The 57671-nt window shown below is 65.7% G+C and carries 49 protein-coding genes (1 of these 49 running past the window's edge); 19 read left to right on the top strand and 30 right to left on the bottom strand.

Annotated features, from left to right (window positions below):
- The 6 genes from ATE71_RS16920 to ATE71_RS16945 all read left to right on the top strand — a co-directional run.
- The coding region (locus tag ATE71_RS16920; RefSeq protein ID WP_152998818.1) for a molybdopterin cofactor-binding domain-containing protein at positions 1 to 872 on the top strand (872 nt) is incomplete at its 5' end.
- On the top strand, positions 869 to 1864 hold the full coding sequence (hemH, locus tag ATE71_RS16925; protein ID WP_058804479.1) for a ferrochelatase: 996 nt from the start codon (positions 869 to 871) through the stop codon (positions 1862 to 1864). The genes ATE71_RS16920 and hemH, both read left to right, overlap by 4 nt.
- 94 nt (positions 1865 to 1958) lie before the next feature.
- Positions 1959 to 3584 carry a DUF1963 domain-containing protein gene (locus ATE71_RS16930; protein WP_058804480.1) on the top strand — a complete coding sequence of 542 codons (1626 nt, stop codon included), beginning with the start codon at positions 1959 to 1961 and terminating at the stop codon, positions 3582 to 3584.
- A gap of 116 nt (positions 3585 to 3700) precedes the next feature.
- Entirely contained in the window at positions 3701 to 4423 is a 723-nt protein-coding gene (phbB, locus tag ATE71_RS16935) for an acetoacetyl-CoA reductase (RefSeq protein WP_058804481.1), read from the top strand.
- 155 nt (positions 4424 to 4578) lie between these two features.
- Positions 4579 to 5121: a DUF7010 family protein gene (locus ATE71_RS16940; RefSeq protein WP_058804482.1), complete on the top strand. Its 543-nt coding sequence runs from the start codon at positions 4579 to 4581 to the stop codon at positions 5119 to 5121.
- The gene (locus tag ATE71_RS16945) at positions 5118 to 5363 is read left to right on the top strand and encodes a ribbon-helix-helix domain-containing protein (protein WP_058804483.1); all 246 of its coding nucleotides are present in this window, start codon (positions 5118 to 5120) and stop codon (positions 5361 to 5363) included. The genes ATE71_RS16940 and ATE71_RS16945 overlap by 4 nt, the downstream gene beginning before the upstream one ends.
- Here the strand turns inward: ATE71_RS16945 and ATE71_RS16950 are convergent.
- The 3 genes from ATE71_RS16950 to ATE71_RS16960 form a co-directional block, all read right to left on the bottom strand.
- Complete coding sequence (locus ATE71_RS16950; protein WP_058804484.1) at positions 5348 to 6205, bottom strand: ATP-grasp domain-containing protein; 858 nt, start codon at positions 6203 to 6205, stop codon at positions 5348 to 5350. The genes ATE71_RS16945 and ATE71_RS16950 overlap by 16 nt on opposite strands.
- Positions 6205 to 10908, bottom strand: a complete 4704-nt coding sequence (locus tag ATE71_RS16955) for an NAD-glutamate dehydrogenase (RefSeq protein ID WP_082665273.1) — start codon at positions 10906 to 10908, stop codon at positions 6205 to 6207. The genes ATE71_RS16950 and ATE71_RS16955 overlap by 1 nt, the downstream gene beginning before the upstream one ends.
- A 176-nt stretch (positions 10909 to 11084) precedes the next feature.
- Positions 11085 to 12407, bottom strand: coding sequence for a hypothetical protein (locus ATE71_RS16960; RefSeq protein ID WP_058804485.1), 1323 nt, complete (start codon positions 12405 to 12407; stop codon positions 11085 to 11087).
- Positions 12408 to 12729: 322 nt separating this feature from the next.
- Here ATE71_RS16960 and ATE71_RS16965 point away from each other — a divergent pair, with 322 nt between their 5' ends.
- Both ATE71_RS16965 and ATE71_RS16970 read left to right on the top strand, forming a co-directional pair.
- On the top strand, positions 12730 to 13170 hold the full coding sequence (locus tag ATE71_RS16965) for a DUF983 domain-containing protein (RefSeq protein WP_058804486.1): 441 nt from the start codon (positions 12730 to 12732) through the stop codon (positions 13168 to 13170).
- On the top strand, positions 13160 to 14527 hold the full coding sequence (locus tag ATE71_RS16970) for a PLP-dependent aminotransferase family protein (RefSeq protein ID WP_058804487.1): 1368 nt from the start codon (positions 13160 to 13162) through the stop codon (positions 14525 to 14527). Before ATE71_RS16965 ends, ATE71_RS16970 begins: the two co-directional genes overlap by 11 nt.
- Positions 14528 to 14534: 7 nt before the next feature.
- On the opposite strand, the gene ATE71_RS16975 is transcribed toward ATE71_RS16970, so the two are convergent.
- The 5 genes from ATE71_RS16975 to ATE71_RS16995 form a co-directional block, all read right to left on the bottom strand.
- Positions 14535 to 16583 (bottom strand): glycoside hydrolase family 97 protein, encoded by a 2049-nt coding sequence (locus ATE71_RS16975; protein WP_058804488.1) that lies wholly within the window; start codon positions 16581 to 16583, stop codon positions 14535 to 14537.
- Positions 16583 to 18226 (bottom strand): alpha-amylase family glycosyl hydrolase, encoded by a 1644-nt coding sequence (locus tag ATE71_RS16980; protein WP_058804489.1) that lies wholly within the window; start codon positions 18224 to 18226, stop codon positions 16583 to 16585. Before ATE71_RS16980 ends, ATE71_RS16975 begins: the two co-directional genes overlap by 1 nt.
- Before the next feature lie 12 nt (positions 18227 to 18238).
- Positions 18239 to 20032, bottom strand: coding sequence for an alpha-amylase family glycosyl hydrolase (locus ATE71_RS16985; protein ID WP_201022972.1), 1794 nt, complete (start codon positions 20030 to 20032; stop codon positions 18239 to 18241).
- Positions 20029 to 21537 carry a tryptophan halogenase family protein gene (locus ATE71_RS16990; RefSeq protein ID WP_321164287.1) on the bottom strand — a complete coding sequence of 503 codons (1509 nt, stop codon included), beginning with the start codon at positions 21535 to 21537 and terminating at the stop codon, positions 20029 to 20031. The genes ATE71_RS16985 and ATE71_RS16990 overlap by 4 nt, the downstream gene beginning before the upstream one ends.
- Before the next feature lie 61 nt (positions 21538 to 21598).
- Positions 21599 to 24361 carry a TonB-dependent receptor gene (locus ATE71_RS16995; protein WP_201022973.1) on the bottom strand — a complete coding sequence of 921 codons (2763 nt, stop codon included), beginning with the start codon at positions 24359 to 24361 and terminating at the stop codon, positions 21599 to 21601.
- A 318-nt stretch (positions 24362 to 24679) separates the two neighbouring features.
- Between ATE71_RS16995 and ATE71_RS17000 the strand changes: the two genes are divergently transcribed.
- Positions 24680 to 25714, top strand: a complete 1035-nt coding sequence (locus ATE71_RS17000; protein ID WP_058804491.1) for a LacI family DNA-binding transcriptional regulator — start codon at positions 24680 to 24682, stop codon at positions 25712 to 25714.
- Positions 25715 to 26068: 354 nt separating this feature from the next.
- Here the strand turns inward: ATE71_RS17000 and recQ are convergent, their stop codons facing one another.
- The 7 genes from recQ to ATE71_RS17030 all read right to left on the bottom strand — a co-directional run bounded on the left by recQ (position 26069) and on the right by ATE71_RS17030 (position 34104).
- Complete coding sequence (recQ, locus tag ATE71_RS17005; protein WP_058804492.1) at positions 26069 to 27844, bottom strand: DNA helicase RecQ; 1776 nt, start codon at positions 27842 to 27844, stop codon at positions 26069 to 26071.
- Between the two features lie 120 nt (positions 27845 to 27964).
- The gene (locus tag ATE71_RS17010) at positions 27965 to 30004 is read right to left on the bottom strand and encodes a putative bifunctional diguanylate cyclase/phosphodiesterase (RefSeq protein WP_235588059.1); all 2040 of its coding nucleotides are present in this window, start codon (positions 30002 to 30004) and stop codon (positions 27965 to 27967) included.
- A 108-nt stretch (positions 30005 to 30112) separates the two neighbouring features.
- Complete coding sequence (locus tag ATE71_RS17015; RefSeq protein ID WP_058804493.1) at positions 30113 to 31933, bottom strand: ABCB family ABC transporter ATP-binding protein/permease; 1821 nt, start codon at positions 31931 to 31933, stop codon at positions 30113 to 30115.
- Between the two features lie 68 nt (positions 31934 to 32001).
- Complete coding sequence (locus tag ATE71_RS22585; RefSeq protein WP_160328061.1) at positions 32002 to 32151, bottom strand: hypothetical protein; 150 nt, start codon at positions 32149 to 32151, stop codon at positions 32002 to 32004.
- A gap of 105 nt (positions 32152 to 32256) precedes the next feature.
- Positions 32257 to 32832 carry an LptA/OstA family protein gene (locus ATE71_RS17020; protein ID WP_058804495.1) on the bottom strand — a complete coding sequence of 192 codons (576 nt, stop codon included), beginning with the start codon at positions 32830 to 32832 and terminating at the stop codon, positions 32257 to 32259.
- Positions 32829 to 33467: a hypothetical protein gene (locus tag ATE71_RS17025; protein ID WP_058804497.1), complete on the bottom strand. Its 639-nt coding sequence runs from the start codon at positions 33465 to 33467 to the stop codon at positions 32829 to 32831. The genes ATE71_RS17020 and ATE71_RS17025 overlap by 4 nt, the downstream gene beginning before the upstream one ends.
- Positions 33468 to 33486: 19 nt before the next feature.
- Entirely contained in the window at positions 33487 to 34104 is a 618-nt protein-coding gene (locus ATE71_RS17030; protein WP_058804499.1) for a ribonuclease D, read from the bottom strand.
- A gap of 263 nt (positions 34105 to 34367) precedes the next feature.
- Between ATE71_RS17030 and ATE71_RS23105 the strand changes: the two genes are divergently transcribed.
- The 3 genes from ATE71_RS23105 (at position 34368) to ATE71_RS17045 (ending at position 36886) form a co-directional block, all read left to right on the top strand.
- A complete protein-coding gene (locus tag ATE71_RS23105; RefSeq protein ID WP_058804500.1) occupies positions 34368 to 35147 on the top strand; it encodes a cold-shock protein in 780 nt (259 codons plus the stop codon).
- 145 nt (positions 35148 to 35292) lie between these two features.
- A complete protein-coding gene (locus ATE71_RS17040) occupies positions 35293 to 35868 on the top strand; it encodes a phosphoribosyltransferase (protein WP_058804502.1) in 576 nt (191 codons plus the stop codon).
- Positions 35861 to 36886, top strand: coding sequence for an adenosine deaminase (locus ATE71_RS17045; RefSeq protein ID WP_058804504.1), 1026 nt, complete (start codon positions 35861 to 35863; stop codon positions 36884 to 36886). The genes ATE71_RS17040 and ATE71_RS17045 overlap by 8 nt, the downstream gene beginning before the upstream one ends.
- 9 nt (positions 36887 to 36895) lie before the next feature.
- Here the strand turns inward: ATE71_RS17045 and ATE71_RS17050 are convergent, their stop codons facing one another.
- The 7 genes from ATE71_RS17050 to ATE71_RS17080 form a co-directional block, all read right to left on the bottom strand.
- Positions 36896 to 37936 carry a rod shape-determining protein gene (locus tag ATE71_RS17050; protein ID WP_058804506.1) on the bottom strand — a complete coding sequence of 347 codons (1041 nt, stop codon included), beginning with the start codon at positions 37934 to 37936 and terminating at the stop codon, positions 36896 to 36898.
- Between the two features lie 202 nt (positions 37937 to 38138).
- Complete coding sequence (locus ATE71_RS17055) at positions 38139 to 38624, bottom strand: hypothetical protein (RefSeq protein ID WP_235588060.1); 486 nt, start codon at positions 38622 to 38624, stop codon at positions 38139 to 38141.
- Between the two features lie 59 nt (positions 38625 to 38683).
- On the bottom strand, positions 38684 to 39073 hold the full coding sequence (locus ATE71_RS17060; protein WP_058804510.1) for a reverse transcriptase-like protein: 390 nt from the start codon (positions 39071 to 39073) through the stop codon (positions 38684 to 38686).
- Between the two features lie 17 nt (positions 39074 to 39090).
- On the bottom strand, positions 39091 to 41190 hold the full coding sequence (locus tag ATE71_RS17065; RefSeq protein WP_058804512.1) for a TonB-dependent receptor plug domain-containing protein: 2100 nt from the start codon (positions 41188 to 41190) through the stop codon (positions 39091 to 39093).
- A complete protein-coding gene (locus ATE71_RS17070; protein ID WP_152998819.1) occupies positions 41190 to 41960 on the bottom strand; it encodes a hypothetical protein in 771 nt (256 codons plus the stop codon). The genes ATE71_RS17065 and ATE71_RS17070 overlap by 1 nt, the downstream gene beginning before the upstream one ends.
- Positions 41961 to 42072: 112 nt before the next feature.
- A complete protein-coding gene (locus tag ATE71_RS17075) occupies positions 42073 to 43782 on the bottom strand; it encodes a M56 family metallopeptidase (protein WP_058804515.1) in 1710 nt (569 codons plus the stop codon).
- Positions 43782 to 44159 carry a BlaI/MecI/CopY family transcriptional regulator gene (locus tag ATE71_RS17080; protein WP_058804517.1) on the bottom strand — a complete coding sequence of 126 codons (378 nt, stop codon included), beginning with the start codon at positions 44157 to 44159 and terminating at the stop codon, positions 43782 to 43784. The genes ATE71_RS17075 and ATE71_RS17080 overlap by 1 nt, the downstream gene beginning before the upstream one ends.
- 354 nt (positions 44160 to 44513) lie before the next feature.
- Between ATE71_RS17080 and ATE71_RS17085 the strand changes: the two genes are divergently transcribed.
- From ATE71_RS17085 to ATE71_RS17095, 3 genes are all read left to right on the top strand, one after another.
- A complete protein-coding gene (locus tag ATE71_RS17085) occupies positions 44514 to 45023 on the top strand; it encodes a hypothetical protein (RefSeq protein WP_058804519.1) in 510 nt (169 codons plus the stop codon).
- A 77-nt stretch (positions 45024 to 45100) separates the two neighbouring features.
- Positions 45101 to 46072, top strand: a complete 972-nt coding sequence (locus tag ATE71_RS17090) for a magnesium and cobalt transport protein CorA (protein ID WP_058804521.1) — start codon at positions 45101 to 45103, stop codon at positions 46070 to 46072.
- Positions 46073 to 46193: 121 nt separating this feature from the next.
- A complete protein-coding gene (locus ATE71_RS17095) occupies positions 46194 to 47780 on the top strand; it encodes an ABC-F family ATP-binding cassette domain-containing protein (protein WP_058804523.1) in 1587 nt (528 codons plus the stop codon).
- On the opposite strand, the gene ATE71_RS17100 is transcribed toward ATE71_RS17095, so the two are convergent.
- From ATE71_RS17100 to ATE71_RS17115, 4 genes are all read right to left on the bottom strand, one after another.
- A complete protein-coding gene (locus tag ATE71_RS17100) occupies positions 47774 to 49621 on the bottom strand; it encodes a gamma-glutamyltransferase family protein (RefSeq protein ID WP_058804524.1) in 1848 nt (615 codons plus the stop codon). The two genes, ATE71_RS17095 and ATE71_RS17100, sit on opposite strands and share 7 nt — an antisense overlap.
- A gap of 107 nt (positions 49622 to 49728) precedes the next feature.
- Complete coding sequence (locus ATE71_RS17105; RefSeq protein WP_058804526.1) at positions 49729 to 50289, bottom strand: peroxiredoxin; 561 nt, start codon at positions 50287 to 50289, stop codon at positions 49729 to 49731.
- Between the two features lie 129 nt (positions 50290 to 50418).
- On the bottom strand, positions 50419 to 50796 hold the full coding sequence (locus ATE71_RS17110; RefSeq protein ID WP_058804528.1) for a glycine zipper 2TM domain-containing protein: 378 nt from the start codon (positions 50794 to 50796) through the stop codon (positions 50419 to 50421).
- Positions 50797 to 50828: 32 nt separating this feature from the next.
- On the bottom strand, positions 50829 to 51386 hold the full coding sequence (locus tag ATE71_RS17115; RefSeq protein ID WP_082665275.1) for a carboxymuconolactone decarboxylase family protein: 558 nt from the start codon (positions 51384 to 51386) through the stop codon (positions 50829 to 50831).
- Between the two features lie 132 nt (positions 51387 to 51518).
- Between ATE71_RS17115 and ATE71_RS17120 the strand changes: the two genes are divergently transcribed.
- Positions 51519 to 52376: a TauD/TfdA dioxygenase family protein gene (locus tag ATE71_RS17120; RefSeq protein ID WP_058804529.1), complete on the top strand. Its 858-nt coding sequence runs from the start codon at positions 51519 to 51521 to the stop codon at positions 52374 to 52376.
- Positions 52377 to 52393: 17 nt separating this feature from the next.
- Here the strand turns inward: ATE71_RS17120 and ATE71_RS17125 are convergent, their stop codons facing one another.
- Both ATE71_RS17125 and ATE71_RS17130 read right to left on the bottom strand, forming a co-directional pair.
- Complete coding sequence (locus ATE71_RS17125; RefSeq protein WP_152998820.1) at positions 52394 to 52726, bottom strand: hypothetical protein; 333 nt, start codon at positions 52724 to 52726, stop codon at positions 52394 to 52396.
- A 90-nt stretch (positions 52727 to 52816) separates the two neighbouring features.
- Entirely contained in the window at positions 52817 to 53479 is a 663-nt protein-coding gene (locus tag ATE71_RS17130) for a lysoplasmalogenase family protein (protein WP_058804533.1), read from the bottom strand.
- A 108-nt stretch (positions 53480 to 53587) separates the two neighbouring features.
- On the opposite strand from ATE71_RS17130, the gene trmFO reads away from it, so the two are divergent.
- Complete coding sequence (trmFO, locus tag ATE71_RS17135) at positions 53588 to 54934, top strand: methylenetetrahydrofolate--tRNA-(uracil(54)-C(5))-methyltransferase (FADH(2)-oxidizing) TrmFO (RefSeq protein ID WP_058804535.1); 1347 nt, start codon at positions 53588 to 53590, stop codon at positions 54932 to 54934.
- A gap of 152 nt (positions 54935 to 55086) precedes the next feature.
- Here the strand turns inward: trmFO and ATE71_RS17140 are convergent, their stop codons facing one another.
- A complete protein-coding gene (locus tag ATE71_RS17140; RefSeq protein WP_058804537.1) occupies positions 55087 to 55554 on the bottom strand; it encodes a hypothetical protein in 468 nt (155 codons plus the stop codon).
- Positions 55555 to 55690: 136 nt separating this feature from the next.
- On the opposite strand from ATE71_RS17140, the gene ATE71_RS17145 reads away from it, so the two are divergent.
- Positions 55691 to 56596 carry a hydrogen peroxide-inducible genes activator gene (locus ATE71_RS17145; RefSeq protein WP_058804539.1) on the top strand — a complete coding sequence of 302 codons (906 nt, stop codon included), beginning with the start codon at positions 55691 to 55693 and terminating at the stop codon, positions 56594 to 56596.
- Positions 56597 to 56677: 81 nt separating this feature from the next.
- Here the strand turns inward: ATE71_RS17145 and ATE71_RS22950 are convergent, their stop codons facing one another.
- Complete coding sequence (locus ATE71_RS22950) at positions 56678 to 57403, bottom strand: response regulator transcription factor (RefSeq protein ID WP_235588061.1); 726 nt, start codon at positions 57401 to 57403, stop codon at positions 56678 to 56680.
- 87 nt (positions 57404 to 57490) lie between these two features.
- On the opposite strand from ATE71_RS22950, the gene ATE71_RS17155 reads away from it, so the two are divergent.
- The coding region annotated (locus tag ATE71_RS17155; RefSeq protein WP_152998821.1) for a class I adenylate-forming enzyme family protein crosses the window boundary (this coding region is incomplete at its 3' end): on the top strand, positions 57491 to 57671 show 181 of its 679 nt. Its footprint extends 498 nt past the window's final position.

Genomic DNA, 57671 nt, shown 5'->3' on the forward strand with positions numbered 1-57671 from the left:
GCCCGCCCGCCCGTGCAAAGTTGACCGCGACGCTCAATGCCGCCGGCGGGATCGACGCGCTGGTGACGCGAATTGCGGTCCCCGCGACCAGTCACGAGGTGCGCGACCGCCTGTTTGACAATACACCCGCCGACGTCGCCCAGCGCGCCGCCGCGGGACGCCCCGACGCCGTTGCGGTCGAGGGCGCGGCGAGCAGCTATGCGATTCGCCATGCGGCGGTCGATCATTGCCCGGCCGACATTGGCCTGCCCACCGGACGCTGGCGCGGCAATGCCGACAGCTACACCGCCTTTTTCACCGAATGTTTCGTCGACGAAATGGCGGCGCGCGCAGGCACCGACGCGCTATCCTATCGCATGGCGATGCTTGGCGATGCCCCCCTGCTCGCGCGTTGCCTGCTCACCGCGACCAGCCTTGGCGGCTGGGAGGGCGGGCTGCCGGGCACCGCGCAGGGCTTGGCCTGCCATTCGATGCGGGGCAGCCATATCGCGTTGATGGCTACCGCGCGGCAGAGTGAGCGCGGGTTGCAGGTCGAACAGCTTGTCGCGGTCGTCGACGCGGGGCGGCTGGTCAATCCCGCGATCGCGCACCAGCAGGTCGAAGGCGGGCTGATCTTCGGCCTCGCCGCCGCGGTCGGCGCAACCACCGATTATGCGGGCGGCGTCGCGACCGCACGCAAGCTCGGTCAACTAGGACTACCCCGCCTGTCGCAGACCCCGCAGATATTGGTCGAGTTCGTCGACAGCGACCGCGAACCCGGCGGACTCGGCGAAATCGGGGTGCCGGTCGTCGCGCCCGCTATCGCCAATGCCATGTTCGCCGCCACCGGCCGGCGCATCCGCCGCATTCCGCTTTCGGGGCACCCGTCATGACCCTTCCTTCCGGCCACCCCCCCGTCGCGTCGCGGCGCATCGGCGTGCTGCTCGTCAACCTCGGCACCCCCGACGCGCCCGACGCCCCTTCGGTGCGGCGCTACCTCGCCGAATTCCTGTCCGACCGCCGGGTCGTCGAGATTCCGCAAATTGTCTGGCAGCCGATCCTGCGCGGGATCATCCTTACCACACGGCCGAAAAAATCCGCGCATGCCTATGCCCAGGTGTGGACCGACAAGGGATCGCCGCTCGCCGCCATCACGCAGGCGCAGGCCGATGCGCTGCAGGCGGCGCTAGGCGAAACGGTGCAACTGGCCCATGCGATGCGTTATGGAAAGCCCGCGATCGGCCCCGCGATCGATGCCCTGATCGCCGCGGGATGCCGGCGCATCCTCGTCGCGCCGCTCTATCCCCAATATTGCGCGGCGACGACCGCCACCGTCGTCGATGCGGTGGGCGCGCATCTCAAGACGCTTCGCTGGCAACCCGCGCTGCGCTTCCTGCCCCCCTATCACGACGATTCAGCCTATCTGGCGGCCTTGAAGACATCGGTCGAAACAGGTCTCGCGGCGCTCGACTTCGCGCCCGACGTACTGCTCGCAAGCTTCCACGGCATGCCCGAGCGCACTCTGCGCCTGGGCGACCCCTATCATTGCCAGTGCCAGAAGACCGCGCGGCTGCTGGCCGAAGCGATCGGCCGCCCGGTCGAGGTCGCCTTCCAGTCGCGCTTCGGCCGCGCCAAATGGCTCGAGCCCGCAACCGACAGGGTACTCGAACGGCTGGGCAAAGACGGCAAGAGCGTCGCGATCTTCGCGCCCGGCTTTTCGGCCGATTGCCTCGAAACGCTCGAAGAGCTGGCGATTCGCGGCAAGGAGCAGTTCGAGGCGGCGGGCGGGCGGCAATTCGCCTATATTCCGTGCCTCAACGCGGGCGGTCCGGGTATGGCGATGCTCGAAGCGCTCGTCCGGCGGGAGCTTGCGGGCTGGCTCTGACCGCCGCCGCTTACCAACTGTTTAGGTCCATGCGTTAAATTGCTCCGATGTGGTGCCGAAAAGGTGTGGCGCCGCCCGACTCCGGAGGTACGTCATGAACCAGCTTCAATCGGCAGCACTGACGCTTGCCGGCGCCGTGCTGGTCTTCGCGGCGATCCTGTTCGCGATCTGGTGGATGCGGCGTCCGCGAACCGCCCCCGCCGCGCCGCGAGCCCCGCGTGCGCCGCGCCCGCCCGGCGAAAGCCGGTTGCCCAAATTGTCGCGCACCGCGAAACCCGAATATGAGGACGTCGAAATCGCGCCCGAACGGCTCGCGCGGATTCGCCGCAAGACTGCGCCGTCGCTGCTGGATGCGGAAGCTCAGCGTCTCGACCCAGAGCCGCTCGCCGATATCGAATCCGAAACCATCGACGCGGCGCTCGATTTGGTGGCGGAGCAGGTCGAGCGGGACACGCAGCGCGCGTCCGCCCCGGTCGACGCAAGCCTGTCCGAAACGCTCGACACCAACACGCGCGACCCCGACGGGACCGACACCGGCGATGCGGCCCTTGGAGAGGTGACGCTCCGCCTCGTCCCCCAGATTCCTCCGCGCGACGCGATCCTGACGACGAGTTGGCTCGGCGGCCGTCCGCGCCTGCCCCGCGGCATGGAATGGCCGGCGATCGGCGGCGAACCCGCCATCTTCCTGGCGCAGGTCGACTGCACCGGGCTGCCGCTGGATCTGTGGCAGGGAATTGGCCCGCGCGACGGGTCACTCGCCTTTTTCGTCCACCCGCGCAGCGCCGACATGCGGGTGTTCCACCTCCGCGATACCGATGTCGCGTACGCGCCGCCGGTGCCACTCGACCAAGACGCGGGCTGGTTCGAGCCCTACGGCGATCGCAGCTCCGACGGGCTTGTCCGCTTTGCCGTGCGCGCCTTCCCGGAATGGCCGGTCGACCTTGTCGCGCTTCGTCCCGGCGACGCCGACCTCGACGACACCGACGCGACGGATGCATCCGACAATATGCTGTTCGAGCGCGGCTATGACATCGCCGATCCGGCGTTTCATCCGTTCGACTGGGGCAGCATGACCGCCATGGTCGCGCTACTCGAAATGCGGCTCGACCGGCTCGAAACCGATCCCGCGCCGGTCGCCGGCGACGAGGGAACGATAGCGGAATCGGAGCATCGCGCGGCGATTAACCGCGAGGCGCGGGCTCGCGCCGAAGAGATCATCGCGATCGTGCACGACAGCGCGGCACGCGATGCCTTCGCGCCCGGCGACGCGACCGCAGTGATGTCGGCGCTCCATGCGATCCGCTGGGCCAAGGCGGTGCAGTCGGTCGATCCCGAAACCGGCGACGCGCGTGTCGAGACGATCACCCTGCCGCTGACGACGCATCGGCCCGATGCCGACCTGTGGGTCCATGATTACCAGACAATCCTGTTCGACCGCGCCAAACATGCCTGGTGCGGCAACCCGAGCAGCCTGTCGGCGCCCGCCCGTGCTTTCTTCGAACCGCGCTGGCGCGACCTCGCCGCGCGCGCGACGGCGTCGATGGGCGGAGTCCCGTCGCACTCCACCGGCCGCCACAACGAGGCGGTGCTGATAGACCTGCCGACAAGCGCGCTGATGAGCCACCGTTTCGGAAGCGGCGGCCATCTGGTCGTGACGATCGACAAGGCCGCGCTGGCAGCGGGCGATTTTTCAGCACCGCGCGCCGCGTTGATCGATTGACGCCGTCGAGCCCCGTCGCCGCCTGAATAGCTTTGCGATTGACGTTCCGGTCAACTTGCAGCCGCCCGCAGCGCGGCCTAATCAAGATAAGATAACTCTGTGGGAGAGCTTGATTTATGGCACGCGTAGCAATCGTCACCGGCGGCAGCCGCGGTATCGGCGAAGCGATTTCGCTGAAACTAAAGGAACAGGGCGTCACCGTCGTCGCCAATTATGCCGGCAATGAGGAAAAGGCGCGCGAATTTACGGAGCGCACGGGCATTGCCGCGCGCAAATGGGACGTCGGCGACCATCAGGCGTGCCTCGACAATTGCGCTGCCATCGCCGACGAGTTCGGCGCCATCGACATCGTCGTCAACAACGCCGGCATCACCCGCGACGGCACGCTCGCACGCATGAGCTATGACGATTGGGATGATGTTATGCGCGTCAACCTCGGCGGCTGCTTCAACATGGCCAAGGCTACCTTTGGCGGGATGGTCGAACGCGGCTGGGGCCGCATCGTCAACATCGGCTCGATCAACGGTCAGGCGGGCCAGTACGGCCAGGTCAATTACGCCGCCGCCAAGTCGGGCATCCATGGCTTCACCAAGGCGCTCGCGCAGGAAGGCGCGAAGAAGGGCGTCACGGTGAACGCGATCGCCCCGGGCTATATCGACACCGACATGGTGGCTGCGGTGCCCGCCCCGGTGCTCGAAAAGATCGTCGCGAAAATCCCCGTGGGACGCCTTGGGCAGGCCGACGAGATCGCGCGCGGCGTCGCCTTCCTGTGCAGCGAGGACGCGGGCTTCGTCACCGGATCGACGATGTCGATCAACGGCGGCCAGCATATGTACTGACGATGGCGGACGCCGGTGCCGCGCTGCGGCAGCCGGCGGCACGGCCAGCGGGGCGGCGATTCGCTCGAAGAATCGCCGAACACGTCTGCCCCCGCGTTCGCGGGCGCAGGCCGCGGCGGCTTTGCTGCCGCCGGCCAACCCGCTACACCCCCTTCATGACCGACACGCCGCTCGCCGCCGCCCAGCACGACCTTGCCCGCGCCTATGCCGGCGGCGCGCCCGGCGTGCTCGTTTCGGGCCTCGTCTGGCTGGTCGCCGGCGCGATGTGGCAATTGCACGGCACGATGGCCGCCTTTGCCGCGCTCTTCTTCGGCGGCATGGCGATCCACCCGCTCGGCGTGTTGGTCGAGCGCGTGGCGTTCAATGCGCCCAAGGCGACGATCGGCAAACCGCTGGAGACACTGGCGATCGAGGCGACGGTCCCCCTCTTCGCCGGCGTGCTGATCGCGTGGGTACTGCTTGTCCGCGCCCCCGACCTTGCGATTCCCATCTTCGCCGCGATCGTCGGCACGCGCTATTTCCTGTTTCGGACGATGTATGGCGAGATCGCCTATTGGGCGCTTGGCGCTGTCTTTCTGCTGATCGCCGCGCCGTCGCTGTTCGGCTTTGCCTGGCCGGTCAATATCGGCTTCCTCATCGGAGTCGCCGAACTGATTTTCGCCGTCCTGATCCTGCGGCGCTGGCGCAGCCGGACGTGAGCGCGCCGCTCCACCCCCCGGTCAAGCGCTCGGTGACCATCGCGGGCCACCCGACCTCGATCAGTCTCGAGCCGATGTTCTGGGACGCGCTCGAAGCCGAAGCCGCGCGGCGGGCGCTCCCCGTCAACGCGCTCGTCGCGCGAATTGATGTCGAACGCATGGAAGCCGCCGCCCCGCCGAACCTGACCTCGGCGATCCGGCAGTGGCTTTGGGCCTGCCGATCCCGTCAGATGGCGCCGTAAACCGCCGATCCGAACGCCGCGCCCTTGTCGGGAGCGTGGTGCAGGAACAGCGACGGTTCGATCAATTCGAGCTCCATGATATGGAGCCGCCCCGAGGCGTCGCCGACCATATCGACGCGCGCATAGACGGGCGGAGCGGGCGCGGCCGCCAGCGCCGCCGCGGCGAGCGCTTGCGCGGCGCCACTGGCGTTCCACAGCGTCTCGCGCCCGCCAAACTGTTCCTGCACGCGAAAGTCGCCCAACGCGGGGCGTTTGACGATCGCATGGCTGAACCTGCCCGCGAAGAAGAAGAGCGAAAATTCGCCGTCGGTCAGGATGCCGGGCATCAGCGGCTGGACAAGCCGGCGCTGGCCGATTGCGTCTGCGGGGACCGGCGCGCCGCGGGCGATGCGGTGCGTGCCGTCGGCGCCGCCCGAGATCGCGGGCTTGATCACGACTTCGTCGACGCCGAGTTCAGCCATCGCTTCGGCGAGGCGCGCGTCGTCGAGCGCCGCGACCTCGACCGTCGGCACGACCGCGACGCCCTTGCCGCCGAGCTCGGCGAGATAGGCCTTGTCGCTGTTCCAGCGTAGCACCGGGACCGGATTGACGACCGGCAGGCCTTCGCTCTCGAGCCGGTCGAGCAGCGCGTACCAGGCCGCGACATCGCGCTGATAGCCCCAGGCGAAGAGTGGCAGCACCAGATCGTAGCCCACAAGGTCGCCCGGATCGGTCCATACGCGCTGCTCGACAATCAATCCGGCCGCTGCCAGTGCCGCCGCCTTGCGGGCGAAGGCGGGCTGCCACCTTTCTTCATAATCGGGCGCCGGGACAAGGATCGCGACGCGAGGCTGGAAGGGCATTACCGCGCCAAGAGCCCACGCGCCTGCCCGGCGATATGCGAGAGCATCGCGCCATTGGGGTTCGGGATCATCCGCGCGCGATCGACCGTGCTGCGGAACTGCTCGACGCGCGGCTCGTGGTCGGCGAGCCATTTGGTCACCGCCGCGTCGAGGTCGCCCTTGGGCAACCCGGCGAGGAAGGCGAGCCGCATCTGCTGGAAATCGCGCGCAAGGCTGTTGACGAGCAGGCGTTCCCACGGATCAGCGGGGCTCATATGCGCCGCGAGCGTCTGCGCCCAGTCGAGCCCCAGCGCTTCGCCCAGATGGGTGAAGGCGCGCGTTACCGCGACCTCATCGTCGCCGCGCCGTTCGGCCAGGTCGACGATGCCGATTGCGCCGTCGGTCTTGAACAGCCGGACGACCGCCGACGTCAGCGTCTCGGGAGCACCGGCGTCGAGCAATTGCTGCGCAAGCATGTCCCACTGGCGCTTGACCGAGGGGCTGAGCAGCGTGTCAACGCCTGCGGTCAGGCGATCGACGCCGGGCTCGAGGCGGGCCACGACCGGTCCCGCCTGCGACAGCGTCTGGGTGACGCGCAGCAGGTCGGCCATCTGCGAGGTCATCGCCGACGATGCCTGGGCAAAGAGCGACAGGCGAACGCTCTCGTCGATCTTCGCGGTGTCGAGCGCGCCCCAGATCGCCGGCATGTCGAGCAGGCGTTCGACGGCGACGAAGGCCGCCGCGATGTCGCCGAGCGCGCAGCCTTCCTCTTCGACCAGCTCGAACGGATGAACGATGCCCATGCGATTGATGATCCGGTTCGCGATCTTGGTCGCGACGATCTCGCGGCGCAACTGATGGTCGGCGATCGCTTGCGCATAGTCGCGCTGCATCTCGTCGGGGAAGGCGGCGGCGAGGTCGCTTGCCAGCGCCGGATCGTCCGGCAGGTCGCTATGCTCGATCGCATCCTGCAGCGCGAGCTTCGCGGTCGAGAGCAGCACCGCGAGTTCGGGGCGCGTCAGCCCGCGTCCTTCGCCCGCGCGGCGCAGCAGTTCGTCGTTCGCCGCCAGCCCTTCGACCTTGCGGTCGAGCCGACCCGATGCCTCGAACGTCTCCATGATCCGCACCAGCGACGGCACCGCCGCCGATCCGCCCTTTTCGGCGATCGACAGCGCGAGCGCCTGAAGCCGGTTGTCCTCGAGCACCAGGTCCGCGACATTGTCGGTCATCCGGACGAGCAGCGCGTCGCGGTCGTCCTGGCCGAGGCGACCTTCGGCCATCTCGCGATTGAGCGCGATCTTGATATTGACCTCATTATCCGAGCAGTCGACGCCCGCGCTATTGTCGATGAAGTCGGTGTTGATCCGCCCGCCATGCGCCGAGAAGGCAATGCGCGCCGCTTGCGTCACGCCCAAATTCGCGCCCTCGCCGACCGCCTTGACGCGCAGATCCTCGGCATCGACGCGAAGCGCGTCGTTGGCGGGATCGCCGACCTCGGCATTATTCTGGCTCGCCGCCTTCACATAGGTGCCGATGCCGCCGAACCAGAGCAGGTCGACCGGCGCTTTCAGGATCGCCGAGATCAGCGAGCCGGGGTCGATTTCGCTGACCGACAGGCCGAGCAGCGCCTGCACTTCGGGAGAGAGCGGAATGCTCTTCTGGCTGCGTGGGAAGACACCGCCGCCCTTCGAGATCAGCTTCTTGTCATAATCATCCCAGCTCGATCGCGGCAGCGCGAACATCCGCTCGCGCTCCTTCCAGCTTTTCGCGGGATCCGGGTCGGGGTCGAGGAAGATGTGACGGTGATCGAAGGCGGCGCAAAGCTTGATCGCCTTCGACAGCAGCATGCCGTTGCCGAACACGTCGCCCGACATGTCGCCGCAGCCGACGACGCGGATCGTATCGGTCTGCACGTCGACGCCCATTTCGGCGAAGTGACGCTGGACCGAAATCCACGCACCCTTGGCGGTGATGCCCATCGCCTTGTGATCATAGCCTTTCGACCCGCCGCTCGCGAACGCATCGCCGAGCCAGAAGTCGCGCTCCATCGCGAGCGCATTGGCGACGTCGGAGAAGGTCGCGGTCCCCTTGTCGGCGGCGACGACGAAATAGGGGTCGTCGCCGTCGAGGATCGCCACGCCCTTCGGATGCACGACCTTGCCGCCGACCAGATTGTCGGTGATCGACAAAAGCGAGCGGATGAAGATGCGATAACATTCGGTGCCTTCGGCGAACCAGGCATCGCGGTCGAGCGCCGCGTCGGGCAGCGCCTTGGGATAGAAGCCGCCCTTCGCGCCGGTCGGCACGATCACGGCGTTCTTGACGCGTTGCGCCTTCATGAGGCCGAGGATTTCGGTGCGGAAGTCGTCGCGGCGGTCGGACCAGCGCAGCCCGCCACGCGCGACCGGGCCGGCACGGAGGTGGATGCCCTCGACCCGCGGCGAATAGACCCACACCTCGCGCCAGGGCAGCGGCTTGGGCAGGCCGGGAACCTGCGCGCTGTCGATCTTGAACGCCAGCGCTTCCTCGGCGGCGGGCGCAAAGGCGTTGGTGCGCAGCGTCGCGCCGATCACGGCGTGGAACAGACGCAGGATGCGATCCTCGTCGATCGACTTGATGTCGGCGAAGTCGGCAAGGATTTCATCGGCGAGCGCCTGGGCGCGCTTCGCATCGCGCGCCTTGGGATCGTGGAGTGCGCGAAAACGCTCGATCAGTGCGGCCGTCAGTTTGGGTGCGTGGCGTAGCGCGCTGACCACCGTGTCCATGCCATAGGCCGAACCACCCTGGCGCAGGTAGCGGAACCAGGCGCGTAGCCATATGATCGCGCGCGGGTCGGTCTGGTTCGTCAGCACCAGCTCGTTGAACGCATCATTTTCGGCGCGGCCGTCAAGCACCGCGGCGATCGCGCCTTCGAGCACTTCGGCATAGGGAAGCAGCGCCAGCTCGTCGACATTGGCGGGCAGCCGCAGGGTGAAATCGTGGATCACGATCGGCAGGTCTTCGTCGCCGTCGGCACCGGTAGGGCGCGCGGGGACGAGCGCGGTCGGAATTTCCTCGAGCACTTCGAACCCAAAATGTTCGAGCGCGGGAACGACGTCGGACAGCGCCAGCGGACCGGCGGCGCTGTAGACCTTCAACCGCAGGCGGTCATCGCCGTCGAGGCTTTTTTTTGCGAGGCGGACGCTGCGCGGATTGTCGGCATCGAGGTCGCGCAACCGCAAGATGTCGCGCGCCGCTTCCTCGGGATTATAGAGGTTGCGGTAGTTCGGCGGGAAGGCGGGCGCGAAGCGCGCCGCGAGCGCCGCGGCGCGGCCCGGATCACCGCGCTTCGCCAGCGCCGCCTCGACTTCGGGCTGCCAGCCGCGCACCATCTGTTCGAGTTGCGCGCCCAGCGCCTCGGTGTCGGGGACGACGCCGCCGCTGCGCAGGTCGAGCGTGTAGCGCAGCAGCGCCGCGCCGCCATCCTCGAGCACCATCGTCCAGCCGATCACCCCGGCCTTGGCTTCGCGGACCAGCATCGCCTCGACCGCTATGCGACGGCCGGTCGATACTTCGTCGCGCGGCAGCCAGACGAAGGCGAACAAGTGTCGGCCAAGCGCGCTTTGCACCATCACCAGCTTCGGCCGCGGACGGTCGGTGATCGACATCGAGGTTAGCACCAGCTCTTCGAGCGAGGCGCTGTCGAACGCGATGAGCAGGTCGTGCGGCAACGCGGTGAGCGCGTGCGCGAGCGCCTTGCCCGCATGGCCCGACGGATCGAACCCGAATTTCGCCATCAACGCGTCGAGCTGCGCGCGGAGCACCGGCACCTTGGCAGGCGGAGTCGACAAGGCTTGGCTCGTCCAAAGGCCAGCGTGAATCGACAGGCGCTCGACCTTCTTGCCCTTAAGTTCGGGCACGATGACGAGGTCGAGCAGCACGCGGCGGTGCACCGCCGACAGGCGGTTCGACTTGATCAGCAGCGGCGCCGTGCCGCCCCGATCGAACCAGGCAAAGGCGGCATCGAGCGCGGTGGGCGACAAAAGCTGGCTGTCGCTGCTCTCGCTGATACCGAGCCGATCCTGCGCCTTGCCGTCGCGCGCGCGCCATTCATGGCCGAGCTGCGTCATCGCTCCGCCCTCGAACCAGCGCAGCAGTTCGGCGCCTTCGCCCTCGACGCGCATCGCGGCGTCGGCGAGCATCGCCGCGCGCATCGCGCGCCAATCGCGCACCGCAGCGCGCACGTCGCGCAGCGCCGCCTCGATCCCGTCGAGCAGGCGCCGGCGCGCGCGCGCATCGCCGCGCTCGAGCTCCATATAGATCACCGACTCGCGTGCGGAGCCTTCGCCGGCTTCCTGTAAATGCCCCTTGGCATCGCGCTTCACCGCGACAACGGGGTGGAGGATGCGGTGAACGACGAGTCCCTGCGCCGCGACCGCCTGCGAGGTCGAATCGACGAGGAAGGGCATGTCGTCGTTGATGATGGCAAGCCGCATCCGGCGGTCGGTGCCGTCGGCGGCAATCGGTTCGAGCAGCAGTGACGGCGTTTCGGCGTCGCGGTCGAGCGCGGCGCGCGCGGCGAACTGGCTCGCCTCGCTCAGCGCGGCCTTGTCCATGTCGTCGCCTTCGCCGGGCAGCGCGCTGCCGGCGAGCGCGGCCAGATAGGCTGCGGCGACTTTGGGCGGGATTTTGACGGTGGAGGTCGGCGTGTCCGTTTCCGGCGTGTCGGACTTAGTCTGAGGCATAAAGTGCAGCATCCCGAACCAAAGAGGGGGACCCAGCCGACGATCGGCGGGGGTCCGTTCGCTGCCGCCCCCTATGCGCCTGTGGCGCGCGCGGCTCAAGGCCTCGTTCGCCAGTGCGCGTAAAAATATTTCAATTTTGGGATTGTCTGTTGCGTGAACGCTCCCAGCCCGCGGTATCAGCCGCCCGGCGCGATCGGCACCGCCTTTTTGGCCAGCTTGGCGACCAGCGCCGGGTCGTCGGCCGCCTTGGCGACGATCCCGATATGCCCCCCCGGCATCGCGCGCGCGATCAGCATCACGAATTCAGCCTCACCCGCATCATGCTCCAGGATGACCGCGGGCTGCGCGCGGCGGAGCTCGTCCATCCTCGCGTCGGTTCGATCAGCGGGCGCGGCCGGCTTGCGGCGCGCGCGCGCATCCTTGACCAACCCTTTGAGTCCGCCCGGATAGCCATCGAGATAGGCGGCAAGGTCGCCGCGCCCGATGCCCTCCTGCTTTGCGTGGCCCAATACGCAGGCATATTCGGCAAGGCGCGTTTTGTCATAGGTGGCGCCGAAGACCAGCTTCACGATCGGGGTCATCGGGGCGCGTTTCTGCGCCGCCAGCCCAGCATCGTCGAGCAGAGCGGCAAAGGCATCGGGCTGGTCTTCGGCCGCGAGCGCGAAATCCCACGCCTTGCCGACCGCTTGGTAAAGCGCCCCGCGGCTGCGGCTGTCGGCGGCGATCGCCCGTTCGGCAGTTTCGCGCGCGGCCGCCAGCCAATCGGCTAGTTCGGCATCGTCGCCGGGCTCGGCCGGGCTGATATCTTCGGACATCGGAACCATTTCGCCCTTGCCGCCGCCGTCCAGCGCCGCGAAGCCGGGGACCGCGTCATCGTCGAGATGTTCCGAATCGGGGCCGTCGGCCCAGACGGGGACTGGCGCTGTCAGCGGCGCCGCGCTGCGCAGCGCCTGTTCGACCGACAATTGCAATTCTTCCGCCTGGTCGGCGTCGACCGCTTCCTTCCAGTTGATCACGCCCATGATGAAATCGATCGTGTCATCGTCCGACGAAAAAGGCAGCAAGATGCCGCGGTACATGATCGTGACGCCGCGATCGCTTTCGAACTCGGCCTCGAAACCGATCGGCGCGCGATTGGCGATGATCTGGAGATAATGGTCGGTCAGCCGCGACAGCAGCGAGCGGCCGGGTATCTGGCTGATATAGTGGACGTCGTCGTCGATTTGGGATTCGGCGCGGAGCCGCTCGCCCAGAAACGCAATACCGGGATTGTCGACGCCTGCCGTGAAATCGAGCAGCACCGAATGCGGACCGAAATCGGCGCTGTCGAGATCGAGGTCCTCGACCGAAGGATAAGCGCGGTCGGCCAGCAGCGACGCCCAATAATTATAGGCGCGCACCTGCATCCGCCGTTCGTCGACGCCAACCACGGCGGGCGCGTCGATCGCGCCATCATCCTGGTCATAGCTGCCCGAAAGCAGGCCGCGCATGCTGTCCATCATTCATCCCCAGCCACAAATATCGGTAAATCCTATGCACCAGGACTGGTAAAAGCGGCGTAAACGATGCGCGGGACCACCCCATCTTTCGGCTTCGACAGCGTCCCGCCGAAGGCCAGCCTGTGCGGACTGACAGACGGCGTCGCCGGACATTGCACGATGCCCAATTCTGTATGGCATAATCAAATCAAAATCGCCGTATAATGGGTCGATTTTTTAATTTATCTCTTTAAACAAACACGAAAATTTGCCTCTTTAATCTGCGATCGATCGAATCCATATGCGATGTGCATGGCATACAATGTGCCTATTGGAGTCGAAAATGGCGATCGGCGATGTCGGCAGCGAAAAGCTGCGCTGGATTCTCTGGGCGGGCTGGCACGGGAAATGTCCCGAATGCGGCAAAGGCGCAATGTTCCGTTCGTGGCTCAAGCTCGCTGATCGCTGCGACCATTGCGGGCTCGATTACAGCTTCGCGGCCCCCGACGACGGCCCGGCCTTTTTCTCGCAATGCATCGTCGCCTTTCCGCTGACCTTCGTGATCGTCTGGCTCCAGATCGCCTACGGCCCTCCGCTCTGGGTTCATCTGGTCTTTTCGATCCCGGTCATGGTCATCGGCTGCATCCTTCCCTTGCGCGCGATCAAGGGCTGGCTCGTCGCCTCGCAATATGTGAACAAGGCGCAGGAATCGGGGACCGAGCATTTGTGGGCAAAGCTCAATGCGCGCGCCAGGGGCGAGACGGACGAACGGCATGGCGGTTAGCTGGACGCCCGACATAACGGGCGCGGCGGGTCCCAAATATAAGGCGGTGGCCGCCGCGATCGCCGCCGCCGTCGCCGGCGGCGAACTTCGCCACGGCGACCGTCTGCCCCCGCAGCGCGACCTTGCCGCGCGGCTCGGGATCGACCTGACCACCGTCACCAAGGCCTATGACCTGGCCCGTCAGCGCGGCCTGATCGTCGCGCGCGGACGCGCCGGCAGCTTCATCGGCGAAGACGCGCGACCGGGACAGGTCGCCACCGCAGCGCAGAACGACATTGCAATGAACAGCCCGCCGGTCGCCGACGGTGCTGGCCTGCCGGAGGCGATGGCGACCGCGCTGGCGGCGCTGGCGCAGGGCGGCAATATGGCGCGGCTCCACTATCAGCGCCCCGGCGGCGCGGCGGCGGATCGCGAAACGGGCGCCGCGCTGATGGCGCGAGTCGGCCTATCGTCCGACGCCGAACAGGTTGTGATCACCGCAGGCGGTCAGAATGCACTGCACGCGATCGCGACCACCATCCTGAAACCCGGCAATCGCGTCGCGTGCGGTCGCTTCGTCTACCCGGGCTTTCTCGCGCTGGCGCGGCGGATCGGCGTCACGCTCGTCCCGCTGGCGCGAATCGGCGCGGACACGCTCGAGGCGGCGCATGCCGCCGCGCCGCTGCGCGCCCTGTACGTCGTGCCGACGAACGACAATCCCTCCACGGCGACGATCGCGACCGCGGAACGGCGGGCAATCGCGGGGTGGGCGCGCGAAATGGGCGTCCAGATCATCGAGGACGACGCCTATGGCCTGCTGCCCGATGCGCCGCTGCCCGCCATCACCAGCTTCGCGCCCGAAAGCGGCTGGTATGTCGCGAGCATGGCGAAGATCATGTCGCCCGCGCTGCGCGTCGGCTTCGTCCGCGCGCCGCGCGTCGCCGAAGCGATGCAACTCGCGGCATGCCAGCATGAAAGTGCGGTGATGGCGCCGCCGCTCAACGTCGCGATGGTCTCGCTCTGGCTCGCCGACGGCAGCTTCGATCGGCTGGTCGGCGCGGTCCGCAAGGAAGCGGCATGGCGCCAGAAGCTGGCGCGCACGGTTCTAGGCGACGGTCGCCACGCGGGTCATCCGCAGGGTTATCACCTGTGGCTCTCGCTGCCCGAAGACGGCAATCCCGACATGCTTGCCACCACGCTCGCGCTCGAGGGGCTGTCGGCGGTGGGATCGGACCGATTTGCCGTATCGGCGGACGCGCCCAAAGCGCTCCGCGTCTCGTTCGGCGGCACAATCGACCGCCGCACGCTGTCGCGCGCGCTGCACCGGCTCGCCGCCGGGCTCTGGTCGCCCGGCGGCACGGCCAGCCATATCGTCTAGCGCGGGCTCAATTGCCCGGATGCAGGCGGATCGCCGCGCCGCCTCCGGGGGCAAGCCACAGCTTGTACGTATCGCCCTTCTTCACCTTGATCGTTTCATAAGCGATCCGGTGCCGCGCGTCGGTCAGATAGGTCGCGCCCTCGCCGTCCTTCCAGACGGTCGCGGTATAGCTTTTGCCCGCATCGAGGAAATCGAAGGTCAGCGTCAGCGTGCGTTCGGTCGCGTCGTTGACCCCGCCGACATACCAGTCGGCGCTGCCCCGGTCCTTACGCGCGAAGATCGCATAGTCGCCGACCTCGCCCGCGATCAGCTTGCTTTCAGCCCAGTCGGCGGGAACCGCCTTGATGAATTCCAGTTCGCGCGGATGCGCTTCGAGGCTTTCGATGAAGTCGGCCGCCATCTGGATCGGCGAATAGATAGCAAGGTAAAGGCCGAGCTGCTTGGCGAGCGTCGATGCGAACGGCGCCTTGTTCGATCCCTCGAGGCCCAGCACCCCCGGCGTATAGTCCATCGGACCCGACAGCATCCGCGTATAGACCAGCGTCGGCTCATGATCGGGGCCGCTGCCGAAGTCGCTCCAGGCATTATATTCCATGCCGCGCGCGCCTTCGCGCGCAACCCAGTTCGGATAGGTGCGACGCAGGCCCGTATCCTTCACCGGCTCATGCGGATTGACCGCGACCTTGTATTTCGCTGCGCTCTGCACGACCTTCAGATGGTGCTGCACCTGGCGCTGGCCGTCGTGCCATTCCATCCGCGTTTCGCCGGGTGTGTCGCCGGGCGCAATGATCCCCCCGGCGTCTGCAACATAGCCGGTCTTCACCGCCTTGACGCCGAGCTGGCCGTACAGCTTCATCGCATCGTCGAGCTGCGCTTCGTAGACCGCGATATTCCCGCCGGTCTCGTGGTGACCGATCAGCGTCACGCCCTTTTTGCGTGCATAGTCGGTGACAGCCTTGAGGTCGAAATCGGGATAAGCCTCTATGAAGCTGTAATCATGGCCATGGCCGAACCAGTTGCTGTTCCAGCCCTTGTTCCAGCCCTCGACCAGCACCCCGCCAAAACCGTGCTTTGCCGCGAAATCGATATATTGCTTGGTCCGCTCGGTCGTCGCGCCATGCTCCGGCCCCTCGGCCCAGCTCCACGGACCGCGGATCATACCCCACCAGATGCCGATATATTTCATCGGCTTGACCCAGCTCACGTCACCCAGCTTGTTGGGTTCGTTGAGGTTGAGTTCTAGGTCGCTTTCGACCAGCCCCGCCGCATTGTCGGTAATGCGGATCGTACGCCAAGGCGTGTTGAACGGCAGGTCGCGGATCACCCGCGCGCCCCGCGACGATGGCGCCAGCGTCGCGCGGAACTTGCGCCCTTCGATCCGTTTCAGCCACATGCCCGAATAGTCGACCAGCGCAGCCTCGTGGAACGCGAGGTGCGTCCCGTCATCGAGCCGCATCGTGATCGGCGTATGCGCGGTGGCAACCGCGTCGATCGGCGTCTTTTGATACATCTGCTCGTAACGGTTCCACTCGCCGCCGGCGATCCACCAGGCGGTGCCGGCCGGAGCGATGTCGAACTCGGTGATCTCGTCGGCGATTTTCGCGGTCTTCAGCCCCGCCTGTTCGGGCAGCTCGTAACGAAAGCCGATGCCGTCGTCGAACAGGCGAAAACGGACGTTGATCGCGTGCCCGCCCCAGCTTTCATGCTGGCGGAAACGGACGAGCAGTTCATTGTGGCGGTCGCGCACGAAGCGGCGCTCGCCCCACGGTTGTTCCCATTGGCTGTCGGCGCTCGCCTTTTCGGCACCCTCGATGGCAAAGCCGCGCTGCAAGCCGATACCGTCGGTCAGGAGGAAGCCAAGCTTCGACGGCGCGATCAGCAGCTTGCCCTTGCGCGACAGCGACCAGGTCGGCCGCTGGTCAGTGTCGGTCGAAACGGTGAGCACGAGATTGCCGTCGGGCGAGGAAGCCGTCTGCGACGGCCGGGCGTCCTGCGCGACAGCGGCGGGCGACACCGCGACCGCCAGCAGCGAAAGGGGGGCGAGCAGGCTGCGCATCAGTTTTTTCCTTCAATTATGAGCCAGAGGGCACCGCAAGGCGGCAGCGTAGCCACCTCGGCACCGTTAAGCGCGATGAATAGGTCACCGGCTGCGGCATGCGCCACGATGTCGATCGTCGTTTCGCCAAGATTGAACAGGCAGCGGATATGCTGCCCGTCGGCGATCCGGTCGAAAGCGAGCAGGTCGCCGTCGGCAACCCAGCGCGCGTCGCGGCCGATGCGCAGCGCCGGGCTCGCGGCGCGCAGCGCGACGAGCCGGCGCGTCAGGTTGAGCAGCGACGCCGCATCCTCCTGCTGCCGGTCGACAGCAAGGTCGCGGTGCGCGGGTCCCAGCGGCAGCCAGGGTTCGGCGGCGGAAAAGCCGGCGTTGGTTTCGGCCGCTGCCCACGGAAGCGGGGTGCGTGCGCCGTCGCGCGATAGCGTCAGCGGCCAATTCTTGAGCGCCTCTGGATCCTTCACCAGCTCGAACGGGATGTCGACCTGGTCGAGTCCCAATTCCTCGCCATTATAGAGGATGATGTTGCCACGGAGCGCGCAGAGCAGCGCCATTTTCATGCGAGCGAACGCGGCACCGTCGACCCCGTCGGGAGTCCAGCGCGACACCGCGCGCGGTGCATCGTGATTTTCGAACGCCCAACTCGGCCATCCGATACCCGGCGTATCGGGCCATTGCTCGGCCGCCTCGCGCACCAGTTGCGGGGTCAGCCGGTCGGCGTAGAGGAAGTCGAAGCCATAGGCGCTGTTGAGACGGTTTTCGCCCGCAGTGAACAGCTTCATTTCGCGTACCGCATCGTCGCCGCCCACTTCGGCGACGGTGAAGCTGCCCGGATATTCGTCGGTCAGCGCACGGATGCGTTCGAGGAACAGCGCGATATCGGGGTGCGACTGGTTGTAGATTTTCTGCTGGAAATCGAACGGCCGGGTGCGGACCTTGTTCGACGGCGGCGCCGGCGGATTGTCGCGCAGTTCGGGGTCGTGCATCGCAAAGTTGATCGCATCGATGCGGAAACCATCGACGCCGCGGTCGAGCCAGAAGCGTACCACGCCGAGCAGCGCGTCCTGCACCTCGCGGTTGTGGACGTTGAGCTGCGGCTGGGTGGCGAGGAAATTGTGCATATAATATTGGCCGCGGCGCGCGTCCCACGTCCACGCGGGGCCGCCGAACACCGACTGCCAGTTGGTCGGCGGCGACCCGTCGGGTTTCGCGTCGGCCCACACATACCAGTCGGCCTTGTCATTATCCTTGCTCGCGCGGCTTGTCGCGAACCAGCCGTGCTGGTCCGACGTATGCGCGAAGACAAGGTCGGTGGTGACTTTCAGTCCCAGCGCATGCGCGCGCGCCACCAGCGCGTCGAAATCGGCGAGCGAACCGAATATCGGATCGACACCCTCATAGTCCGAAATATCATAGCCGAAATCGTCCATCGGCGACGGATAAAAGGGCGACAGCCAGATTGCGTCGACGCCGAGTGACGCGATATAGTCGAGCCTTGCGGTGATACCCGCAAGGTCGCCGATCCCGTCGCCGTTCGAATCGGCGAAGCTGCGCGGATAGATCTGATAGATGACCGCGCCCTTCCACCATGGCGCTGTGGCAACGGCCGGGGTCGGGTCCTGAACGAGGGGCTGGTTCGTCGTCACGCTTGCTTTCGCTTATTCGCTGGCCCGGCAGATGATCGTGCCGAAGGCGGGGAGGGACAGGTGGAGGCTACCCGGTGCGGCAGGGGCCGTGGGGCAGTCGCCGAGGAGCGCGGTAAAACCCGCGCTTTTCATATCGATGGCAATATTCCCCGCGAGCGGCGCCGCCGACGTGTTGAAGGCGAGCAACACCTCGCGCCCGCTATCGGGATCGAAGCGCGACACCGCGAGCAGGCCGGGCTTTTCGGAGAAGGCACGGACCTTCGTCTTGCCGCGGGTCAGCGCCGGGGTGTTCCGCCGGATTTCGGACAGCGCGGCGATATGGCGATAGAGCGGATGCGCGGTGTCGAAATTCGCGGCCGCCGTCGTCGCGTCGCTTCCGATCAGGTCGTTGTCGTTATAGGCGTCGACTTGCGACGCGAACATGTCCTCACGCGTGAGCTGGTCCTTGTCGTCGGAGACGAACCCCTGCTCGTCGCCATAATAGATCGTCGGCACCCCGCGCAGCGTCAGGAGCATCGCATGGCCGAGCCTCACGCGCTGGAGCAGTTCGGCCTCGCTGGCCTCGGGGTTCGCCGCTTTCACGAACATCGCGAAACGGCCCATGTCGTGATTGCCGAGGAAGGTCGGAAGGCCGAGCGCCGTGCCTGCCCCGCCCTTGTAGAGCGTGTCGCCGTCGAACAGCCTTGCGAAATCGCCGGTGCCCTTCGTCCCGCTCGCCGCATCGATCGCGGCGCGCGCAAAGCCGAAGTCGAGCACCGCAGGTAGCCCCGCCGCATGCGTGTACCAGGCGAGCGCACCCGGATCGACGGCGTCGACATAGACTTCGCCGAAGATGTGGAAATTGGGGATGCCGCGCGCCTTCGCACGCGCCAGCATCGCGGGAACGAACGCCTGCCAGAATTCGGGATTCACATGCTTGGCGGTGTCGATGCGAAAGCCGTCGATCCCAAACTCGTCGATCCAGCGGCCGTAGATATCGATAAAGCCCTGCACAACGCGCGGATCTTCGGTTGCGAGGTCGTCGAGCCCGGAGAAGTCGCCGTAAAGCGCGGACTCGCCGACCCAGTCGCTATTGCCGCGGTTGTGGTAATAGATGGGGTCGTTGAGCCAGGCAGGCACTTTCAACCGCTCCTCGCCCTTCGGCACGACGGGCGTGTAGGCGAACGCCGGGTCGGTCAGCTTCTGCCAGTTCCCGGCATCGGCGACATGATCGCCGGCGAAACCCGGATTGATCGGCGCGCCCTTCACCCCGCCGCGCCGCGAGAAGGGATAGTCGGCGAGGCTGCGGTACCGGAACCCTCCGGCCGCATCTTCCTTGTAAGTAATGACATCGGCGGTGTGATTGGCGATGATGTCCATATAGACTTTCATGCTGCGCGCATGCGCCGCGTCGACGAAGGCCTTGAACTCGGCATTGGTGCCGAAATGCGGGTCGACCTGCGTGAAGTCAGTCACCCAATAACCGTGATAGCCTGCGCTCTCTTCGCCCTTCGGCCCCTGCACCGGCTTGTTCTTGAAGATCGGCGCGAACCAGATCGCTGTCGCGCCCACACCCTCGATATAATCGAGCCGCTTGGTGAGGCCGGCAAGGTCGCCGCCGTGGAAAAAGCCCTTGGCGGTCGGATCATAGCCCGTCTGGAGCCGGCCACCCGCCAGCCCGCCCTTATCGTTTTCGGGATCGCCATTCTCGAAGCGGTCCGGAAGCACGAAATAGATGACCTCCTCCTCGGGCGGCCGCGCGCGGTAATCGGCGGCAGGTGCGGCGCCCGCTAGGCTCAGCGCGACCATCGATGCGAAAAGGCTCATGCGGGCACCCCTGCCGCGCAATGCTGCGCTATATATTCTTCGTGGAACGGGAGCCGCGACGCGGTGCGCGCGACGATCGTCTCGATATCGTCGAAAAAGCCCGCCAACTCGTCGCTTGTCAGCGCGTCGGCCATCGGGTGATACCCGCAAGGCACTATATTCTGGCCCGTCAGCACCTGGAACCAGCCGATCTCGACGAACAGCTCTTCGCCCTCGCGGACGATCTGTCCCTGCGAGCGGAATAGCTCGATCTTGGCCGCCAGCGTCTCGGGAACGCCCATCTCGCGGCAGCGAACCCAGAAGGGCGAGTCGCTACGCTGGTTGGCGTGATAGTGGAGGATGACGAAGTCGCGGATGCGCTCGTAATCGAAGCGGATGCGCCGATTATAGGCATCGATATTGGCGGCGTCGAAATCGCGACCCGGAAAATGCGCGATCAGCTTGGCGATGCCGTTCTGGATCAGGTGGATGCTCGTCGATTCGAGCGGCTCGAGAAAACCCGAAGCAAGGCCGAGCGCGACGACATTGGCGTTCCACGCCCGACTGCGCATTCCAGTGCGGAAGCGGAGCGTGCGCGGCTCGGCGAGCGGGCGGCCTTCGACATTGGCGAGCAGCGTCGCGGTCGCCTCGTCCTCGCTGATGAAGTCACTGCAAAAGACATGGCCGTTGCCGGTGCGGTGCTGGAGCGGGATGCGCCATTGCCAGCCGGCCTTATGCGCGATTGCCTGCGTATAGGGCCGCGCCGGGCCGGCATTTTCGCTCGGCACCGCGATCGCGCGGTCGCACGGCAGCCAGTGCGTCCAGTCCTCGAAGCCCGTTTCGAGCGCCTCCTCGATCAGCAGCGCGCGAAAGCCCGAGCAGTCGATGAAAAGCTCGCCTTCGATCGCCGTGCCATCTTCCAACACGACCGCTTCGACATGGCCGCGTTCGCCGTCCTTGCGAACGCTGACGATCTTGCCTTCGGTGCGCACAACGCCCGCGGCTTCGGCGACCTTGCGCAGATAGGCGACATAAAGCGCGGCATCGAAATGAAAGGCGTAGGCGATGCCGTCGAGGCTGGTGTTCGGGATCTGCGGCAGCCGTGCAAAGCGGTTCTGCCGCCCGGCGGTTTCGTTCAGCGAATAATCGCCGAGCCGGCCCGCGACGCCCTCGTTCCGGCCGCGAAGCCAATATTGCTGGAACGGCAGCATGCCGAGGCTGCGGCCGATCTGGCCGAAGGCGTGCATATAGACGTCCCCGATCCGGCCCCAATCGTGAAACTGGATGCCGAGTTTGAACGTCCCGCCGGTTTCGCGAATAAACTCATTCTCGTCGATGCCGATCAGCGCGTTGAACAGGCGGATCGCGGGGATCGTCGCCTCCCCGACCCCGACGGTGCCGATCTCGTCGCTTTCGACCAGGTGGATCGACAGATTGTCCATCGTTCGCGACAGCGCCGCGGCGGTCATCCAGCCCGCGGTTCCGCCGCCGACGATGACGACCTTCGTGATGCGGCGCTCGCCCACCCTGTTCCTTCCCTCTCCTCCGGGACGCGGGCCAGACGTATCGCCCGGCCCGCGCATCCCGTCAGAACTTGTAAGTGATGCCGGCCATGAAGTTGCGACCATAATTCTGATAGTCGCGGATTTGGCGCGGGTCGTTGTTGTAATAGGTGACGAACGGCTCGTTGGTCAGGTTCGACGCCTGCAGCAGGATACCAAGCCCTTCGAGCGCGCCGCTCTGGAAGGTGTATCCGACCTGCGCGTCGACGACGAACTCGCTCTTCGCCATGAACATGTCGCGCGCGAGGCTGATCGTCGAAACCTCGGCGAGAAACTTCGAGCGATAGCGGCCCGACGCACGCACTTGGAATCCGTCCTTTTCGAAGTAGGCGGTACCATTGATGACCCATTTCGACAGGCCGGGCATCGAAATCACGGTGTCGCCGCCTTCGCGCACGCGGCTCTTGGTATAGGACGCGCTGCCGAGCACGCCGAAACCGTCGAGCGACTGGGTGAAATTGGCGAAAGGCAGCGAGAAGGAGGCTTCGGCGCCATAGACGCGCCCGGCGTTGCCGTTCAGCCATTGCCTGCTGAGCCCGGCGCGCGTGCCGACCGTGCCGCCATCGGGAACCTCGAAGTCCGAGAAGTCGAACGGATTGACCTGGCGATAGATGTAATTTTCGAGATATTTGTAAAAGCCGCCAATCGACACATAGCCGCCCTGCCCGAAATATTTCTCGAGCCCGACGTCGATCGTGTCGGCCATCAGCGGACGCAGCTTCGCGTTGCCAAGGTCGAGCGACCAGGGCGAGGCGTTGACGTCGGTGTTGTTGCGCTTCGACGTGTCGAAATTGACGCCGCCCCCGGGCTTCAGCTGGTCCATGCGCGCGCGCGCCAGCACGCGCGCGGCACCGAAGCGCAGGAAGGCGTTGTCGGCGAATTCGACTGACAGGTTCAGGCTGGGCAGGATATCGGTATAGGTGTCGCCGTCGGTGATCGGCGTCGACTGGGTCACGCCGCCGACGACCTGCGCATAGAAGCTCGATCCCGTCTGGTCCGAGTGGACGACCTGTACGCCGACATTGCCGCGAACCGGCGTGCTGCCCGCATCGGCGTCGAAATTCGCCTGGGCGAATCCGGTCAGCACCTTTTCGCGGATCGTATAGTCGTTGAACACGCGCGCGGGATCGAAGCCGGCGCCGTCGGTCAGCGTATAATTGCCGTCGTTATAATAACGCCAGCTGTCGAATGCGACCATGCCGGGGATGCCGATGAAGTTGAGCGACACCGGATCGTAGAGATAGTCGGCGGGCACCGCGGTATTCGCCGGATAATTTTCGCTGGTGAGCACGAAACCGCGGTCGTCGAGGCTCTTCTTGCGGTCGGAATAATTTGCCCCGACGCGCACACTGCTGAGCACGCCGTCGAGGTCCTGCGTCGCCTGGACGCGCAGCGATTTCAGCTCGTCCTTGATCCGCGGCGTGTTGACGAAGCCGTCCTGGCAATTGGGCACCGCGCCGCCGCAGCTGTTCCAGCCCTGCGGATCGGTGATCACAAACAGATTGGGATCGGAATAGTCGAGCGACGGGTCGAACATGATGCCGCCGTTGGGACGCATTTCAAAGCCCAGCGCGGTTTCGCGCGCACCGACGCCCTGCCCGCGCCCGGTACCGAGATAGATTTCCAGATTTTCCTCAGTCTTCTTGATCCGCGAATAGCCGAGATCGAGCTCGAGCGTCAGCTTCTCATTGGGCTTGAATTGCGCATTCCACCCGCCCGCGATGATCGTCGAGTTGCGATGGACGACGTCGTTGCGCATCACCGCCTCGGTGCCGGTCCAAACGCCCTTGGTGACTAGACCATTCTCGATCGTGAAGCCTGGCTGAAGCGTCGAATTGCCCCAGAAAAGCGGGAATTCGATACCGCGCAGCCGCTGCTCGTCCTTGAACTTCGACCAATAGCCGTCGATCGTCGTGTGGAACTTGTCGCTCGGTTCCCATTCGACGACCGCCATCACGCCGTCGCGCTTCAGCTCGTTCGACTTCACATAGGGTTTGGCTCCGCCGATGATGAAGGCGGTGTTGGTGCCGTCGGTCGCCTCGGGATAGCCCCAGGCGTTGAAGCGTTCTTCGGCGGTCGGCGACTGCATGCGTGCATAGCCGATCGCCCAGCCGAGCGTGCCGTCGGCATTCTGGTCGATGTAGGAGATGTTGGCGCGATAGCCCTTGTTCGAAATGTCGGGATTGAGCTTGCCAAGGTCGTTGATCTCGAAGCGCGCCCCAGCGGCGATGGCGCGCTTGCCATAGGCGAGCGGACGCACCGTGCGCATGTCGATCGTGCCGCCGAGCGCCTGTCCGATCAGCGATGCGTCAGGGGTCTTGTAGACGACCGCGCCGTTCAAGAGCTCCGACGGATATTGGTCGAGTTCGACGCCGCGGTTGTTATTCGCCGAAACCTGTTCGCGGCCGTTGAGCAGCGTCGTCGTGAAATCGGGCGCAAGGCCGCGGATCGACACGACATTGGCGCGGCCATCGAGGCGCTGCGTCGCAAGGCCCGGCAGGCGCGACAGCGATTCGGCGATCGACAGGTCGGGCAGCTTGCCGATGTCTTCGGCCGAAACGACCTCGACGATCGACGTATTCGCCTTTTTCGCCTGCACCGAATTGTTGATCGCGCCGCGGATGCCGCTGACGACGATCTCTTCTTCAGCGGGGGCTTCGTCGGCGGGCGCCATGCCGGCATCCTGCGCCATTGCGGCACCGGGCACGAAGACGGTCAAGGCGAGGCCGAGCGCGATGGCGCTGGCACCCCGGCGACAATTGGAGCGAAAATTGGTCGGCATGGTCATATGTGGCTCCCCTGGCACGGACGGGCGATATCGACCACCGTCGGGAGCGGGGGACGCGGCGCGTCCGTCAGGTTCCTCTCCGACAAGTGGGCTTTCCCATCTTGAGCCTCGCAATTGAAACCAATCCCGCCGCGCCGCCATAGGGTATACGTATACGCATAATATGCAGCCCGGCGGACTGTCGCACAAATGCATCACTTTCGGCACCCAAAACCGCGGCGCGCGCCGCGGTTCAAATAGTTGGCATCGACCGGACCAATCGCTAATCTCCGATGGTTGCGACGGCGATCGACAAGCCGGTGCGCGAGGGAGAGAGACATGGGGCGCCAGCCCTCGGCCAAGCCGACGAGTTTCGACATCGCCTATCTGGCGGGCGTCTCGCAGCCCACGGTGTCGCGTGCGCTGCGCGGCAGCAAGTCGGTGAGCGCCGCGACGCGCGCCAACATCGAACGTATCGCGCGCGAACTCAACTATACCGTCGACAAGAATGCTTCGAGCCTGCGGTCGCAACGCACGCACACGCTCGCGCTGCTCTTTTTCGAGGACCCGACCCCCGACGAATCGATGATCAACCCCTTCTTCCTGTCGATGCTGGGGTCGATCACGCGGGAATGCGCGCGGCGCGGCTATGACCTGCTGATCAGCTTTCAGCAGATGCATAACGACTGGCACGTCGCCTATCAGGACAGCCACCGGTCCGACGGGATCATCCTGCTCGGCTATGGCGATTATCAGCTTTATCTCTCCAAGCTCGAACATCTGGTCGAAATGGGGACCAAGTTCGTTCGCTGGGGGTCGGTGTCGGAAGAAGGCATCGGGCTGACGGTCGGGTCGGACAATGTCGGCGCGGGCGAACAGGCCGGCGCGCATCTCGTCGAGATCGGACGGACGAGGATCGCGTTCCTCGGTGATGCGTCGGACCATGCCCCCGAATTTCAGGACCGGTATGACGGGCTGTGCCGCGCGATGCGCGCCGCGGGGATGGAGCCCGACCCCGCGCTCCAGCGCGATGCGGTATCGACCGAAGATTCGGGCTATGCTGCCGCGAACGCGCTGCTCGCGAGCGGCCAGCCCTTCGATGCGATCTTCGCGGCGAGCGACCTGATCGCGATCGGCGCGATGCGCGCGCTCGCGGAAGTCGGGCTTCGCATGCCTCACGACGTCGCGATCATCGGATTCGACGACATCCCTGCCGCCAGCCTGACCTCACCGACGCTGACCACGGTGATGCAGGATTTGAAGGGCGCCGGCCCCCTGCTCGTCGACGCGCTGCTCAGCCGGATCGAGAACCGCCCCGTCGAGCAGCGCATATTGCCCGCGCGGCTGATCAAGCGGCAGAGCACCGCAGTATAGGCTCTGCCGGTCGGCTTGGGTTAGCAATGGCCGCCGCCGGTTCCGCAGGCTGGGTCCACGACGCGGGCGACGCATGAACCGGTTACGCATGCCAAAGCTCAGGAATGGTCAGCCTTATGCGCCTCCCCATTTTTCGCTTTTGACGTACATGCCGAGCGGGTTTTTACCCGCGTCTACAGACCGGGCAGCAGCAGCATTTGTCCCCATATCGAAAGAGCCGAGCCGGAGGCTCGACACAGCCGGATAATGTAGGAAAAGCCTTTTGAAGGCGTCGACTTCGGGGTGGTTAGTTGACGATTGAATAGATCACCCCCTGACAGCGAGGGGCTTTAGGGAAGCAACGATCGCTAGCCGTCAATATTGCCGGATGACGTTCAAAAACGCGTCGCCCCACGCGTCGAGCTTCTTGCCGCCGACGCCCGGAATGTCGGCAAGCGCGCTCCGCGTCGCGGGCCGCTCGCTCGCCATCGCGCGCAGCACTGCGTCGTGGAAGATTACATAGGGCGGCACATTCGCTTCAGCCGCCAGTTCGCGCCGCATCGCGCGCAGCGCGTCGAACAGCGGATCGCCGACCGGGTTCGCAGCGGCCCGATCAGCCCGCGAAGCTCTTTGCGTCCGCTTCACCGGCGGCTCCGCCATCAGCACCGGGGTCTCGCCCTTCATCACCGCGCGCCCCGCGGGGCCGAACATCAGCCCGCCATGTTCGGTCGTCTCGAGCGCCTCGCGCGCGACGAGCGTGCGGACGAGCGGTTTGATCAGCCGCGCCTCCTCGCCCGCGACGATCCCGAACACCGACAGCTTGTCGTGCCCGCGGCTCGCGATCCGCTCGTCGCTTCGCCCGGTCAGCACCGCCTCGACATGACCCGCGCCATAGCTTTGGCCCGTGCGATAGACCGCCGAGAGCAGTTTCTGGGCCAGTACGGTGGCGTCGACTTGGCGCGGTGGATCGAGGCAATTGTCGCAATTTCCGCAGCGTTCGGGCGGACTCTCGCCGAAATGGCGGAGCAGCAGCGCGCGGCGGCATTCGACCGTCTCGACCAGCGCGGCGAGCGAATTGAGCCGCGCCCGCTCGCCGGCAAGCCGCGTTTCGGGCAACTCGCCGAGCCGCATCCGCGCGCGCGCGAAATCCTCGGCGCCCCACAGCATCAGCGCCTCGGCGGGGTCGCCATCGCGCCCCGCGCGCCCGGTTTCCTGATAATAGCTCTCGATCGATTTCGGGAGGCCGGCGTGCGCGACGAAGCGCACGTCGGGCTTGTCGATCCCCATGCCGAAGGCGACCGTCGCGGTGACAATGCCGTCCTCCGACGCGACGAAATCATGCTGCACCTGCGCGCGCCGTTCGGGATCGAGCCCGGCGTGATAGGCGGCAACGCCGCGTCCCGTCGCCGCTGCGAGCTTCGCCGCCATCCGCTCGGTCCCGTCGCGTGTCGGGCAATAGACGATGCCGGGTCCCGGGTTGGCGGCGATGAAGTCGGTGAGCTGTTTCGCCGGGCTCACGCGCGGCGTTACGCGATAGCGGATATTGGGCCGGTCGAACCCGGCGAGCACAAGTCCTTCGGCGGGAATGCCGAGCTGGACGAGGATATCCTCGCGCGTGTGTCTGTCCGCCGTTGCGGTCAACGCAAGCCTCGGCACCGCGGGAAAGGCGTCGAGCAACGGACGCAGAAGCCGGTAATCGGGCCGGAAATCATGTCCCCATTCCGAAACGCAATGCGCCTCGTCGATCGCGAACAGCGCGGGCGTGCGCGCTTCCATGAGCGAGCGGAAGCCCTCGCCCGTCGCACGCTCGGGCGCGATGTAGAGGAGGTCGAGCTGGCCGTCGCGATACGCCTGCCGCGTGTCGGCGAAATCGGCATCGACGCTGGTCAGCGACGCGGCGCGAATCCCCGCTGCGCGCGCGCCGCGCAGCTGGTCGTGCATCAGCGCGATCAGCGGCGACACGACAACGACGCAGCCGTCCAGCGCGACCGCGGGCAATTGATAGGTCAGCGACTTGCCCGCCCCCGTCGGCATTACCGCGAGCGTCCGCTCGCCCGCCATCACGCGACCGACGACATCGCCTTGGCGGCCGCGAAAATGGTCGAAACCGAAGGTGGATTTGAGCAGCGGGAGGAGCGCGTCGGCGGACATTGGAATGGGCGATAGAAATATTGACCCGGCGGGGGAAGCCCAGTCTCGACTATTCCAGTCCTTTTTTCCTTAGCATCGAGCGAAGTCGGGGTGGATCAAGCCCCGCGTCAGTATCGCGTATCAGGCGGCATGGACCCGCGCATCGTCGCCCTCGCTGCCGCGGGCTACCGCGCGTCCCGGCCGGCCGATCAGGAAACCCTGCGCCTCGTCGCAGCCCTCGCGGCGTAGCACGTCAAGCTGTTCCGCCGTCTCGATCCCCTCGGCGAGGATCGGGATCGACAGGCTCTTGCCAAGCGCGAGCACCGCGCGCAGGATCGCGGTAGACTGGATATTGCCCTCCAGCTCGGCAGCAAAAAAGCGGTCGAGCTTGATCTTGTCGAACGGAAAGGCGCGCAACGTCTCGAGCGAAGAATAGCCGGTGCCGAAATCGTCGAGCGCGACCCCAACGCCGAGCGCCTTGATCTGCCGCAGCACATGCAGCGCGCGCTCGCGGTCGGCGATGATCGCGGTTTCGGTCAGTTCGATCTCGAGCCGCCGCGGCGGCAGCCCCGTGTCGAGCAAGATCTGGTGGAACAGCCGCGGCAGGTCGACATGCGCCAGCTGGAGCGGCGAGACATTGACCGCGACCTTCGACTTGTGCGGCCAGCCCGCCGCATCGCCGCACGCGCGCCGCATCACCCATTCGCCGAGCGCGAGGATGAAGCCATTCGCCTCGGCGAGCGGGATGAACACCGCCGGCGGGATCGACCCGCGCACCGGGTGGGTCCAGCGCAACAGCGCCTCGTATCCGGTAACCTCGCCCGTCGTGACCGAGGTCTGGACCTGGTAATGGACGTCGAGCTGGTCGCGGTCGATCGCCGCGCGCAGGTCGGTGGCCAGCTCGCGCTGGTCGCGGATCGCCTCGTCGAGCTGCCAGTCGTAATGACAGGGCGCGGTCGCGGCGTCGGCTTTGGCGCGATACATCGCAAGGTCGGCGTTGTTCGCCAGCATTTCGGCGGTCGCGGCATCGTCGGGAAAAACCGCAACGCCGATGCTCGCGCCCAGCCGCGCCTCGAAATCGGGAAAGACGAGTGTCGTCTTGAGCTCGGCGTCGAGTCGCGCGGCGAACGCCACCAGCTGCGTGCGGTCGGTAAAGCGCATCAGCGCGACGAACTCGTCGCCGCCAAGGCGCGCGACGAATTCATTATGCCCCAGCGTGTCGCGCAACCGCTGCGCAATCCGCGCGAGCACCTCGTCGCCCGCCTTGTGGCCGTGGACATCGTTGATTTCCTTGAACCGGTCGAGATCGATCGCGCACAGGCCGACGCGCTCGCCGCTTACCAGCGCCGCGCCGATCTGCCGCGATAGTTCGGCGCGAAAGGCCGTGCGGTTGGGCAGCCCGGTCAGCGCGTCGTTCATCGCCATCCGCGTCAATTCGCGCATCGCTTCTGACCGCGTCTGGCGATCGAGCATCGCCGCAAACACGCCCGCCGCGATCACGATCCCGCCGACGAGCACCGTCGCGAGCGCGAGCGCATTAAATTCGGACGGGCGCAGCGGCGTCGCGTCGAGCGCCATAGGGGTGATCCGCATCGCGGTCATCGCGAGGAAATGGAGCGAAGCGATCGCGAGAACGATCAGCAGGGTCGCGATCGGAACGCGGTAGCGCACGGCCTTGCTCGTGCGGAGCGCCGTCAGCGCGGCTGCGGCAAAGGCCATGCCGCTCGCCACCGCGGCGGCGATATAATGGCCGTCCCATGCAACGATCCCGTCGACGCGGTACGCGGTCATGCCGGTGAAATGCATCGCCGCAATCGCCGCGCCGAACAGCGCGCCGCCGACCGCTCCGAAAATGTCCTTCTTGCCCCATGCGGCGACGGCGAAACCGATGAAGGAGCCAACCATCGCGACCATCAGCGATGCAATGGTCAGCACCGGGTCGAGCGTCACCGGCGCCTTCGCCTCGAACGCGAGCATCGCGACAAAATGGGTGCACCAGATCGTCGCGCTGGCGGCAACGGCGACAAGGAAGGCCCACGCAATTCCTTGCTTGCGATCAGCGTCGCGCGCGCGCTCGAACATCTGGACGATCGCAAAGGCGCCGATGCCGCAGATCGCAACCGCCAGCGCCACGAGCCACGGATCGTGGTCGATCGCGATACACATCGCCAGCCTGATCAAGAAACCCACCTTTCGCGTCGAACATCCGCCCGTGATGCGGGCGGGTCCCCGGAGGTCCAATTGGTGGAAATCACTTACAAAAATGTAAACGCCGGGGCTGGCGCATGGTCAGGCCTCGACGGTGCCCTCGTCGCGCTCCGCCTGCTGCCGCGCCCACATATCGGCGTACAGCCCGCGCATGGCGAGCAACTGGTCGTGCGTCCCCGTTTCGGCAACACGGCCCTTTTCCAGCACGATGATGCGGTCGGCACCCGTCACCGTCGACAGGCGGTGCGCTATCACCAGCGTCGTGCGCCGCGCCGCGATACGGTCGAGCGTGTCCTGGATCGCCGCTTCGGTACGACTGTCGAGCGCGCTCGTCGCTTCATCGAGGATCAGCAGCGGCGGATTCTTGAGCAGGGTGCGTGCGATCGCCACACGTTGTTTCTCACCGCCCGACAGCTTGAGCCCGCGTTCGCCGACCTCGGTGTCATAGCCTTGCGGCAGCAATGCAATGAAGCTGTCGATCGCCGCGCCTTCGGCCGCTGCCGCAATCTCCACGGCGGTCGCGCCTTCGCGGCCATAAGCAATATTATAGCCGATACTGTCGTTGAACAGCACCGTATCCTGCGGAACGATCCCGATTTCGGCGCGCAGGCTGTTTTGCGTGACCTGCGATATATCCTGACGATCGATCAGGATGCGTCCCCCCTGCGGATCGTAGAAGCGGAACAGCAGCCGCGCGATCGTCGACTTGCCCGCGCCCGAAGGGCCGACGATGGCCAGCGTCTCGCCCGCGCCGATCGCGAAGCTCACGCCGTTAAGGATCGTGCGGTCTGGTTCGTAGCCGAACACCACATTCTCGAACGCCACCGCGCCGCCGCTCACCGCCAAGGGTGCGGCGCCCGGCGCGTCCGAAATCTCGGGCGGCGTGTCGATCAGGCGGAACATCGCCTCCATATCGATCAGCCCCTGCCGGATCACGCGATAGACCATGCCGAGCATGTCGAGCGGACGGAACAGCTGCGCGAGCAGCGTATTCACCAGCACGACGTCGCCGACCTTAAACTCGCCGACCGACCAGCCCCACACCGTATAGGCCATCGCCCCCGCGAGCGCGGCGTTGGTGATCAGGCTCTGCCCGATGTTGAGCCACGCGAGGCTGTTCTCGCTCTTCACCGCGGCGCGCGCATATTGATCGGCGACGTCGCGATAGCGCGCTTCCTCGCGCTCCTCGGCGCCGAAATATTTGACCGTTTCGTAGTTCAAGAGGCTGTCGACGCTGCGCCCGATCGTCAGCGTGTCGAGGTCGTTCATCCGGGTGCGCAGCGCGTTGCGCCAGTCGGTCACCTTGCGCGTGAAGATGATATAGACGACCACCATCAGCGCGGTCGCGCTCGCCAGGCCGAAACTGAACTTGGTCCAGAAGATGATCAGCACCGCCGCGAGTTCGATCACCGTCGGCGCGATGTTGAACAGCAGGAAATAGAGCATCGTGTCGATGCTCTTCGTGCCGCGCTCGATCACCTTTGTCACTTCGCCCGTCCGCCGCGCAAGGTGGAAGCGCAGGCTCAGCGCATGAAGGTGGCTGAAGGTCGTAATCGCGAGTTCGCGCGTCGCATCCTGCCCGACGCGCTCGAACACGACATTGCGCAAATTGTCGAACAGCACCCCGGCAAAGCGCGCGCCGGCGTAAGCGAGCACTAGCCCGATCGCGAGCGCGACGCCCTCTTCCATCCCCGGCGCCATGCGGTCGATCGCGGCGCCATAGAGGAAGCCCATCGACAGCTGCACACCCTTCGACGCCAGCACAATTAGCCCGGCAAGGACGATACGCAGCTTCGCCTCGCGCTGCCCCGCGGGCCACAGATAGGGAAGGAAGCGCCTCAGCGTCGCAAGGACGGGCGGTTCGCGATTGGTCTCGGCTGAGGTGGAGGTATCGGGAGGCATGGACGCCCCATGTAGGACGCCAAACCCATTCCGCCAATGTCTGGGGTCGAGGGCCTAGGGTCAGGACCCTAGCGCGAGTGGCGGTACCCCGCGCGCGCGATGATGCGATCGATCAGCCGCCGTTCCTCGGATGTCGGGGTCGGCACGATCGCCTCGGGCGGCTCCTGACGACGGCCGAACAACGGACGCCGGGGCGGGACGATGGGGGAAAAGCGCATGGGGGCTCGCTTTCTATGTGCGGCGTCGCCCCCCGGCACCGCAAGTGGATCTGGTCCCCGCGCCATGGTGAAGGCGCGTGGTTGCAGTCCGGTAAAGCGCGCTGGTTACTGCTTTCTTTCCGGTACCGTGAAAGTGCCGGTCACGCGGCCGCCGGTGCCGCCCTGCACCGGATTGCCGTCGGGTCCGCGCGCCGCGCCGCGCCCGTCGACCGTCGCGCGGCCGCTGTTGAGGTCGATCACCATGCGCCCGCCGCGCAGCTGGTTGCCGCGCTGGCGAAGCTCGACATTGCCGACCATCGTGATCAGCCGCCGATCGAGGTCGTATATGGCGACGTTGCCCGACGCGCGTTCGTCGCCCTTGGTCACGACGACGCCGCCCGTTGCGTCGAGCCGGTTGACGTCGGTGCCGCCAGCGCGCGTGTAGGCGACCGTCATCCGCGCCGCGGTCAAGGTCATGCCCGCCTGCGTCACGCGGACATTGCCCGAGATGACGACGCGGTCGGCGCGATCCTGCACCTCGATGCTGTTCGCGGCGAAATCGACCGGGGCATTGCTGTTGTGATTCGCGAGCGCCTGCGCCCGGGCGCTGTCGCCGCTGCCCGCCGACAGGATCGCGAGGCTGGTCAGGACAAAGCCTGTCCCCGCGAGCGCCATGCTCTTCATCGTCCAGAGCCGGTTCATTTGAGCACTCCCTGATTGATCCTGAGCCGCGCATTGCCCTCGAGGCGCACGATCCGCTTGTCGAGGTCGGCGGACAGGCGGTTGGCCGAGAAGGGGCCGATGTTGAGCGCGCCGTCGACGCCGCCGGTGCCGACCAGCGTCCGCGTCTTCAGGTCGACCGCGACATTGCTCGCGTCGATCCGGTACCCGCCGGCGCTTTTGACCTGCACCAGCCCCGGCACCGCAACCTTTTCGGTATCCATATTATAGGCGCTGTCACGCGCAACGATCGTTGCCGGCCCGTCGTCGAGACGGATCGCGCCCGACAGGTCGGTCATCCGCACGATCGGTTCGGCCGAGCTTTTTTGCACCGCGCTGCCCGCGAGCAGGGCAAAGGGCTGCCCCTTTGCATCTTGGCCGCGATATTCGGCGCGCGTCACCTTCATCCGTTCGCTCGCCATATCGACCTTGTCCTTGGCGAGCAGGAAGCTGATCTCTGTGCGCTGGGTAAAGGGCGAAAAAACCAGCACCGCCGCGACGACCCCGATCACCAGCGGCAGGCCGAAACGCAGGATGCGCACGACCTTGTCGTGGCTCGAGCCGCTCGCCGCCCACATGCGGCGCATCGTGCGGTCAAGATCGGCGCGTTCGGACATCCGTCTACCTTCCAGGGGCTCAACTATGCGCGAAAATGTCGGCTTCGGGCCAGCCGGCCAGATCGAGCGCGGCGCGCGTCGGCAGGAAGTCGAAACAGGCCTGTGCAAGGCTGGTGCGGCCTTCGCGCGCGAGCCGCAGGTCGAGAATCTCTTTCATCGCGTGGAGGAAGCGGACGTCGCTCGCCGCATAGTCGCGCTGCGCGTCGGACAGTTCGGCGGCGCCCCAATCGCTCGACTGCTGCTGCTTTGATACCTCCTGCCCCAGCAGTTCGCGCACCAATTCCTTGAGGCCGTGGCGGTCGGTATAGGTGCGGATCAGCTTCGAGGCGATCTTGGTGCAATAGACGGGCGCGGTGACGACGCCAAGCGCCTGTTGCAGCGCCGCAATGTCGAACCGCGCAAAGTGGAACAGCTTCAGCCGCGCGGGATCGGTCAATATCGCTTTCAGCACCGGCGCGTCATAGGCGCTGCCCGCCTTGAAGCGGACGAGATGCTCGTCGCCTGACCCGTCGCTGATCTGGACGAGGCACAGCCGGTCGCGCAATGGATTGAGGCCCATGGTCTCGGTATCGACAGCGACGGCGCCCGGGCCAAGCACGCCCTCAGGCAAATCTTCTTCATGGAAATAGACAGTCATGCGCTTCGCCTTAGGCCAAGCCGCCGTGCCGCTCAATGACTGGTTTTTGCACGCGTCGCCTACCCGCGGCCGCCCCCCGGCAAAACGTATGTTACACGGCTTCGCGAGGTTGAATTTTCTGTTCGCAGAGCGCGTCGATATAGGCTATATATTGCGCCGTTAGCGGCACGGGGCGAGTCTGTGCCCATGGTGAACTGCGTCCCCGTCCGGCGCAAGGCGCCGATCGAATGGGTGATGGACGAACCGAAAGCGACTATTAGACAATGAGTTTCAACAAGGATCGCCGCGGCCAGCGGGGGCGCGGTAAGCGCGACGATTTCGGCAATTTCGACAGCTTTGAACCGGCGCCCTATGGTGGCGACAGTTACGGCGGCGGACGCGGCGGCTTCGGCGACCGCGATCGCGGCGGCTTCGGCGGTGGGGACCGCGGCGGCTTCGGCGGTGGTGATCGCGGCGGCGGCTTCGGCGGCGGTGACCGTGGTGGCTTCGGCGGCGGTCGTGGCGGCGGCATGCCGGCGCAGGTCGTTGGCGAAGGTCAGGGCACGGTGAAATTCTTCAATCCGTCGAAGGGCTTCGGCTTCGTCGCACGCGACGACGGCGGCGAGGATGTGTTCGTCCACATCAGCGCGGTCGAACAGGCCGGGCTCCAAGGCCTTGCCTCGGGCCAGCCGCTCGGCTTCACACTTGTCGAACGCAACGGCAAGGTGTCGGCCATCGATCTCAAGATCGAAGGCGAACCGATGCCGATCGAGGAATCCGCACCGCGTCGCGACGATCGCGGCCCGGGCGGCGCCGGCGGCGCGCGCGGCCGTCGCCAGCTGACGGGCGAGCGTACCTCGGGTACCGTCAAATTCTTCAACACGACGAAGGGCTTCGGCTTTATCGCGCGTGACGATGGGCAGGCCGACGCCTTCGTGCACATCAGCGCGGTGCAGCGTGCCGGCATGACCGGCCTCGACGAAGGCGACCGCGTCGCGTTCGACATCGAAGTCGACGACCGCGGCAAGTTCGCGGCGGTGAATATCCAGCCGCATCAAGACTGATCGGCGGGATAATCCGCAAAACGGAAAAGGGCGGCTTTGGGCCGCCCTTTTTATTTGCGAAAAGAGCCGAAAGCGAACGTCCGTCCTCCGACCCCGAAACCGCCACATCTTGCGGCGCTCCGCCCGCAGGATTACTCCGGATGGCATGAGCGACGCCAAAATCTTCATCAGCGCGAACGATCTGCTCGCCGACTCCTTCCGCCTCGGGATGCAGGTTCTGGACAGCGGCTTCAAACCGACGCATCTCGTCGGCATCTGGCGCGGCGGCGCGCCGGTCGGCATAGCGGTACAGGAACTGCTCGATTACCACGGCCACCACTGCGACCACATCGCCATCCGCACCTCGTCCTACCATGGCATCGACCAGCAGGACGCACACGTCAAAGTCTTCGCATTGGGCTATCTGATCGATACGCTGAACCCCGAAGACCGCTTGCTGATCATCGACGACGTCTTTGATTCGGGCCGCAGCATCCGGGCCTTCATCGCCGAACTCAAGGCACGTTGTCGCCACAATATGCCGCGCGATGTTCGCATCGCGACCGTCTGGTTCAAGCCCGACCGCAACGTCACCGACCTTCGTCCCGATTTCTTCGTCCACGAAACCGACCAATGGCTGATCTTCCCGCACGAGGTCGACGGGCTGACGATCGAGGAAATCCGGCAGCATAAGCCCGAAGCGGCGATCATCCTGCGCGAAGAGGAGGCGTCCCATGGCTGAAGCATTCGTATCGACCGAAGAACGCGCCGCCTTCATCGCAGGCCTGCCCAAGGCTGAACTGCATCTGCATATCGAAGGTTCGCTCGAACCCGAACTGATGTTCGAACTGGCGCAGCGCAACAATGTCGCCATCCCCTTCGCCAGCGTTGACGAGGTACGCGCTGCCTACGCTTTCTCGAACCTTCAGGATTTCCTCGACATCTATTATCAGGGCATGGGCGTTCTCCACACCGAACAGGATTTCCACGACCTCACCGCCGCCTATCTGGTGCGCGCGCATACCGACGCGGTCCGCCACGTCGAAATCTTCTTTGACCCACAAGGACATACCGAACGCGGCGTCGCCTTCGCGACCATCATCGCCGGCATCACTCGCGCGCTCGACGATGCGCGGGCGCGCTATGGCATGACCTCGAAACTTATCATGTGCTTCCTCCGCCACCTCAGCGAAGCCGACGCCGAAAAGACGCTCGACGCGGCCTTGCCATATCTCGACCGCATCGACGGAGTCGGCCTCGATTCGTCCGAAGTCGGCCACCCACCCGCAAAATTCGAACGCGTCTTCGCGCGCGCGCGTACCCTCGGGCTCAAGCTCGTCGCGCATGCGGGCGAGGAAGGTCCGCCCGCCTATGTCCATGAAGCGCTCGATCTGCTCAAGGTCGATCGCATCGACCATGGGAACCGCAGCCTCGAAGACCCCGCGCTCGTGGCTCGCCTCGCGGCCGAGGGCATGACGCTCACGGTCTGCCCGCTCTCGAACCTCAAGCTCTGTGTCGTCGATGCCATCGACGCGCACCCACTACGAACAATGCTCGTCGCCGGCCTCCGCGCGACGGTAAACAGCGACGATCCCAGCTATTTCGGCGGCTATGTGAACGCCAATTACCTTGCCGTCGCCGACGCACTCGACCTGTCGAAAGACGATCTGATTACGCTTGCGCGCAACAGCTTCACCGGCTCGTTCCTGAACGACGCTGAGAAGGCGAAACACCTCGCCGCGATCGACGCCTACGCCTGACCTACGCGATCAAGCGGCAAGCAGGACGCCGTGGTAGGCGCGATCCTCGAACGCCAGCCCCGCACCCATCGCGACGCAGATCAGCGCTTCGTCGGCGACCCGGACATGAAGCCCCGTCGCCTCGGCGATCGCGACGTCCATCCGCCGCAGCAGCGCGCCGCCGCCCGTGAGCATGATACCATAATCGATGATGTCGGCCGACAATTCGGGCGGCGTCTGCTCGAGCGCGGCGCGCACCGCAGCGACGATCTGTCCGACCGGCTCGGCCAGCGCGTCGGCGATCTCGGCTTCGGACACGCGGACTTCGGACGGACGGCCGTTGACGAGATCGCGCCCCTTCACGCCCATCACGATGCCTTCGCCGTCGGGCGGCGTCGCGCATCCGATCGCCAGCTTGACGCGCTCGGCGGTCATTTCGCCGATCATCAGATTATGCTTGCGGCGGATGTAGGAGGAAATCATGTCGTCCATCTTGTCGCCGCCGACCCGCACCGAATTGCTGTAGGCGATACCACCCAGCGATAGGATCGCGACCTCGGTCGTCCCGCCGCCGATATCGACGACCATCGCCCCCGTTGGTTGCGTCACCTGCAACCCCGCGCCGATCGCGGCCGCGAGCGATTCCTCGATCAATTGGACCGATACGGCGCCCGCATTCGACGCAGCATCGCGGATCGCACGGCGTTCGACCATCGTCGATCCCGACGGCACGCACACGACGACATTGCTGCGCTGGCGCAACCGGCTCGGGCCGCCCAACGCCTTGTCGATGAAATGCTTGATCATCTGCTCGGCGACATCGATGTCGGCGATCACCCCGTCGCGCAGCGGTCGGATCGCCTGGATATTGTTCGGAGTCTTGCCCATCATCGGCTTGGCCTCGTTGCCGACGACCTTGACCCGCCGCACGCCGTCGCGCGTTTCGAGTGCAACGACCGAAGGCTCGTTCAGCACGATCCCCTTGTCGCGCACATAGACGACGGTGTTCACGGTTCCCAGGTCGATGGCCATGTCATACGCGGCCGATGTGAACCGATTGAAGAATTTCATAGAGGATAGGAACTTTCGGTCAGGGGGAATGGGGCGCGCGTGCGGCTGGCCGCGCAACGCCCGTGACCTTTCGCTTGTAATCAAGCTTCGGGAGCGTCAACCGGTGGCGGTGCAGACCGTTGGTTTCTCAGGCCCGAACGAAAATCGGGCTCCGACGGGCGCCGTTGTCGCACGGTTCACCGACAGCCTCGTGCCTGCGGCTTCAGTCGCGCCGGGGAACGACGAACTTCAATCCCTGAAGCCGGACCACCTCGTCCCCGACGCAAAGCGGCGCCGCGATCAAACGCATCCACCGCGGCTCCGCCGTCGCGGGCCGGATTTCGACGTCGATCGTGAATCCGCGCCGGTGGCGGATCGCATAGGCGCGCAATTTCTCCATCGCCGCGCGCGATTCCTCGACATAGAGCGCGACCGCTTCGTCGCGCATCACCGCTGCCCCTCTCGGGATGCCGAAGATGTCATAGACCTCGTCGGACCATGTTAGGCTGTTATCCGACAGATCGCATTCCCAGACGCCCGGACGCTCGAGCCTTTCCGCCGCAATCGCCATCTCCGGTACCCAGTCGAGCGTGTCATAGCCATGCACTTGGCCCAAGGCGAAATGGCGCTCGCGCTCATAAAGCGCCCAACTGTGATGAACGGGCAAGGGATAGGTCGGTTTCAACGTGCTGGTCTTCCGTCGTGTCATCCAGAGGATAGGCGTAGCGCGCTTAACAAGTGATGATCCCGCTTTTCAACCGCCGACCGCTATTTCCTGACCTCTCCCGCCCGCGCCAGCGCAATCCCGGCGAGGTTCTGTGTCCGCTTGATATGACGAATGCGCGGAACCGGGCCGTCCTCCGCAAGCGCACGGAAGGTCGCGAGATGCCGCGCCGCGTCGCCGCGCGCGCGCACCGCACCAGTCGCCTGATGCACGACCGCTGCCGCATCGCCGAGCAGGACGAAGTCGGCCAGCCCCCGCCTCCGCGCCAGCCGCAGTGCGGCGATCAGCGCCAGCCATTCGGCATCCATGCTGCTTCCCACACCCACGTCGCGATCAATCTCAATCGCGCCGCCCGCAACCACCGCGATTTCCATCGCGCCCGGATTAGGCCGGCAGCCGCCGTCGAAATAGATTTTGGTCCGGCGGGCGGTCATCCGACCAGCCTAGCTGGTCAGAACTTTCCGCGCACCGAAAAGGAGAAGATCGGCCCGATCAACCTGTCGCGCGCCTCGACGAAGCTGACGGGGCTTTCGCCGCGCACCCCGCCATAGACGGTGCGGTCGCGTTTCGAACGGGCGTTGGCGATGTTGCGGACCGACGCGCGGACGGTCATCCCCCCAACATTCTTGTGCTCGACGAAAACCGACGCCCACACCGGCCCCTCCCAAACCTTGTCGACCTGGTTGCGGCGATAATTGGGCTGGTAATGCGCATATTCGGCGTCGCCGCCCCACGCCCAGTCGGTGCCCGGGATATCGTGGCGCAGGCCAAGGCTGATCACCGTGTCGGTGAAGCCGCTCCACTGCCTTTTCTCACCGGTGAAGGGGTCGCGCAGCGAGCTTTTCTGAAGCAGCAGCCGGGGTTCGAGCCGCATGCCCTTGATCCCCGCCGGATCGAGGTTGATCGTCGCGGTCCAGTCGATCGCGCCGGCCTTGGCCTTCGCAATATTGCCCACCGCTTCGCCATTGGTCCCGATCGGGATGACATCGACGCGGTCCTCGACGTCGCGATAGATCAGGACGATCTTGGTCGAACCCCAGGCACCAAACTTCCTGTTGATCTCCGCCTCATAGGTCCAGTCCTGCTGCGGCCGAAGGTCGTTGTTGCTCTCATTCTGGTTGCCGTCGTTGAGGAAGGCGCGCGCGAGAAAGTCGTAAAAGGATAGTTGCAGCACGCGGCGGCGCAGCTTCACCGACACGTCGAAATCGGCCGATGGCGTCCAGGCGAGTGAGACCGACCCCTTGGGCCGGAAAAAGCTGCGCGTCAGGCCGTTTACGCCCGTCTGGGTGATCGTCGAATGCTCGGCGCCCGCTATGATCTGAACATTGAGCCTGTCGGTGAGCTTGCGGCCGAAACTCAGCAGCCCCTCGTACCGGTCCTCGCTGACACCGCCCGTGCCGCCGTCGAACGGCTCGGTCACGAACACCCCATCCTCATCGAGCACCGCGATCGAGGCGACATTGTCCAGCGTATTAAACGCGCCCTCCCCCGACAGCTGCCAGTCGCCGCCGAACATCTTCCACTGATATTCGCCGCGCGCGATCGTCTCGCCGATGTTGCCCGTCTGTACGAAACGGTCGCCCGTCGCGGGCGTCCCGTCGTCGGGTGTCGTGACGATTTCCTGGGCATAGGGCTCGTGACTGAACCGACGCAGCCCGATCAGCTTGAGCTTCCCTGGCCCCAGGGCGAACTGATAATCGCCGCTGACTTCGTAATTCCAGCTGTCAGCATTTTCGCGCACGGTACGGAGGCGATCGGAAAATCCGGGCCCCGTCCGCGTGCCATCCTCATAATAGCGGTCATATTTGCGCTGATAATGGCCGCCGAGGTTCGCCACCGTATCGCCCGCAGGGTCCCAGGTGATGCGTCCCGACAGCTTCGGCGTATCGTAATGCGTATTCCAGATATCGTTGCGACGCTCGGTGATATTGCCCGTGCCGTCATAGATCAGTGTAGGCCCACCCGCGCCGCTGCGCGCCGAATCATCGTTGCTCAGCGCTGCCTCATATTCGACATCGCCGCGCCGCCCGCGCATCGACACGTCGGCACGCGTCAAGAGCGGGTCGGTGTAATGCGCGCGAAATTCCGGCTTCCACGAAAATTGCCCCGAAAAAGCATCGGCGCTATAAACGATATTGGCAACCTGCCCCGACAGGCCGGGGATATCGAGCGTCGCGCCGTCGACAATCTCGATCCGCTCGACATTGCCCGCAGGAATGCGCGACAATTGCGTGTACATATCGTCGGCCTTGTTCGACGGCCGCTCGCCGTTGAACAGCACATTGCCCGTCGCCTGCCCCAGCCCGCGCAATTGCTCATTGTCGCGGATCTGGAAACCGGGGACCTGGGTCAGCATGTCATAAGCGTTGCGCGGGGCGTAGCGCGCGAAGTCAGCGGGCGCGTAGACCTGCCGCGCAACGCTGCTCGGCCCGCCTGCCGGAACCTCGGTCGCGGCGGGCGGCGGGGTGTCGCCAGACAGGGGCGCCTCTTGCGCCGCCGCTGGCGTGAAAGAAAGCGCCGCCGACAGCGCCGCAAGACTGACCGGACGCATCAATTCGCATTCCCCCCGACCGCGCGGTTCATCGCCTGCGCATATTCCCCCGTGACCCCCATCGCCTTCATGCCGACGACATCGTCGGCGCTCAGCTTCCGGTATCCCGCCGCGGTCAGTCCGCGCACATAGGCCCCGTCGACACCCAGCGCCTTGCACGCGATCGCGTCGTCTATATCGGTCAGCACGATCGCTTCGGATTTGATCTCGCGGACATATTCGCCCGTCACGCCGAGCGCCGCTGCGGCGATCAGGTCGTCTGCCTCTTTGGGCCGCACGCCCTCGGCAATCAGCCCGTCGGCCAGCGCAACCGTTGCGTCGACGATCACCATGCTCAATTGCTCGGCCATCGATTCGGGCGCCACTCCGCGTTGGGCGAGCGCGTGCGCAAACCCGGCGTCGGGGACAAAGCGGCACCGGCCCCTGCCTTCGAAGGCGCGCGCCGCTTCGCCGCTGCAATCGAGCGTCCCCGCCGCGTGCCGGACGGTAAAACGCACCGGGCCCGCCGCGCCCAGCGCATCGCGCACTGCGGTGAACTCGGGTCGCTGCCCGCCAAGCTCGGCGTCAAGCGACATGTCGCTGTTCGACGATTTGTGGCGCAATTGCAGTCGCGGCTGGCCTTCGTCTCCACCATCGGGTCTGACCTCCCAGCCGATGTCCCGCATGTGCGCGGCCTCGTCGGAACCGGGTGCCGTCGCCGGCTGCTCCGGCGCGGCGCCGCCCAGTGCGGACAAAAGAGCCAGACTCGATGCGGCGATAATGATTTTCATGGCGGCACTCCTCCCTTCGCGCGCCGGGCGAGCGCCATCGCTCGCCGCGACCGCGGCAATTCCCAACGATTGTTCGATTAATGGAACGTAGCTTTGGGCCAGTGGCCCGGCGTCAACTCCCGGGCGGCGCCGGCGGGGCTGGCGGTTCGGGAAATTCAACCCGTGCGACCCGGCCGTCAGCCCCCCGCGCCTCGATCGCTCCGCCAGGGCCAAAGCTGATAGTTGCGCTCTTTGGCCCCTTCGCGCCCCTGCCATCCTTCGTCGCCATCCAGCCCCCCGTGGCGCGCAGCTCGATCGCATCGTCAGCGCTGCGCATCTTCACCCCGGCCTTTTGCATGTCGGTGACGAAGGCGGAGTCGACCCCCATCGCCCGCAGCGCGACGACATCGTCGATGTCGAGATCGGGGAAATGGCGCTTCATCTCACGAGCATAGGCGGGTTCGATGTGGAGCGCCGACGCCCCGACCAACTCGTCGATATCGACCCCCGGGAAGATACCGCGCATCGTATTGATATAGGCAGGGTCGACCCCCGCCGCCTTGGCGCCGATGATCTCGTCGGCGGTCATCGACGCGCCGCCATGCTCGCGCATCTGCGCGACATATTCGGGAGTTACGCCGACCGCGCGCATGCTTACAAGGTCCTCGGCGCTCAGCGGTTTCGACGGAGAGGCAGCTACCGCCGTGCTTTCGGCGGTGGTAGCGGCCACCGACCGCGACGTCGCGATGGCGCTTTTTCCGGCCGGAGATGCGACCGCGTGCGCTTCCGCCTCGGCGATCGGCTTCGCCGTGGCCGAAAAGGCGGCCAGCGGCGCGGTAAAGCCCGCGACGATGACCAGGCTCATCAGGACCCAGCTCGCGGACGCGGGTCCGCGCTTCAGGCTGCCATCGAGGACACGGGTAATCCGGCGCTTCAGACTGCTCTTGCCTGGCGCAACGCCGTGTGCGGCGAGCAGCACCGCCTGATTGTCATGCCGCGCCGCGCCGACAAGCAGCGTCGCATAGTCGGGACCGTCGATATCCGCCAACAGCACCGCATCGTCGGCGGCTTCCTCGCGCAACTGGTGGCTCTCGCGCGCGAGCATCCACACCAGCGGGTTGAACCAGAATAGCGCGCAGGCAACCCGCGACGCGAGCAGCTTCGCCCAGTCGAGCCGCGCGACATGCGCAAGTTCATGCGCAATGATCGCCTCGGCTTCGCCGACCGCCTGAACCGCTTTCGGGCTCAGTACGATCGTCGGGCGCAGCACGCCCCAGCTGATTGGCGAGCGCAGTTCATTGCTGACCAGCAGCGCGGTGCCATGTTTGAACCCCATGCGGCGCTGCGCCTCGGCCAGCGCCGACAGCCACGATCCTTCGACCAGCACCTCGGCCCGGCCGCGCATCGCGAACAGGCGCACGACCGCAAGCAGCATCACTCCGAACAGCAACGCAAGGGGGAAGGCGTATACAAGGATGGCGATGTCGGAGACCGCCGGAAACATGGCCGGAGCCGCCCCCGCAGCCTCCTTCCTTTCGGTGCGGGACGCATCGGCCGGGGTCGCCTGCATCGCCGGCCCTGCCCGGTCGGCAATCCTGCTTGCGATCGTCGCCGGCACGGCCTCGGCCGCCCAGCTCGCTGGCAGTGGCTGCCACTGCGGCAGGAGCAGGCTGGCGACGGGCAGAGCCAACAGCGCCAGCAGCCCAATATGCGCGACCAGCGACCGCTCGCCCGCCGACCGTTTGCGCACGAGGCGCAGCAGCCCCAGCGTCAGTCCGGCGATCAGCATCGATTTCCAGGCCAGCCCGATCAGGACCGCCGTCGTCATCATCGTCCCGCCCATCACTGACTCCTCCCCTCACGCGCCTGTTCGATCAGCTTTTCGAGCTCATCGAGTTCAGCACCTGTCATTTCGTCCTGCATACCGAGCAGCGCGGCGGCGGCGCTCGTCGCCGATCCGTTGAAAAAGACGCGCACGACCTGGCTCAGCGCCGACTTGCGCGCGGTCTTGTCCGACACGCTCGGCGCATAGACGAAACCGCGTTCAGATGCTTCGCGCGCAACAAAGCCCTTAGCCTCGAGTCGCTTCAGCATCGCGCGGATCGCCGATCCCGAAAGCGCATCGGACAGTGCCTCGCCGATCTCGGTCACCGTCGAGGCGCCACGTTCATAAAGGATGTCGACGATTTCGCGTTCCCGCGGCGGCAAACTGGACAGCATCGAATCACCTCGTGCGCTACATTTGTAGCGTGCTACATTTGTAGCGCTTGCTTGGCAAGCGGTTTATTCGGCCATGACACGTCGGCGGTGCGGGTTGCTTGGGGCCGCGCTTGCCTGCCTCGTATTTGCGACACGCGAGGGGCGACCGGACGACAAAACGAAGAAGGGCCCCGCCTCGCGACAGGACCCTCCGACCCTCTTGAATATGGCTACGCAAGAGGAAGCCCTCCGCCTTCCCGGGTCGTGAGGTCGGCATCGGTAAGGATGGTTAGGCGACAGCAACATGATGCGCCCTAACATGGATCAATTTTCACCTGCCGTTGCAGACGGCTCCGAAAACGCTAGTTTCCTTGCATGAACAATTCGACCGTGATCGTGAACGACCGTATGCAGCGGGATTATCGCTATACGCGCACCGCCCCGATGGGGCAGGCGTTCGATCCCGATTTCGCGCCCGAACTGACCCCGGCGGAAATGCTCTGCCTGGGAGTCTTCTGCGGCAAATATATGACCGACTGCACCGACGAATTTCCTGCGAGTTGGTTCCAGGATGCCAAACTCGCGCCCGAGCGTCCCGACTGCAGCCTCAACTATTTCGGTGTGCGCGCCAGCGTTCCATTGCACGTCTGGATCGAAAAGGGATGGATACACCCCGACGATCCGCGTGGCTGGTTTCAATGGTATTGCCGCTATTATTCGGGACGGCGGATGCCCGACGAAGATCGCCGCCAGATCGCGCGGTGGCGCGCGTTCCGCCGCCACGCCGCGCAGATACGGAAGCATTGCGAGCCCGGCGATCCCTTTTGCCGACCGAAACAGCGCCAGGCGCTGCTGCAATGGGCCTATGACAGCCGGCATATCTGACCCGGCGAGCGAGAGGAGATTTCCCTTCGGCCCGGCGCGGCTTATATCGGCGCCCACAGCAAGGGAGTTTCCGTCACATGCCGATCATGGCCGCCCGCGTCTATCATGACGGCAAGCTCGTCCGCGACCTGGGTCCCGACGAGGCGATCCCGGAAGATTGCGACGAGGGCGATTTTTTCTGGCTTGGCCTGTACGAACCGGCGCCCGACGAACTCGCCGGCATCGCCAGACGCTTCGGCCTCCACCCGCTCGCGGTCGAGGATGCGCTGAAAGCGAACCAGCTGCCCAAGATCGAAGTCTATGGCGACCAGCTTTTCATCATCGCGCGCACCGCCAATCTCGACGCCGACACGATCCAGCCGGGCGAGACGGCCTTCTTCCTTGGCCCCCATTTCTTCGTGAGCGTCCGCCACGGCTCGGCGCGCACGCACACCGACATCCGGTCCCGGCTTGAATCCTTGCCCGCGAAGCTCGCGCACGGCCCCGACTATGTCCTCTATGCCGTACTCGACTTCATCGTCGATGGCTATTTCCCCGTGATCGATGCGATCGAGGATCGAATGCTCGTCGTCGAGGACAGCGTTATGGACACCCCGCTCGACGCCGAGGAAATCCGGCATCTCTACAAACAGCGGCACGAGATCATCCGTTTCCAGCGCCTCGTCGGCATGATGAAGGAGGTCGCGGGGCGCCTCGCGACCGACGACGACCTGCCCAATATCGACCCCGCGGTACGTCCCTTCTTTCGCGACGTGTGGGACCATGTGCAGCGCGCAGAATTCCGGTTGTCGGGGCTTCGCGACATCGCCGCGTCGGTGATCGAAACCAACGGCATGCTCGAACAGCAGCGCCAGGGCGTCATTACGCGCCAGCTCGCCGCCTGGGCCGCGATCCTCGCCGTTCCGACGGCGATCGCGGGGATTTATGGTATGAATTTCAAATTCATGCCCGAACTCGACTGGTCATTGGGTTACCCGCTGGCGCTCGCGCTTATCTTCGGCGGATCGGGCCTCGTCTTCTGGCGCTTCAAACATATCGGCTGGCTCTGACCCTTGCCGCGGCGCCGCATAAACCCTAAATGGGACCTCTGACCCTCGAACGGAGTATGCAGGACCATGGATCGCAACTGAACGCAGCCTAACCCGCCTTGCCTTCAGGAAAGCTTTGTCCATGCCCGCCATCACCGTTTCCGACCTTTACTGGTCCACGCCCGACGGTCGCGCCGTCCTTTCCGGCCTCGGCCTCCAGCTCCAGCCCGACCGCACCGGCATCGTTGGCCGCAACGGCGTCGGCAAATCGACGCTGCTGCGCCTGCTGACCGGCGAGCTCGCACCCGCGTCAGGCCATATCGCGATCGACGGCAGCATCGCGATGCTGCGCCAGACGGTGCAGGTCGGCGCGCACGAGAGCGTCGCCGACTTGTTCGAAGCCCGTGCCGCCCTCGCGCTGCTCCGCAGGGCCGAAGCGGGGGAGGCGACGGTTGATGAAATCGCCGAAGCCGACTGGACGCTCGAGGCGCGGATCGACGAAGCGCTCGCGAACGTCGGCCTGTCCGTGCCCGCCGACACGCCGCTTGCCGAACTGTCGGGCGGGCAGCGGACCCGCGCCGCACTTGCTGGCGCGATGTTTGCCGCGCCCGATTTCCTGCTGCTCGACGAACCGACCAACAATCTCGACCGCGAAGGACGGCGGGCGGTGCGCGACCTGCTCGCGCGCTGGCGCGGCGGTGCGGTCGTCGTTAGCCACGACCGCGAGTTGCTCGAGGAAATGGACGCGATCGTCGAACTGACCGGCTTGGGCGCCGCGCGCTACGGCGGCGGCTGGAGCGCCTATTGCGAACGCAAGGCCATCGAACAGGCGGCCGCCGAAGCCGAATTGGCCGGCGCCGAAAAGGAGCTCGGCCGCATCCGGCGGCAAGCGCAGGTCACCGCCGAACGACAGGCCCGGCGCGATTCGAGCGGTCGTCGCAAGGCAGCGCGCGGCGACGAACCAGCGATCTTGCTCGGCACGCTGAAACGCCGCGCGGAGGAAAGCGTCGGCGCCAACCAGCGCCTCGCCGAACGCCAGCGCGGCGCCGCCGAAGACCAGCTCTCGACCGCACGCGCCAAGATCGAGATCGTCGACCCGCTCGCGGTCGGGCTCGCCTCGACGGGCCTGCCCGCGTCGCGCACGGTCGCCGCGCTCGACCATGTCACGGCCGGCTATGCCCCGGACCGGCCGGTCATCCGCGACGTGTCGTTCACCATCACGGGTCCCGAGCGCGTCACGATCGCCGGCCCCAATGGGTCGGGCAAATCGACCCTGTTAGCGCTCGTTGCCGGAACGCTTCTACCCTGGAAGGGCCAAGTGCGCGTGCCCGTCGCCTTCGCGCTCTTCGATCAGCGCGTCGGCCTGCTGGATCCGACGCTATCGATCGCCGACAATTTCCTCGCGCGCCATCCCGGGACCACGAACAACCAGTGCCGCACCGCGCTCGCCCGCTTCCGCTTTCGCGCCGACGCCGCCGACCGCATCGTCGGGACATTGAGCGGCGGGCAAATGCTGCGCGCGGGGCTCGCCTGCGTCCTCGGCGCGCCCGTACCGCCGCAGCTGCTGATCCTCGACGAGCCCGGCAACCATCTCGACATCGACTCGCTGACCGCGGTCGAAACCGGCCTCTCCGCCTATGACGGCGCCTTGCTCGTCGTCAGCCACGATACGGCCTTTCTGGACGCGATCGGGATCACGCGCGAAATCGCGCTCGGCGACCCTCAATAGGCCAGCGCACAGCCGTCGGCGCGCATCTCGCTCGCCGCGGCATAGACACGGCGGTCGCCGTCGATGCGATGTTCGACGCATTGATAGCGTCCGAACCCGCCGTCGGATTCGCCCAGCGTCCAGCCGATATCGGCCAGCTGACGCTTGGTTGCATCGGGTACGCCGGTCTCGAGCCGCAGCACGCCATTGGCGCCCAGACCGGGCGAATCCTCGCCCATCGTCTCCGACGATCCTTCATGATGCCAACGCGGCGAATCGCCCGCCGCCTGGATTTCCAGCCCGTAATCGAGGCGATTGATCATGATCTGCGCCTGCCCCTGCGGCTGCATGTCGCCGCCCATCACGCCGAAGCTCATCCACGGTACGTCGCCGCGCGCCGCGAAGCCCGGGATGATCGTCTGGAACGGCCGCTTGCCGGGCGCATAGATGTTGGGATGGCCGTCAACCAAGCTGAACAGCTGCCCGCGATCTTGGAACATGAAACCCACCCCGTCGGCGACGAGCCCCGATCCCATGCCGCGGAAGTTCGACTGGATCATCGACACCATCATCCCGTCCTTGTCGGCGCAGCTGAAATAGGTGGTGTCGCCGCGGCTCGGCGCCTGCCCCGGATGGACCGGGGTGAGAAGCCGGTCGGGACGGATCAGCTTGGCGCGCTCGGCGGCATAGTCCTTCGAGATAAGCCACTCGACCGGCACCTTGGCAAAATGCGGGTCGGCATAATAACGCGCGCGATCCTCATAGGCGAGGCGCTTGGCCTCAGCCTGCAAATGGATCGACAGCGCCGACTGGAAACCCGCGCCCTTCAGGTCGAAATTCTCGAGGATATTGAGCATCTGCAGCGTCGCGATGCCCTGTGTGTTGGCGCCGAGCGCATAGACGTCGGCGCCGCGATAGCCGGTCTTGTGCGGCTCGATCCATTCGGACCTGTGCGCCTTGAGGTCCTCATAGCGCAGCCAGCCGCCGATCCGCTTGAAATAGGCGTCGATCGTCCGCGCGATCTCGCCCTCGTAAAAGGCGTCGCGCCCGCCCTCGGCGATCAGGCGGAAGGTGCGCGCAAGGTCGGGGTTGCGGAACACCTGCCCCGCCGCCGGCCCCTTGCCGTCATTGACGCCATAGGTCCGCATCGCATTGTCGATTTCCTCGATCTCGCGCCCCGGCTGGCGAAAGCCGGCAAGGCTGCGGCGGATATAATAAGCGATCATGTCGGGCACCGGCGCCCCCGCCTCGGCATGCGCGATCACCGGCTCGAACAATTCCTTCCACGGCAATTTCCCGTAGCGCTGGTGCATCGTCCACCAGCCGTCGACCGCGCCCGGCACCGATACGCTGATCGCGCCGTAGGCGGGCAGCGTCCCGCCCTTCGCACGCGACCGGACCGTCGCAAGGTCGAGCGCGCGCGGGCTCTTGCCCGATCCGGCGAGCCCCGCAAGCTTCTTTGTCTTCGGGTCCCAGATCATCGCATAGACATCGCCACCGATGCCGTTCGCGGTCGGTTCGAGCAGGCCGAGGCACGCGTTGATCGCGATCGCGGCGTCGACCGCCGATCCGCCGCGCTTCAAGATATCGATCCCCGCCTGCGTCGCCAGCGGATGCGCGGTACCTGCGGCGCCGCTCAGGCCATAGGCTGCGGTGCGCGAGGCGAAGCTCGCGCCGACGGGCCGGTCGCCGCCCTGAACATCGGGGCGCACGAAGCGATCCACCCCCGCTTCCCAGACGGCCGGCGACGCGCCTGCCGCGCGCGGTTTGGGGGCGACCTTCGGCTTGTTGTCCTGCGCCAGCCCGACGGCGGGCAACAAGGCGGCGGCCGGCACGGCGGTCAGCAGGGTGCGACGATCCATCGATTTCTTTCCCCGTAAAAGAAGCTGTTTTCGTGGCACCCGCGGATCAGGGCAAGGCCGGATTCACTTATGACCCCGCGAAGGTCGGCCATCATTGGCCCGACCGCTCACCGCCGCCGCGCCGTCCATGCCCGCACCGCAGCCATCGTCTTTTCGATATGCGCCTGCGGCTTGCTGTCGGTGTAGCTGAGCAGGATCGTCCCGTTCGGCGCGATGACATAGGATGTGCGGTTCGACAGCGGCTTGCCGTCGGGTCCCTGCATCAGGGCGTCATATCGCGCCGCTACCTTCGCGCCGGGATCGGCGGCGACGGCGAATTGGTCGCGGCATTCCGATCGCGAAAATTCGGCGACGCGGTGAATGTTCCCCGCAGTCACGCCGACAACGCGCGCGCCGAGCCGGTTGAACCGGCCATTGGCTTCGGCAAACAGATGCGCTTCCATCGTACAGCCGGGGGTAAAGGCGGCGGGAAAGAAATAGAGCACAACCGGCCCGTTGCGCAGCGTCTGCTTCAGCGACAAGCTGAACTCCTTGCCCGCCTGCGCCGCAGTCAGGGTGAAGTCGGGCGCTTTTGCGCCCTGATTGAGCGCGGCGATGCCCTGCACGGGCAGCGCCGAAAGCGACAGGCCGAGGCCAGCCGCCACCGCGAATTTTGTGAGCATTTTCATGAGCGGCCTCCTCGAACGGCGGAGGGCCTCTCCGCCGGGACACCACTCTACCGCGATATGCATTCGCTGCAAACGACGTGTCGCGCCGCACGGCCCGATGGAACGCGCGGCGCGAACAGCCGGCTCCAATCAGCAGCGACGGCCGCCGCGATCGATTTCGCGCCCGATCAGCGCGCCCGCAGCACCGCCAATGATCGTGCCGGGCAGGCGGTCGCCATAACGGTCGACCTCGCGGCCAAGCAGCGCGCCGGCGGCGCCGCCGACGATCAGTCCGGTCGTCCCGCTGCCACGTCGACAATAATGGCGGCGGTCTCCGCGATAGTGGTTCCGCCGGTAATCGCGACGATAGTCACGGCGATAATCGCGCCGGTAATCGCGGTAATCGTCGCGGTCGCCATAATAGCCGTGGCGGTGATGCCGGTCGCGCGCGTCGGCTTCGACCGGCATCGCAGCGATCGCGCTCGCACCGATCAGCGCCGTCAGCGCCAGTTTCTTGAGCAGGAACATTTGTTTTCTCCGTCTTGGTCCCCGCAACCAGATTAGAAAAGGAAACATGGCGCCCGGCTGAACTGCGCAGCCTCTCCGGACCACTCGCTCTCGCTTCGACGATCATTCAGGGCGCCCTGCCGCGAACGATCGAGATCGTGCCGTAAGGGCTTTGCGGCCACGGGAAGCCGGAATGGCGCCCCTAACCGGTTGAAGGCATTCATCGCCGCGATGGCAATCGTCAGGTCGACTAGGTCCTTGGCCTCGAATGCCGCTGCGGCCGCGGCATATGCTTCGTCCGATGCGTGGGTCGTGCTGACATTGGTCACTTCCTCAGCCCAGTCGAGCGCCGCACGATAGGGGTCGCTGAACAGATGCGGAACCTCCCGCCATACGGGCAGCAAAGCCACCTTGTCGGCTGGCATGGTCTTCAGCAGGTCGCGTGTGCGCAGGTCGATACAATGCGCACAGCCGTTGATCTGCGAAACGCGGAGGAAGATCAGGTGGGTCATCTCCTCGGGCAGCGCCGTGCTTTTGGTGGCATAATGATGGACGCCGAACAGCGCCTTGGCGACTTCGGGCGCGACCTGACTCCCGTTCAAACGGGTCATGACATTTCCTCTTCATCGGTCGCCGGGAATGCGGTCTTCCCTTCCCTGACGAAGTGGGAGCCGCCGATGTGACATAACGGCGGAAAAAATCGCACGATTGACCGCGTGCCCCGACAGGCGCAGCATCGCCGCATGACCCTGACCATAGACCCAAGCGGCCAGTCCTGCGGCGCGCGCGTTACCGGTGTCGACCTGACGCAGCCGCTCGCCCCCGGGACCGTCGCCGAAATCCGCGCCGCCTGGCTCGACCATCATGTCCTGTCATTCCCCGACCAGAAGATGAGCGAGGATGATCTGGAGCGCTTCACCGGCTATTTTGGCGGGTTCGGCGACGATCCCTTCATCCGCCCGATCCCGGGCCGCGAGCATATCGTCGCGGTGAAGCGCCGGGCCGATGAGACCGCGCCGCTCTTCGCCGAAAACTGGCACAGCGACTGGAGCTTCCAGGCACGCCCGCCCGCGGGAACCTGCCTGTTTGGGATCACCATCCCCCCCGTCGGCGGCAACACAGAATTTTCGAACCAGCACGCCGCGCTCGACGCGATGCCCCCTGGCCTGCGCGCGCGCGTCGAAAACTTGCAGGCGATCCACAGCGCCCGCGCCGGCTACGCGCCGCAGGGCATGTATGGCGCGAACGACACAGGTCGCAGCATGGACATCCGCTCCGATGAGGAGGCGCTCGAAACACAGCTCCACCCATTCGTCCGCGCGCATCCCGAAACCGGCCGCAAGGGCCTATTCGGCTGCGCTGGCTATATCATCGGCTTTGACGGGCTCGACGATGCCGAGGGCCTGCCCCTGCTCTACGAGCTCATCCAGTGGCAGGGGCGCGAGGAGTTCCGCTACAGCCACGCATGGGAACCCGACATGCTGATCATGTGGGACAATCGTTCGCTCCTCCACCGCGCGACCGGCGGCTACGACGGCTACGACCGCCTGCTTCACCGCACGACGATCGCGGCGTGGGACGGGACGCCGAGCGCCGCCTGACGCTTAGCGAACGTCGCCTATCGAACGCGCCGCCCTTCGGCGGACACCGAATAGACATCGATGTCGCGGATTTCACGGCGCAGGTCGGCGTGGATGCGGTCCAGCCTCTCCTGCAACGCGGCGCGATGCGCCTGGGTCAGCGCGCCTCCGTCGCTCTCTTGCGTCGCGATCACCTCGGCTCGGAGCGCCTGGAGTTTGTGCCGGTAAGTCTGGTTAATCTGCTCGGCCGTCGGTTTCTGCGAGGGCATATAGGGCGGGGGGCTGGGATAGGCATGCGCCGTCATACCCGTCATCATCAGCGCCCCAAGAAGCGGCAAGGCTCTGGTTATCATCGCTTTATCCTCCGTCAACTGGCGATTTCCACTCTAACACGATGCGGATCGGATAGGGAATATACAGTCCGAAAGCCCGGATGCGCGACGTTATCCGAAGGCCCGGTCCTACGCCGTTTCGCGCGCGAGCGTCGAAACCACGCCCCACGCGATCAGCGCTTGCCCCGCATAATAGAGCGGCCAGACGAGCCACAGCGTGATATCCTTCGACAACACGCCGCCCTCGCCCGCGAAAATGAACAGGTCGCTCGCAAGGAACAGCATTGCGCCGATCCCGGTGCGATAGCGCGGGAAACGGCTCGTCCATGCCGCCGCCGCCATCGCCGCGACGAACAGCGAGTAAAGTGCGGCATGCCACCAGCCGGGCGCGGGGCTCAACATGCCCCAGACGATCGCGAGCGTCGCGGGCATCGCCAGCCAGCCGAGCAGGCGCTGCGAAGGCGTAAGCTGCGGGCGCCGGTTCGTCAGATAAAGAGTGATCGCGATGATATGTCCGATGGCGAAGGCCACCGCGCCCGTCTCGAGCCCCCTCGCGTCGAGCAGCCAATCGCCGAGCGCCCCGAAAGCGAGCGCCGCCGCGATCATCCAGCCCGTTCGCTCGCGCGCATTCGCCGCCGCCCACAGCGCCAGGAAACCGACGCCGCTTGCCTTCCACGCCCAGATCGCTGGACCGTCGAGCCGCTCGTACACCGCCACGAAGAAACTGACCCCGCCAAGCAGCGCCAGCCACCACAGCCACCGCGCCCGATCCCAACCCTGCCGTGTCGTCATAGTCTCCGCCCCTTTGCATCTTGTTTGCAACCGGCCTAGTGCGCGCCGGAGCCCGCACAAGAGGAAAAGCCGTGTGGCTCAACAAGCGCAAGGCAACGGACAGAGTAAATGACGCACGACATCCACATCATCGGCGGCGGGCTTGCAGGCTCCGAAGCGGCATGGCAGCTCGCCGAAGCCGGCTGTCGCGTTCGCCTTTCCGAAATGCGCGGGGGTGGCGACATGACCCCGGCGCATCAGGGCGACACGCTCGCCGAGATGGTGTGCTCGAACAGCTTTCGCAGCGACGACGGCGACAGCAATGCCGTCGGCCTGCTCCACCGCGAAATGCGGACGCTCGGCTCGATTATCATGCGCGAGGCCGATGCAACAAAAGTTCCCGCCGGATCGGCGCTCGCGGTCGACCGCGATCTCTTTTCGGGCGGTGTCACCAAGGCGCTCGCCGAGCATCCCAACGTCACCATCGTCCGCGAACGCATCGACACGCTGCCAACCGAGGGGTTGACGATCGTCGCAACGGGGCCGCTGACCGCCGTCAGCCTTGCGGAAAGCATCGGCGCCGCGACGGGCAAGGACGCGCTCGCCTTTTTCGACGCGATCGCGCCGATCGTCTACCGCGACAGCATCGACATGGACGTCGCGTGGATGGCGAGCCGCTGGGACAAGGTCGGGCCGATCGGCGACGGCAAGGATTATATCAACTGCCCGATGGACAAGGACCAGTATCACGCCTTCGTCCAGGGGTTGATCGACGGCGACAAGACCGATTTCAAGGACTGGGAAAAGGACACGCCCTACTTCGAGGGTTGCATGCCGATCGAGGTGATGGCCGAACGCGGCGTGGAAACGCTGCGCTTCGGGCCGATGAAGGGCGTCGGCCTCGACAATCCGCGCACCGGGCGCTGGCCCTATGCGGTGGTCCAGTTGCGGCAGGACAATGCGCTCGGCACGCTGTGGAACATGGTCGGGTTCCAGACCAAGCTCAAACATGCCGCGCAGGTCGAACTGTTCCGAACCATTCCCGGGCTGGAAAAGGCCGAATTCGCGCGGCTCGGCGGCCTCCATCGCAACAGCTTCATCCGCTCGCCCGAACTTCTCGACGGCCAGCTCCGCCTGAAATCGGCGCCGCATATCCGTTTCGCGGGCCAGATCACGGGGTGTGAGGGCTATGTCGAAAGCGCCGCGATCGGCCTTGTCGCCGCGCGCTTCGCGATTGCCGAACTGGCTGGGCGGGACCTGCCGCCGCCGCCGCCCGAAACAGCGCTCGGCGCGCTGCTCGGTCACATCACCGGCGGCGCCGATGCGGCATCCTACCAGCCGATGAACATCAATTTTGGCCTCTTCCCGCCACTTGCCGAGGATGTGCGCAAGAAGGACCGCAAGCTTGGCTACACGCGGCGCGCGGGTCAGGCGTTGGCGCAGTGGATGAAGGTAGCGGACGGCGTTGCGGCCTAGACTCTAGGTCCGGGTCGCAGCCCCAGCTTCGTCATCCCGGACTTAATCGGGGATCCATCGCAGCGCTGAAGCCATGGACCCCGGCTCGAGGTGACGGTGACGGAGAGGTCAGCAATCGGTCGGCTCAGACACGCCACCCAGTCCCTACTTCCTCAGCAACTGCACTTGGGTTTCGCCGCGCGTTTCGGCGCCGTTGTCGCGAACTCGGTGCGCGTCAAATCTCCCGACTTGTCGGCATCGGCCCCGGCAAAACGCTCGCCGGTCGCCACCGCCCATTCCTCGAAGGTCAGCAGGTTGTTACCGTCGCGGTCGAGCTTGCGGAACGCCGCGGTGCGCGACGACATCAGCTCGACGCGGCTGATCCGGTCGTTGCGGTCGCGGTCGAAGCGGTTGAAGCGCCGTTCCTCGCGCGATGCCTCTTTCGCGGCAGGCAAGGCCGGCGGCGCAGGCCCGCGCTTGGGCGCATTCGCCGCCGCAACCGGGATCGCGGGCAAGGCGGGTGGCGGTTCGGGCAGCACCTCTTCCTCGGCGATCTGCGTATAGCCCTTCCATAGGAACAGCCCGCCGGTCAGCAGCAGCGCGCTCGCCACGCCACCGATCAGAAATCGCGAAACCGCCATCCGCCCCTCCGCGTCCGTTGATCGGCCCTTGCTATCACGGCGCGCAGGCGGGCGCCAACGGACGCCGCCATAATGGCGGCGAATTTTGATCGACAGACTTGTTCAAAATCACAGCGTCAATTGCTATATCCGATCAATGCACAATTACCTCCCCTCGCTGAAGCAGATGCAATATCTCGTCGCGCTCCACGAGCACGGCCATTTCGGCCGCGCCGCCGACGCGTGCAACGTCACGCAATCGACGTTGTCGGCGGGGATCCGCGAACTCGAAACGCTGCTCGGCCAGACGCTTGTCGAGCGCACCCGCCGCGTCGTCCGTTTCACCATGCTCGGCAACGCCATCGTCGAAAAGGCGCACCGCGTGCTGCGCGAAGCCGAAGAACTCGCCGACATGGCCGCCGCCGCCTCGGCGCCGCTTGTCGGCGAATTGCGCATGAGTGTTATCCCAACGATCGCACCCTTCCTCCTTCCCGGTCTGCTACCGCGGCTGCGCAAGGAACGCCCGTCGCTCAAACTCTTCCTCCGCGAAGAGCCGAGCGCACAGGCGTGCGAGTCGCTGCACCACGGCACCGTCGACTGCGTCCTGCTCGCGCTTCCCTATGCCTGCGGGGACGTGGAGAGCGAGAAGCTGTTCGACGACGCGCTCTTTGTCGCCTTCCCCGGCGATCAGTCCGAAGATCTCCCCGCGATGGTCAGCGCCGACCAGATCGACCCGGCGCAGATGCTGATGCTCGAGGACGGGCATTGCCTGAAGGATCATGTCCTCGCTGCGTGTAACCGTCCCGAACTGCGCGCCGGCGCGCGCATGATGGGTACCTCGCTGCACACGCTCGTCCAGATGGTCGACAACGGGCTCGGCATCACGATGCTGCCGCAAATGGCGATCGAGGCGGGCATCCTCGACCATACCGACATCGATACCCGTCCGCTCGATTCGGACCATGACTGGCGCACGATCGCGCTCGTCTGGCGCAAGGGCAGCCCCCGTGCCGACGAATTCCGCCTGCTTGCAGATATATTCCGAAAGCATCAGGTAAGTTAGGTCGGGACCGGAAGCGGGCATCTCTGTCATCGTCGCTCCGGACGAACGATGGGAAGTCCCGCCAAAACCGGCAGTCTCCCGTCAAGGCGGGGAATTTTCCGGGCGCGAGCGGAGCGTATAGCCCACGCCCTTGACCGTATGCAGCATCGGCCAGCCGAACCCGCGGTCGACCTTTGCGCGCAGCCGCGACATATGCACCTCCACCCGGTTGGTGCCGGGGTCGAAATCGAGCCGCCACACCGCGCGGAGCAACGCATCGCGCGACAGCGGCCGGTCGGGCACGCGCGCGAGATTGGCGAGCAGGTCGAATTCGCGGAGCGGCAGGCGGATCAACTGCCCCGCGCGTTCGACACGGCGGTCGATCAGGTCGATACGCAATTCGCCCTCGCCAAGCTGGCCGGCGGCGATGCGGCTGCGCCGCAGCAGGCTGGCGACACGGGCGAGTACTTCGGGCATATTGCCGGTCCAGCCGACAGCATCGTCCGCCCCCGCGCCGAGTGCCACCATCCGGTCATCGAGCGAATCGCGATCGGATACCACGATCAACGGTCGCCGTCCGGCGATCGACCGTGCGAGGCGAACGAATTGAAACGGCTCCTGCCAGTCGAGAAAGGGGTTGATGAGGAGGAGGTCGAAACAGGCATCGACCCATGGACGGAGGCCATTCACCTGCGGCGTCAGGATTTGCGTCCGGCAGCCTGCAGCCTCGATGGAATGGCCAAGCTGTTCCGCGCGCGCCGTCAACGGATGATATATGGCGACGAGCAACTTCCTGTCGCCTTCACCGGCACTATCCGCTGATGCCATTCCCGCCCCCCGTCGCCGACGCAACTTCTTGTCGCCTCGCCGCCCCACCGGCATTGCACCGCCTTTCAGCTGTGCTAACCCTAGGCCATGACCAGTATCGAAATGCTTGATGGCGATTTCGCCACCCTGCCTGACCTTGTCCGCGCCCATGCGGTGGAACGTCCCGATGCCGTAGCGGCTGCCGACCCGGTGCGGCGGCTGAGCTGGTCCGAACTGGATCAATTGACCGACCGAATCGCCGCGCGCCTCCAGCAGGACGGTTTCCGGA

The sequence above is a fragment of the Sphingopyxis sp. H115 genome (assembly GCF_001468465.1).
Classification (GTDB): domain Bacteria; phylum Pseudomonadota; class Alphaproteobacteria; order Sphingomonadales; family Sphingomonadaceae; genus Sphingopyxis.

Bases quoted from the DNA above. Each gene is read 5' to 3' on its own strand.
- hemH (WP_058804479.1), top strand. From the start codon at position 869: ATGACCCTTCCTTCCGGCCACCCCCCCGTCGCGTCGCGGCGCATCGGC.
- ATE71_RS16930 (WP_058804480.1), top strand. From the start codon at position 1,959: ATGAACCAGCTTCAATCGGCAGCACTGACGCTTGCCGGCGCCGTGCTG.
- phbB (WP_058804481.1), top strand. From the start codon at position 3,701: ATGGCACGCGTAGCAATCGTCACCGGCGGCAGCCGCGGTATCGGCGAA.
- ATE71_RS16940 (WP_058804482.1), top strand. From the start codon at position 4,579: ATGACCGACACGCCGCTCGCCGCCGCCCAGCACGACCTTGCCCGCGCC.
- ATE71_RS16950 (WP_058804484.1), bottom strand. From the start codon at position 6,205: ATGCCCTTCCAGCCTCGCGTCGCGATCCTTGTCCCGGCGCCCGATTAT.
- ATE71_RS16955 (WP_082665273.1), bottom strand. From the start codon at position 10,908: ATGCCTCAGACTAAGTCCGACACGCCGGAAACGGACACGCCGACCTCC.
- ATE71_RS16960 (WP_058804485.1), bottom strand. From the start codon at position 12,407: ATGGACAGCATGCGCGGCCTGCTTTCGGGCAGCTATGACCAGGATGAT.
- ATE71_RS16965 (WP_058804486.1), top strand. From the start codon at position 12,730: ATGGCGATCGGCGATGTCGGCAGCGAAAAGCTGCGCTGGATTCTCTGG.
- ATE71_RS16970 (WP_058804487.1), top strand. From the start codon at position 13,160: ATGGCGGTTAGCTGGACGCCCGACATAACGGGCGCGGCGGGTCCCAAA.
- ATE71_RS16975 (WP_058804488.1), bottom strand. From the start codon at position 16,583: ATGCGCAGCCTGCTCGCCCCCCTTTCGCTGCTGGCGGTCGCGGTGTCG.
- ATE71_RS16985 (WP_201022972.1), bottom strand. From the start codon at position 20,032: ATGAGCCTTTTCGCATCGATGGTCGCGCTGAGCCTAGCGGGCGCCGCA.
- ATE71_RS16995 (WP_201022973.1), bottom strand. From the start codon at position 24,361: ATGACCATGCCGACCAATTTTCGCTCCAATTGTCGCCGGGGTGCCAGC.
- ATE71_RS17000 (WP_058804491.1), top strand. From the start codon at position 24,680: ATGGGGCGCCAGCCCTCGGCCAAGCCGACGAGTTTCGACATCGCCTAT.
- recQ (WP_058804492.1), bottom strand. From the start codon at position 27,844: ATGTCCGCCGACGCGCTCCTCCCGCTGCTCAAATCCACCTTCGGTTTC.
- ATE71_RS17015 (WP_058804493.1), bottom strand. From the start codon at position 31,933: ATGCCTCCCGATACCTCCACCTCAGCCGAGACCAATCGCGAACCGCCC.
- ATE71_RS22585 (WP_160328061.1), bottom strand. From the start codon at position 32,151: ATGCGCTTTTCCCCCATCGTCCCGCCCCGGCGTCCGTTGTTCGGCCGT.
- ATE71_RS17020 (WP_058804495.1), bottom strand. From the start codon at position 32,832: ATGAACCGGCTCTGGACGATGAAGAGCATGGCGCTCGCGGGGACAGGC.
- ATE71_RS17025 (WP_058804497.1), bottom strand. From the start codon at position 33,467: ATGTCCGAACGCGCCGATCTTGACCGCACGATGCGCCGCATGTGGGCG.
- ATE71_RS17030 (WP_058804499.1), bottom strand. From the start codon at position 34,104: ATGACTGTCTATTTCCATGAAGAAGATTTGCCTGAGGGCGTGCTTGGC.
- ATE71_RS23105 (WP_058804500.1), top strand. From the start codon at position 34,368: ATGAGTTTCAACAAGGATCGCCGCGGCCAGCGGGGGCGCGGTAAGCGC.
- ATE71_RS17040 (WP_058804502.1), top strand. From the start codon at position 35,293: ATGAGCGACGCCAAAATCTTCATCAGCGCGAACGATCTGCTCGCCGAC.
- ATE71_RS17045 (WP_058804504.1), top strand. From the start codon at position 35,861: ATGGCTGAAGCATTCGTATCGACCGAAGAACGCGCCGCCTTCATCGCA.
- ATE71_RS17050 (WP_058804506.1), bottom strand. From the start codon at position 37,936: ATGAAATTCTTCAATCGGTTCACATCGGCCGCGTATGACATGGCCATC.
- ATE71_RS17055 (WP_235588060.1), bottom strand. From the start codon at position 38,624: ATGACACGACGGAAGACCAGCACGTTGAAACCGACCTATCCCTTGCCC.
- ATE71_RS17060 (WP_058804510.1), bottom strand. From the start codon at position 39,073: ATGACCGCCCGCCGGACCAAAATCTATTTCGACGGCGGCTGCCGGCCT.
- ATE71_RS17065 (WP_058804512.1), bottom strand. From the start codon at position 41,190: ATGCGTCCGGTCAGTCTTGCGGCGCTGTCGGCGGCGCTTTCTTTCACG.
- ATE71_RS17070 (WP_152998819.1), bottom strand. From the start codon at position 41,960: ATGAAAATCATTATCGCCGCATCGAGTCTGGCTCTTTTGTCCGCACTG.
- ATE71_RS17075 (WP_058804515.1), bottom strand. From the start codon at position 43,782: ATGGGCGGGACGATGATGACGACGGCGGTCCTGATCGGGCTGGCCTGG.
- ATE71_RS17080 (WP_058804517.1), bottom strand. From the start codon at position 44,159: ATGCTGTCCAGTTTGCCGCCGCGGGAACGCGAAATCGTCGACATCCTT.
- ATE71_RS17085 (WP_058804519.1), top strand. From the start codon at position 44,514: ATGAACAATTCGACCGTGATCGTGAACGACCGTATGCAGCGGGATTAT.
- ATE71_RS17090 (WP_058804521.1), top strand. From the start codon at position 45,101: ATGCCGATCATGGCCGCCCGCGTCTATCATGACGGCAAGCTCGTCCGC.
- ATE71_RS17095 (WP_058804523.1), top strand. From the start codon at position 46,194: ATGCCCGCCATCACCGTTTCCGACCTTTACTGGTCCACGCCCGACGGT.
- ATE71_RS17100 (WP_058804524.1), bottom strand. From the start codon at position 49,621: ATGGATCGTCGCACCCTGCTGACCGCCGTGCCGGCCGCCGCCTTGTTG.
- ATE71_RS17105 (WP_058804526.1), bottom strand. From the start codon at position 50,289: ATGAAAATGCTCACAAAATTCGCGGTGGCGGCTGGCCTCGGCCTGTCG.
- ATE71_RS17110 (WP_058804528.1), bottom strand. From the start codon at position 50,796: ATGTTCCTGCTCAAGAAACTGGCGCTGACGGCGCTGATCGGTGCGAGC.
- ATE71_RS17115 (WP_082665275.1), bottom strand. From the start codon at position 51,386: ATGACCCGTTTGAACGGGAGTCAGGTCGCGCCCGAAGTCGCCAAGGCG.
- ATE71_RS17120 (WP_058804529.1), top strand. From the start codon at position 51,519: ATGACCCTGACCATAGACCCAAGCGGCCAGTCCTGCGGCGCGCGCGTT.
- ATE71_RS17130 (WP_058804533.1), bottom strand. From the start codon at position 53,479: ATGACGACACGGCAGGGTTGGGATCGGGCGCGGTGGCTGTGGTGGCTG.
- trmFO (WP_058804535.1), top strand. From the start codon at position 53,588: ATGACGCACGACATCCACATCATCGGCGGCGGGCTTGCAGGCTCCGAA.
- ATE71_RS17140 (WP_058804537.1), bottom strand. From the start codon at position 55,554: ATGGCGGTTTCGCGATTTCTGATCGGTGGCGTGGCGAGCGCGCTGCTG.
- ATE71_RS17145 (WP_058804539.1), top strand. From the start codon at position 55,691: ATGCACAATTACCTCCCCTCGCTGAAGCAGATGCAATATCTCGTCGCG.
- ATE71_RS22950 (WP_235588061.1), bottom strand. From the start codon at position 57,403: ATGGCATCAGCGGATAGTGCCGGTGAAGGCGACAGGAAGTTGCTCGTC.